Source organism: Streptomyces herbicida, assembly GCF_032656585.1.
GTDB lineage: Bacteria > Actinomycetota > Actinomycetes > Streptomycetales > Streptomycetaceae > Streptomyces > Streptomyces herbicida.
The window spans coordinates 1-44,172 of record NZ_JAUYWJ010000048.1 but is presented as its reverse complement, the minus strand read 5'-3'; the positions used below and the strand labels follow the sequence as shown (position 1 = coordinate 44,172).

The window sequence follows — 44,172 nt, the reverse complement described above, 5'->3', positions numbered from 1 at the left end:
ACACCCGACGCCGTCATTCCCGGCTCGGCCAGCGAGCCCCGATCACCTACGAGATCACCGTCCACCCAACATCAACTACCCTGGCCCGAGCCGCATAGACGTGTTCAAACTCCGGGGTCAAGGCCCCGGATCGACTGTGACACGCGGGTGGTCGGCGGCCAGCCGTGCTGCCGTCAGCCAGTGCGTCGTGGCGGAAAGGCCGTCCAGCAGGCCCGCCGCGGCCAGCAGGTGCGTGCCCGAGCAGATGGAGCCCACCCGGTGGGTCCCGGGCGCCGCCTCACGTAGCCAGTCGATGATCCCGCTGTCCAGCACCGGCTCCACGCCTTGGTCGTCCACACGGACGGCACCCGACACGAGCAACGTGTCCACGTCGCCGTTCACCTCGTCGAGCGGCAGGTCGGCCATCAGCCGGATCCCGCTGGAGGTCGCCACCGGAGCACCCTCGGCTGTCGCGATGCGGACGGTGTAGCCGGGCCGGCCGGTGCCGGCGACCCGGGTGGCGACCGAGAACACCTCGGCGGGACCCGTGACGTTGAGTAGTTCGACGCCCGGGAAGGCGGCGATGACGACCCTGTGCGGTTGGAGCATGCGCCGATCATTTCGCCCCGCCGCGATGGCCGCAATGACCAGATTCTGTCACATCCAGACACAGGCAGACGGCCAGGCTCCAGGACCGGGCTCATCGAGTAGCGACCTCATGAGCGCCTTCAACCTCTCCTGCCGGTCCCGACACGTAAGTGGGGAGACCCCGCCACTTGTCCGAAAGGCCCCGGGAGAGGCGGTGCGCGGAGCTGTTCATGCCCGCTCCGCGGTCGAAGGGCAGACCGGCAAACCGACCCTGATCATGACGGTACCGACCTCCGGGGCATGCCCCTGGGCGGGCCGGCAGTCAGGGCGGGCAGCCAGCACCTGGACCACCACGGACAACGCACCAGAGCACATCAACGTCGGCCTTCGCCCGCACCGAGGAGTAGCCGACCCGTGCCGCCGCAGGTCGAGGCCAGCAGCGGGCTGGACAGGGGCCGGCAGGACACGCCGCTCGTCGAGGACCTGGAGGGCTCGGCCGTCCATCGGGAGGGTGACCGCCGTCCGGCAAACGGTCGGCCGCTCAGGACCTTGTCGCCGCCCCGGCTGACGCAGCAGACCTCGCCGACTTCCTTGCCGTCAGGGCCGAAGATAACACGCTGGTGCGCTGATCCCTCTTCGAGGCGACGCCGAGCAGACTCCCCTGGCATGCTGCACCCATGTCGACCTCGCCCATACGCCCAGGCGGCCCCATCGATGTCCCCCGCCCGTCGGTCAACGGCCTGCGCCTGCAGGTGCGTCGGGCTAGCCGGGACGTTGGCGGGGCCGGTCGGGTGCTGCACGACATCACGCTCGACATCGCTCCCGGACAGCTCACCGTGATCGCCGGAAGCAGCGGCGCGGGTAAGACGATTCTGTTGCAGATGCTGGCGGGACTCAGCGCGCCGACCGAGGGCGAGGTGCTGCACGACGGGGGGCAACCTGGTCCGCCGGGGCGGGAGTTCGGGTTCGTTCCGCAGGAGGACATCATCCACCGCGAGCTGACGTTGCGCAGAACGCTGGTGTACGCGGCGGGCCTGCGCATGCTTCCGGGTACGCCGGCCCTGACCCTCACCGCGACCGTCGACCGGGTCCTGGAAACCCTCGGGCTCTCCGATCGGGCCGGGACGCCAGTGCGCGCGCTGAGCGGGGGTGAACGCAAGCGGGCCAGCATCGCGGTCGAGTTGCTGACCCGGCCCAGGGTGCTCTTCCTCGACGAGCCAACGTCCGGGCTCGACCCGGTCACGGGGGCCGACCTACTGCGGACCCTGCGCGCCCTGGCCGAGGACGGCACCACTGTCGTGCTGACCACCCACGTCCTCGCCGATCTGCTCCGCTGCGACCAGGTCGTGTTCCTCACTGCCCGTGGCGAGGTCGCGTACGCGGGCGAACCGGCCGCTCTGTGCGGAGCGTTCGGGGTCGGCACCGTCGAGGAGGTGTATGAGGCCGTGTCCGGCGGCGTACGCATCGAGCGAGCCGCACCCCCCGACGACATCCATCAGTCTGATGTCGGGTCGCAGTCCGGGGAACCGAAGCGCGTTGGTGCCCTGCGCCAGTGGGTGCTCTGCGCCGGATAGGCCAGCAGTCCGCGCGAGCGGCCGCCCTCGTGCCTCTGCAGAAGACCGAATCGCCGGCCCCGTGTGCACAGAGCGGCCTGCAGTCGACCCTCGTCCATCTGCAGGCCGGGCCCAATCACAGGTACATAGGCGGTCGCGGCTCCCCGTGCCCGCGCGTACTCCCTCAGGCCGTTGACCGAGTTGTGGTTGTCGAGCGACATCACGAGCCTGCCGCCGCGCGTGAAGGGATACGCCTCGCCGACCAGCCGCAGGGCGCCCGTTGCGTTGGGAGTAAAGATCACCGCGTACTCGGCGGGGTCGGCGTTGAAGTGTCGCAGGACGGCCTCGCGCGCCTCGGCGAGCAGAAGTCCGGAGGAGAGGGAGGCCGGGCTCTCCGAGTGCGGGTTGCCGAACAGTCCGCCGGTGATCCGCTCCGCGCTCCCGGTGACGAGGGAGCGCGGGGGAAGTCCGGCGCCCGTGTGGTCGAGGTAGGTGTGTCCGCCCTCGTCGAGGAAGCCGAACTCGCTCGCCCGCAACTCTGTGAAGCCGTCGGAAATGTCCCCTCCCCCGCCGCGTATGCGTCCGGTGGTGTCTGCCGTTTCCATGAGAACCCCTTCGCATAGCGCTTCGACAACGGTATCCGCGTGCGACAGGTTCACCACTGCGCCACGACGGCGAACGGTGTTCGAATGGGCTCCGGGCACGCCAACCTACGTAAAGGAGTGCCTTTTTGACCGTTGAGCTGACGGCGGCACGGATTGCCGGCCCGGCTGGGGCAAAGCAGCAGGCGGACGCCGGGTGGGATCCGGTCCGTCGTGCTCGCGCGCCGGTCTTGTCGGCGTACTGACCGAAGATGAAGTCGGCGAGCCGGCTGTCCGCGTCAGGTCTAACGGAATCAGCAGGGGTGGCCCCACCCGACCGGTCCGCAATCTCGGCCATCGCGAACGTCTTCCGACTGCTACGGGAGCCTCTGATGCACCACTGACGCCGGGTCCTCGCGCCGCCGACCTGCCTGCAACCGCGGCGTGACCGCGACCCGCGGTCCGGTTCCCCCGGTGCTCGCGCCACCGTTCAGCGTCGGGTAGCCCGGGGCCGGCGCGACGCGGCCCCGGGCTACGCGGTGACGCTACTCGTCCAGGCAGCGGTCGAGGAGCTCGGCCAAAGCGGCGACGGCGGGCGCGCGCAGCATGGTGTGGTGGTCGCCCGCGACCGGCAGAGCGGCCGCGTCCCCGGTGGTGAACGCCCGCCATCCGGCGAAGCGTTCCTCCGCCACTGTGGCGTCCCCGGCCACCATGAGGGTCAACGGACCGTCGTAAACAGACGGTTGCCAGACAGCGGCGGACGAGACCATCGCTCCGAAGACGCCCAGCCGTGCGGCCACCTCAGGCATCGCCTCCTCGGCCACGAGGCCGGCCTCACGGATCGCGGACAGCACCGTCTGCGTCCGGGCAGCGGGGCCGAGCGGCCTCAGCTGCTCGACCTCGAGCGGCGGCATCGGACGGCCGACCAGACCGGCCAGGTCCCGCAGGAACAGCCACAGCACCAGGGCATGCTCCGGTGGGGCGTCCAGCCTCGGCGGGATCGCCGGGTCGAACAGCACCAGGGCGGTGACCTGCTCGCCCGCCGCCCTGAGCTGAGCGGCCAGCTCGTGGGCGACCGCGGCACCCGTCGACCAACCGCCGAGCCGGTACGGCCCGTTCGGCTGCTCGGCCCGTATCTGTTCCACATAGTGGGCCGCAAGAGCCGGCACGGAGGCCAGCTCCGGACCGTCCGGCGCCAGTCCCTCCGCATCCAGCGCGAAGAACGGCCGGGCGCGGGGCACCGCCGTGGCCAGCGCGGCGTAGGGGGCGGCGGAGCCGTTGCTGGCGTGCACGCAGAAGAACGGCGGCAGGTCGCCGTCCCGGCGCAGCGTCACCAGTGCGGCGGGCCTCCCCCCCGTCGTGGACGTGGCCCCGGACGGGTCGGCCGCGCTCAGCGCCCGGGCCAGCGCGCGGATGGTCCGGTGGGTGTAGATCAACCTGGGCGTCAGCGCGATCTCGTCGCGCCGGGCCCGGGCCACCAGTTGCAGGGCGAGGACGGAGTCGCCGCCGAGGTCGAAGAAGTCGTCCGTCACCCCCGGACCGGGTGTGCCGAGGACCTCCGACCACCGTGCCGCAAGCCGTCGTTCCAGCTCCGTGGCCGCCTCCACGCGGGCGGTCCGGGACCGGTCGGGCAGTTCGGCCGTCCGCAGCGCCGACCGGTCGATCTTGCCGCTCGCGGTGCGTGGCAGTGCGCCATGGATCACGGCGAGCCGCGGGCGCAGCGCCTCCGGCAGGCCCTCCAGTCCTGCGAGGACCTCCTCAGCAGTCAGCCGGACACCCTCACGGGGCACCACGTGCGCCACCAGGCGCACACCACCGCGGTCCGCGGGGTGCACGACGACTGCGGCCTCCGCCAGCTGCCCGCCCGAGTGCAATGCCGCCTCGATTTCGCCCGGTTCCACTCGAACGCCGTTGACCTGGACCTGGTCGTCGGTGCGGCCCAGGAACTCGAGTGAGCCGTCCGGCAGCAGTCGGGCAAGGTCTCCGGTCCGGTACATCCGGGCACCGGGGACGCCGGCATACGGGTCGGGCAGGAACGCCTCGGCCGTACGTCCCGGGTGGCCGTGATAGCCACGGGCCGGCGCCTCGCCTCCGATGAAGATCTCGCCGACGCAGCCGGGCGGCACCGGGAGGAGGTTCTCACCGAGCAGGTGGATGCTGACGCTGTCGATCGGCCGTCCGACGGGCACGGTGGCCGGCCCGTCCGGCTGCCCGCGATCCGAGGCGTCGGTCCGGTGGAAGGTGGCGTCGATGGTCGCCTCCGCCGGGCCGTACTGGTTGATCACCTCGCAGTCCAGCACTGCGCGCAGCTCCGTCAGCAGCCGGGCGGGAAACGCCTCGCCGCCCACCAGCAGCAGGCGCAGCGCCGGGTACCGGGCCGGTCCGGGCTCGTTCACCAGCCCGCCGAGCAGAGAGGGCACGAGGTGGGCGACAGTCGCCCCCGTGCGGCGAAGCAGTTCGCCGAGGCCTGTGCTGCTGTCCTTGAGCTCGGGCGCGGCGATCAGGCAGGCGCCGGCCAGCAGTGGACCGAAGATCTCCCAGACGGCGAAGTCGAACACGGGCGAGGCGAGGGCCAGCATCCGGTCTTCGGGCCGCAGCGGGTAGGCCCGTTGTGACCATTCCAGGCGGTTGGCGAGCGCGCGGTGCGACACCGCGACCGGCTTCGGCCGGCCGGTGCTGCCCGAGGTGAACACCAGGTAGGCGAGTGCCTCGGGGTGCGGATCGGCATCGGACTCGGGCGCGGCGGATGTGCGCAGGTGCTGCGGAGTGACGCAGCGCACCCCCGGCGGTACGGCCTCGGTCAGCCCACCGGGTTCGGTCGCGACGACCAACCCGGCCCCGGCGTCGATCAGCATGGCCCGAAGCCGTTCTGTCGGCTGACCTGGATCGCAGACCACGAACGGCACGCCGGCCAGCAGGCAGCCGACGGCGGCCGATACCAGGTCGACGCCGCGCGGCAGGAGCAACGCCACGGTGGGCTCTTGACCGGTCGCGGTGGCGGCCAGCGTCGCGCGGGCCGTGGCGCCGAAGCTCCGTGCGGTGGCGAGCAGTTCCCGGTGGCTGACGGATTGCCCGGACGATTCGACTGCCGTCCGGTCGCCGCCCGCCGCGAGCACGGCGGCCAACCTCGGCGCCACGGGGCGGGCCGGGGGTGCCGCCTTCGCGCCGTGCGCGGTGTCGGCGAGGCGGAGCCGTTCGGCCTCGGACAGGAGCGGGGTCGCCGTGTGCGGCAGTTCCGGTGTGCTGGTGAGCGTGGCCAGGGCCAACCGGTACCGGTCGACCATCGCCTCGATGAACTCCGGGCGGTACTGGGCGGGGTCGAAGGCGATCGACAGCTCGATCCGCCCGCTGGCCGGGTCCTGTATGAAGTCCGTCATCAACGGCAGGTTGGTGTCCCCGTGGAACCGAGCGTCCAGCACCTCGAGTCCGCTGCGTGTGGCCAGTTCGCCGTATCGGTGGAAGTGGACGTAGTTGAAGGCGGCTTCGAACAGCGCATCCGCCTCCCGGGCCCGGCGGATCCTGCTCATCGGGTACCACCGGTGCGGGAGCATCTCCCGCTCTTCGGCGAAGACGTGGCCGAGGAGGTCCAGCCAGCTGCCCCGGGGCAGCGCGGTGCGCAGCGGCAGGGTGTTGAGGAACAGTCCCAGCATCCCCTCGGAGTTCTCCACGTCCTCGGGCCGGCCGTTGGTGACGAGGCCGGTGACCACGTCGTCGCGTCCGGTCATCACCGACAGCACCTTGAGGTGGACGGCGAGCAGTGCGCTCTTGAGCGGCACACCGGCCTGCTGGGCGACCCGGCGCAGCGCCTCGCAGATCTCCGGAGGGAGTTCCGTGCCGAGCCGCTGCTCGCCGGCGCCGTCGGCCAGGCCGCTGCCGCCGAGGCGGGCGGTCGGCAGGTCTTCGGTGCGGCGGGCCCACCAGTCGCCGTCCGTTCCTTCGAGTGCGGCCCGCTCCAGGGCGAGGAAGCGATCGTAGGAGGCGATGGGGGCCGGTGCCGGGGCAGGGGCGGTCGGATCGGCCGCATGCCGGTAGCAGTCCATCAGTTCGGCCAGCAGGACGGTGACGCTCCAGCCGTCCAGCACCGCGTGGTGCACGGCCAGGGTCAGCTGGAACTCGTCGTCGGTGAGCCGGTGCAGGACGAAGCGCACCAGTGGCGCCTGCTCGAGGACGAACGGGGTCGCCCGCTCGTCCTCGATGTCCGCGTCCACCCGCCAGCGCTGCCCGTCGGGGCCGATGGCCCGCAGGTCCACCACGCGGAGCGGGGTCGGAATGCTGCGGTGCACCATCTGGAGTGGTCCGACGGGATGCGCCAGGTCGATCGACACCCGCAGCATCGGGTGCCGTCGGCACAGCTCGGCGACGGCCTGTTCGAAGGCCGGCACGTCGAGCGCCGAGCGCAGCCGGAGCGTGGTGACGTCGTGGTAGAGCAGGCGCTCGCCGCGCTCAAAGGCGGTGTGGAAGAGCATGCCCGCCTGGAGGCTGGACAGGGGCCAGGCCTCTTCCACCTCATCGGGCAGCTGCGCGCGCACGCTCCGCGGCAAAAGCTGCGCCGAGGTCGGGGACGGCACCTCGCCGTCCTCTTCGGCGGCGGTCACCAGCGGGGTCAGCGCGCCGATGGTGGGGTGCTGCATCAGGTCCGTGACGTGGACCAGCAGCCCGCGCCGACGAGCCTGCGAGCGGACCTGGACCACCCGGATGGAGTCGCCGCCGAGGTCGAAGAAGTTGTCCTCGACACCGACCCGTTCGCGGCCCAGCACCTGCTGCCAGACCTCGGCGAGGATCTGCTCGACAGGAGTGCGTGGCGCCACGTACCGGGCCGCCGCCCGGGTCTGGGCGAGCTGCCGGAGGGCGGCGTAGTCGACCTTGCCGTTGGGCAGGGTCGGGAGCTCGGCCAGCTCGGCCATGGAGGGCACCATGTAGGCCGGCAGCGTCCGTTCGGCCGTCGCCCGCACCGACTCGGCGGTGGCCGGGGCGCGCAGCACGAGGTAGGCGGCGAGCCGGGCCGCACCGGAGTCGTCGGTGCGGGTGACCACGGCCGCCGTGATGACCCCGGCCTGGGCCGCAAGCCGGCTCTCGATCTCCTCCAGCTCGACGCGGAAGCCCCGGATCTTGACCTGCCGGTCGGTGCGGCCGAGGAACTCCAGCGCGCCGTCGGGCCGATGGCGCACCAGGTCGCCGGTGCGGTAGACACGGGCGTCCGGTTCGGGGGTGAACGGGTCGTCGAGGAAACGCTCGGCGGTGAGGTCGGGGCGGCCCACGTAGCCGGCCGCGACACCCGGGCCGCCGACGTAGAGCTCGCCGCGGGCGCCGTAGGGCACCTGCGTGCCGTCCGGTCCGACCACGTAGAGCCGGGTGCCAGGGGTGGGCCGGCCGATCGGCACCCGCTCGCCGCCGTCCAGGGCGGCCTGGTGGACGGTGCACCAGACGGTGGCCTCGGTCGGCCCGTACTCGTTGAAGAGCGGTACGCCGGGCAGCACTTCGTGGTGCCGCTCCACCAGGCCGGCCGGGCACTCCTCGCCGGCGACCACGGCGCGGCGCAGCCGTCCGGGGTCGGCGGCGTCGAGTTCCTCCAGCAGGGCGCGGTACAGCGAGGGCACGCAAAGCAGGTCCGTCACGCCGTGCTCGACGGCCAGCAGGGCCAGCGCGGTCGGGTCGGTCGACTGCTTGTCGCCGGGCACCACCAGGCAACCGCCCGCGCACAGGGTGCCGAACAGGGCGGCGATGGAGCTGTCGAAGGCGATTGTGGGGATCAGCAGCGCGGCGCTGTCCTCCTCGGGCCGATAGACGTCCAGCCGGGCCCGCGTCGAGTGGGTCAGGTTGCGGTGGGTGACCTCGACGCCCTTGGGGCGTCCGGTGGAGCCGGAGGTGAAGATCACGTACGCCGGGGTGTCCGGCGTGACCGGCACCGGGACCGAGGGCTCGGCGGCCGACCAGGCGAGGCCCGGGTCCACCACGGGCAAGCCGGGCAACGCGTCGCCCAGCGCCTGTCGGCCGTTCGCGTCGGCCAGCAGCACGGTGGCCTCGGCGTCCGCGACCATACCGGCGAGCCGTTCGGCCGGATTACGGCTGTCCAAGGGCACGTAGGTGGCGCCGCAGCGGAGGACTGCGAGTACGGCCACGGGGATCAGCACGCCGCGGTCGAGACACAGCGCGACCCGGTCTCCGGGGGTACAGCCGGCCGTGCGCAGGGCGGCGGCCAGCGAGTCGGCCGCCGCGTCGAGTTCGGCGTAGTCGAGCCGGCCGTCGTGGGAGACGACCGCGCAGGCGTCGGGGTGGGCGAGCACGCGCTCGCGTATCAGGTCGAGCACGGTGTCTTCGGAATCCGCCAGTGCGGCGCCGGTGCCGTGTCGTCGGCGCAGCTCGGCGTCGAGTTCCGTGTCCGGGACGAGATCGCCCAGGGGCATCGCAGGCTCGGCGCAGGACTGCGCCAGCGCGGCGGCCGTACGGGCCGCCAGCAGTTCGGCCGTCTGGCGGTCGCAGCGGTGGGCGTCGTAGTCCAGGCGCAGCTCGAGCCGGTCGGGCTCATGGCGGACGGCCAGCAGCCGCAGGTCGTGGCGGTCCGCCCGGTCGGTGACGACGACTGCGCCGACCGCTCCGCCTGCGACCAGCGCGGAGACGTCGAGGTATCCGGCCGAGAAGCGGCAGTACGGCTCGCGATCGCCGGTCGCGGTGGCGTCCCAGCGGAAGACGTCGACGTCGTCGGTGGCCTGCAGGATGGCCGCGTCCACCGCGCGAGCCAGTGAGAGGATGTCCTGGCCCCTCAGCGGGACGGTGACGGGCACGGTCCGGTCGTACGGACCGGGGGCGCCCTCGAGTTCCGGGGCGCTGCGGCCGCTCACGGTCACCCCGAGCGGTATCGGCTCCTCGGTATTGGCTCCGGCGAGCACCACGGCCCACGCCGCCGCGATGAACGCCCTTTCCGAGACGCCGAGTTCCACGGTCCGTGCGGCGATGTCACGGGAGCGTTCCCGGTCCAGGACGAGGGCCAGGGTCTCGGGCCGGTAGTCCGCCGGGCCGGCCGGGCGGAGCGGCAGATCCGGCTCGGCCGTCTCGGCGGCCAGCGCCCGGCGCCAGCGGTCGCGTGCGCCGGCGGTATCGGGCTCGTCGAGCAACTGGTGGAACCACTCGGCGACGTCGGCGTACTGGACCGGCTCCTGCTCGTCGTCCTCCGCGGCACCGCCGAGCGCGGCCGAGAGCAGTTGGACCAAGGTGGGCAGATCGGCCGCCGCCGGATCGACGGCGAGGGTCAGCCGACGGGTGCCGTCGACGGGTTCGCCGACGCTCAGCCGTACCGGCCGGTCGCCGTCCGCGGCGTCGGGCGCGCCGATCCGAGGCTCGTCCTCGATGACCTGCACCGGCACGCCCGCGCCGGGTGCCGTCACCACCCGGGTGCGCAGGATCTCGTGGCGCGCGACCTCGGCGAGCAGTGTCTGCCGCAGGCGTTCCGGGTCGATGTCGCCCGGCAGTGCCGCCTCGATCCGGAGGGCGTACGGGTCGGCGTCGGCCAGTGCCGACCGGAGCCGGTGCAGGTGGTGCTGGGCCGGGGAGACCCGGAAGCCCGCGATGTCGTCACTCATCACGCCTCCTCACCCTCGCCGTCGGCGGTCAGTGTGACGTCCTCGCCGACGACGGGGTCGGTCATGGCGACGAGGATCTTGCGGTCGCCCTCGTAGGGCCGACGGGCGTGCGCCACCGACATGTTGTCCAGCAGCATCACGTCGCCCTTCTCCCAGCGGAAGGCGACCTCCTCCGTGCGGTAGGCCTCATTGATGGCCCGTACGTCCTCGTCGGGTATCGGGGAGCCGTCACCGTGTGCGGTGGTGAACGGCAGGCCCTCCTCGCCGAGCGCGTCGACCAGCGCCTCCCGGGTCTGCGGATCGCGGCTCGAGACGTGGAAGAACGCGGCGTGGTTGAACCACAGCTGTTCGCCCGTCGCCGGATGGGTGCGTACGGCCGGGCGGACCTGCACGGTCCGCAGGTGGTCGTCGTCCAGCCATTCGGTGATGGTGCCGTTGGCCTCGGCGTAGCGGTCGACATCCGTGCGGGAGTCGGTCTGGTACGCCTCCTGCCAGGTGAGGCCGAAACCGCTGTTGTAGTTGCGCACATAGCGCACGCCGAGCCGCTCCAGTCGCTCGCGGACGGCGGCGGGGATCCGCTCCTTGATCCGGCGGTTGTCGGCGATCGGCGTCTCGCCGCCCACGGGCGGCGCGATCAGGCAGCAGAAGAAGAGCTTCTGCGGCCATGCCGTCCAGTACGTGCCTTCGTTGTGCAGCTCGATCCGCTCGGCCGCCGGGTAAGTGGTGGAGAGGTAGACGTTGTCCCCCACCTCGTCGCGCGGGGTGGAGCGGTCGCGGTACTGCAGCGGCTCACCGTCGGAGACAGCCGCGACGAACCTCTGGAAGCCCGAGGCGTCCGCCACCGGCCAACCGCGGAACAACAGCGCACGGTGTTCCAGGAGTGTCGCGCACACCCACTCCTTGCTCGCGGCGGCCCAGGTCGCCAGGTCGGTGCCGGCCTCCTTCGGGCGCACCACCATCGGCAGCGTGTCCCCCGCGGCCAGCGGCTCGATCGTGACCGCGTCGGGGCCGGCTGCGGAGCGGACCGCCCTGCGGACCGTCCCCCCGCGTGAGAACTGCGCGCTCATCAACACTCATCTCCTTGCTTGACATGGCCGTGCTGGTCGATGGGGCCGGCCTCGGCGGCCGGCCGGGGAGGGGTGCGCCGGGAGACCGAGCGAAGCCCAGGCCTGGGTCGCCGGGGCGCAGGCGTGGTGCCGGCGGTGGCACGCAGCTCGCTCAGCGCGGCCTCCGGCTCGGCCAGGGCGGCCGTCAGGACGGCGCGGAAGCCGTCGGCCACCCGCTGCGGCAGTTCCTCGCCCAGGACGTCGGCTGCGAAGTCCCACCAGCAGACGAGTTCTTCGCCGGTGTCGGTGACATCCAGTGCGAGCGTGAACTTGGTGGTGGCGGGCCGTTGCGGTACCGGTTCCATGGCCGTGCCGCCGGGGCCCGAGGCAGCCATCGGGGTGTTCTGCAGGACGAACCAGGCGTGGTAGGGATCCCCTCGGAGCTCGGCGGTGTCCGCCGACACCGAGCCGTGCTCCAGTACGGCCACCAGGTGGTCCCGGACCTCCCGCACGGCGCCGGCGAAGGTCGCGGCGCGCTCGGCGGAGGGAAGCACGGCCGTGCGGATGAAGCAGCCGACCAGGCCCTCGTCCTGCGGGGTACGGCCCGCCGTGGGGAAGCCGAGCACCGGGGCTTCGACCCCGACCGCCGTCAGCGCGAGCTGGAAGACGGTGGCCAGGTGAGCGAAGGGCGTCACCCCCAGGTCGCGGCAGGCTTCCATCACCCCGGCGCGCACATCCGCGGCCAGGGTCACGGTGCGCCTACTGGCCCGGTAGGGCCCGTGCTGCGGCGCGCCGGGAAGTGCGGGCAGCGGCTCGGCGGCCTGGTGGCTGTCCAGGTATGCGCGCCACCAGGCCACGTCGTCCGCCGTCTCCCCGGCATCGAACCGGGCACGTGCGCGGGCCGCCGCCTCGCGGTAGCCGAGGGCCGGGAGCGGCCGGGGCCGGTCGGCTCCGTACGCCGCCGAGATCTCGTCCAGCAGCACGCCGAGCGACCACCCGTCGCAGATCAGGTGGTGGACCACCAGGACCAGGACATGTTCCCGCTCTCCGGCGGGGACCAGCGCGGCCCGCCACAGCGGCGGCCGCTCCAGGTCGAAGGGGCGGGCCAGCTGCTGCTGATAGAGGTCGGTGACAAAGGCCTCGTGGTCCGCGTCCGCGGGCGGGTGGAGCACGGTCAGCGGGGCCGGACCGGCGTCGGCCGGCCGCATCCTGACGCCCTCGGCGGTGTCCACGAAACCGACCCGCAGCGCCTCCTGGCGTGCGATCACCTCGGTGAACGCGTGCTCGAGCCGGGCCTGGTCCAGCGGACCGCGCAGGCGCAGCACGGCCCCGATGTGGAAGGCGGACGTCCCCGGTGTCAGCTGCTCGGCCAGGTAGATGCCCTGCTGCTCCGGTGAGAGCGGCGAGGGCGTCGCCGGATCTGTCAGCGGCTCGACCTCGTCCGTCTGCGGACGGCCGGCCGCGGACAGAGCGGCGGTGATGTGCCGGGCGACCGCGGCAGGCGTGGGCTCCTCGAACAGCATCCGCAGGGGCAGCCCGACGCCGAAGCGCTGCGCCAGACGGTTGTTGGCCCGCACCGCCGAGAGCGAGTTGCCGCCGATCTCGAAGAAGCTCTCGTCGACGCCGGCAGAGGGCAGGCCGAGCACCTCGCACCAGACCTGGCAGACTTCCTTCTCCACCAAGGTGCCGGCCGCCGCCCGAGCGGTGACCGGCTCCCGGCTCGGCGCGGGCAGCGCCGCCCGGTCGATCTTGCCGTTCACGGTGAGCGGGACCTTGGGGATCGGCACGAGGTGCACCGGAACCATGTACTCCGGCAGCCGGGCGCGCAGGAACTCCCGCAGCTCGGCGGCGGCCGGCGGTTGTGCGCCGGGCAGCGGAACCGGATAGCCGATCAGTTCCGTCCCGCCGTCGGGAGCGGCGGCGGCGACCACCACCGCGCCGGTCAGTGCCGGGTGCCGGGCCAGCACGTTCTGCACCTCGCCGGGCTCGACCCGGAAGCCGCGGATCTGCACCTGGTGGTCGGCGCGGCCGAGGTAGTACAACTCGCCGTCGGCGTCGTAGCGGCCCAGGTCGCCCGAGCGGTACAGCCGGGCCTCGGGCCGGGGGTCGTACGGGTCGGGGACGAAGCGCTCGGCGGTCAGCTCGGGCAGGTTCAGGTACCCCACGGCCAGTCCAGCGCCGCCGACACAGATCTCACCGGGCACGCCGATCGGCACCAGCGCGCCGTCCGGGCCCAGCAGCCGGATCCGTAGGTCGGGCAGGGCCGTGCCGATGGGCGTGCCGACCGTGGAGCGGACGTCGGCGGCCTTGATCCGGCGGTAGGTCACATGCACGGTCGTCTCGGTGATCCCGTACATGTTGACGATCTCGGGCCGCCGGTCACCCTGGCGGTCGAACCACGGGCCGAGGATGCCGACGTCCAGGTTCTCGCCGGCCAGCACGACCGAACGCAGTGCGAGCGGGCCTGCCGTCGAGCGCGCCTCGGCCTCGATCAGCGACTGGAAGGACGACGGCGTCTGGCTGAGCACCGTGACGCGCCGTTCGGCCAGCAGCCGCACCAGGGCGTCCGGGTCCCGGCTGGTCCAGTGGTTCACCGTCACCAGGGCGGCACCGTGACACAGAGCGCCGAAGATCTCCCACACCGAGAAGTCGAAGGCGTGCGAGAAGAACTGTGCGAACACGTCCTCGGGACCGAATGCGAACCATTGCCGGGTGACCCCCAACAGCCTCGCCACGTTGTGGTGCGTCACCTCCACACCCTTGGGACGGCCGGTCGAACCGGAGGTGTAGATGACGTAGGCGGGGCTCTGAGGGTCCGGCGGACGGGGGGTGAAACCGGCCGAGGCAGCCTGTACTTCGGGCGTGTCCACGAGCACTGCGAGTGCGTCGCCGGGCGGCTGCCGGTCCATGAGGGACCGTTGGGTCAGCACCAGGCGGGCACCGCTGTCGTCGAGGGCGAGTCCGAGCCGTTCGGCCGGATGCGTCGGGTCCAGGGGAACGTACGCGGCACCGGCCTTCAGCACGCCGAACACCGCGGCGATCAGGTCGGCACCGCGCTCGAGCAGGACACCGATCCGGTCCCCGGGGGTCGTCCCGCGGGCGGCCAGGACGCCGGCGATCCGGTCCGACGCCTCGTCGAGCTGCCGGTAGGACCAGGTGACCGCGCCGTCGATCACGGCGGGCCGGTCGGGGTGCGCGGCCACCGCGCCGGCGAACAGGTCGACCAGCGAGCTGCCCGCCGGCCAGTACTCGGTACCGGTGTTCCACGCCTCGGTGAGCAGCTGCTGTACGGAGTCGGGTACCCGGACCAGCTCGGCCAGCGGTTGGTCAGGTTCGGCCACGGCGCGGCGCAGCACCTCGAGGAAGTGTTCTCCGAGCCGGGCCACGGTGTCCGGGAGGAACAGCTCCTCGTCGTACTCGAACCAGCCCTGCAGACCGTCGTCGTGCTCCTGGACGTGCAGCGCGAGGTCGAACTGGGCGATTCCCGGGTCGAGGTCGACCGGCGACAGCTCCAGGCCTGCCAGCCGTACGTCCCCGTTGATGCGGTTCTCCAGGGTGAACAGCACCTGGGCAAGCGGGTTGCGGTCGAGCTGCCGCCCGGTCCCGGCAAGCTGGACGACCTGGTCGAAGGGCACGTCGGGGTTGGCGAGCGCCCTCAGGACGCTGTCGCGTACCCGGTCGAGCAGCCCGGTCGTGGTCTCGACGCCCTCCAGCCGTGCGCGCACCACGACGGTGTTCACCAGGTAGCCGACGATGCCCTCCAGCTCGGCCCGGTCACGGCCGGCCACCGGAGTCGCCACCAGCAGGTCCCGGCTGCCGGTGTGAGCGTGCAGCACCGCGGAGAACAGGGCGAGCAGGGTGGCGAACGAGGTCGTGTTGCGCGCGGCGCTCAGCGCGGCGAGGTCCCGGGTGAGGTCTGCGGGCACCTGGATCCGATGACGGCGGCCGCGGTGGCGCTGGACGGCCGGGCGGGGCCGGTCGACGGGCAGCTCCAGCACGGTCGGGGCACCCTCGAGATACTCCGACCAGAAGGCGGTCTGCTCGGCGAGGTGGTCGCCCGACACCAGTGCGCGCTGCCATGCCGCGTGGTCGGCCGCGTGCAACGGCGCGGGCGGCAGTTGGGGCGGGCGTCCGGCGGTGAGCGCGTCGTACAGCTCGACGAGTTCGCGGGTCAGCACCAGGAAGGACCAGCCGTCGGTGACCAGATGATGCATGGTCACCACCAGCAGGTGGCGCTCGGGCGCCAGTCGGATCAGCGCGGCGCGCAGCAACGGGCCGGCCAACAGGTCGAACGGCCGCCGCAGCTCGGTCAGCGCCATCTCCCGCGCCTCGGCCTCGACGTCCCCCGTGGTGCCGGTCGGCAGCAGCACCGGCACCGTGACCTCGTAGGGCTCGTCGACGATCTGCACCGGCGAGTCGCCGTGCAGCGCCACCCTGGTGCGCAGGGCCTCGTGCCGGTCGACCAGCGCCGTGAATGCCCGCTGCAGCGCTGCTCGGTCGAGCACGCCGTCCAGCATCAGGGTCTGCGGCACGTTGTAGGCGTTGCCGCCGGGCTCCAACTGCTCGATCATCCACAGGCGTTCCTGGGCGGGCGAGAGCGCCAGCGCGCCGCCGCGGTCGGCCTGCTGTACCGGCAGGTCCGGACGGCTCGCGCCGCGCAGCGCCTCGGCGGCGACCGCGATCGCCAGCCCGCGCGGAGTGGGATGGTCGAAGATCAGCTGAAGCGGGAGCCGGATCTTCACCAACTGGGATATCCGCGAGAGCAGTTGCACGGCGACCAGCGACTGGCCGCCCTGCTCGAAGAAGTTGTCCTCCGGCTCCGGTGGAGCGCCGAGGAGCACCTCGGCCCACGCCCGGTCGACGGCGGACCGCACGGCAGCAAGGTCCGGCGGGCCGTCGCCGGATGCGGCTGCGACCGGCTCCTGCGGTGGGGCCTCGGCCGTGCCGCTGCCGCCCAACTGGGGCTGCGGCGCGTCGATCCAGTGGCGGCGGCGCTGGAACGGGTACCCGGGCAGCGGCACCCGGTGGCCGGCGGCGCCGTTCACGGCCGTGAGGTCCACCGTGACACCGGCGTCCCAGAGCAGGCCGGCCGCCTCGAGCACCGCGCGTTGCTCGTCCCCGCCGGGCCTCGGCAGGGTACTGGCGACGACATGGCCCGCGTTGGGGTCCAGGCCGAGCCGCGCCAGTGCACCCAGCGACTGGCCGGGCCCCACTTCGAGGAGCACGGCCCGGGACCCGGCGGCCGTCCGCAGCGCCTGGTGCCAACGTACGGGTGCCACCAGTTGGCCGGCCCAGTAGCCGGGATCGGTTGCCTGCTCCGGGGTGATCAGCGCGCCCGTCACCGAGGAGACGTACGCCTGGCGCGGCGGGTTCAGCCGCAGCCGCGCGACGGCCTGCCGGAACGGCTCCACAGCGCCCGCGACCATCGGCGAGTGGAAGGCGTGCGACGTGTGCAGACGCGCCACCCGCAGGCCTTCGGCGGAGAGTTCGGCCGCCAGCGCCTCCAGCTCCCGGTGCGGACCGGCGACCGTGCACTGCCGGGGCGCGTTGACCGCCGCGATGGCCGACCCGGGGGGCAGCCGACGGCACAGTTCGTCCTCGGCCAGCGCCACCGACAGCATGCCGCCGGTCGGCTGCCCCGCGAGCAGCCTGCCGCGCAGTGCGACCAGGTGGACGGCATCGGGCAGGCTCAGCACACCGGAGAGACAGGCGGCGGCGTATTCACCGACGCTGTGACCCACCATCAGGTCCGGCTGTAGGCCCCAGCTGTGCCAGAGCCGTGCCAGCGCGTACTCCACGGTGAAGAGGGCCGGCTGGGTGTACTCGGTGCGTTCCAGCCGGGCCGCGGCCTCGGCGGCCCGGTCGGCACCGGCCCCGGGGAAGAGCAGCTCGCGCAGGTCTCGTCCGAGTTCGGCCCGGAACAGCCCGGCGCACTCGTCAACGGCGTCGCGCACCACGGGCTGGGTGCGGTAGAGGGACTCGGCCATCCCTGGGTACTGGGCTCCCTGGCCGGGGAACATCATCACGAGCGGGCGGGCCATCGCGCCCCCGGCCGGGGGCGCGACCGCCGTGCGCAGGGCGGTGGCGGCCTCCGCGGCATCGGCGGCGACCACGTGGATCCGGGAGTCGAACACGGCACGGCCGGTCACCAGGGTGTGCGCGACGTCCGCCAGCGGGGCGCCCGCCGGGGCCTGTTCCAGGTGGTCGGCGAGCCGCTCCGCGGCCTGCCGCACCGCCCCCTCGGTGCGCGCCGACAGCGGCAGCACGAGCGGGAGCGCGTCCTTCGGCTGGTCCGGCCTGGCCGGCGGCTGCTCCAGCACCACGTGGGCGTTGGTGCCGCCGATGCCCAGGGAGCTGACCGCGGCACGGCGGGGCCCCTCGGGCACCGGCCAGTCGACCGCCTCGGCGTTGACGAAGAACCGGCTGTTCTCCAGTTGCAGGGACGGGCTCGGCCGCCGGAAGTTGAGGGTCGGCGGCACGCTGCCGTGCTTCACCGCGAGCACCGCCTTGATCAGGCCGGTCACTCCGGACGCCGCGTCGAGGTGCCCCACCGAGGCCTTCACCGAGCCGAGCGCGCAGCGGCCGCCCACGCCTTCGAACGCCTGGCGCAGCGCCTCGACCTCGACCAGGTCGCCGAGCGTGGTACCGGTGCCGTGGGCCTCGATGAAGCCGATCGACTCCGGTTCCACTGCGGCGAGTTGGTGGGCAAGTGTGATCACCTCGGCCTGTGACCGGACCGACGGCGCGGTGAATCCGGCCTTGGCCGCCCCGTCGTTGTTGGTCGCCCAGCCGCGGATCACCGCGTGCACCGTGTCACCGTCCGCCAGTGCGTCCTCGAGCCGCTTGAGGACCACGACGGCCACTCCACTGCCCCGCACAGTGCCGTTGGCGTCGGCGTCGAAAGGCCGGCAGACACCGTCCGGTGAAGCGATCCCGCTCTCCTGGTACAGGTAACCGGCGCGGTGCGGCACGGCCACCGACGAGCCGCCCGCCAGCGCGAGGTCGCACTGGTAGTCCAGCAGGCTCTGGCAGGCCAGGGCGACCGCGACCAGCGAGGTGGAGCAGGCGGTCTGCACCGTGACGCTGGGGCCGGCCAGTCCCAGCTTGTAGGAGGTCCTCGTCGCCAGGTAGTCCTTGTCGTTGCCGAGGATCACCGAGTACTCGTGCGCCGGGTCGCGCAGCCACGGCTGGGGAGCGAGGTTGTAGAGCAGATAGCCGTTGGCCCCGCTGCCGCCGAACACGGCGGCCGGGATCCCCTCGCCGGGCCGGTGCCCGGAGTCCTCAAGAGCCTGCCAGGCGGACTCCAGGAAGAGCCGCTGCTGCGGGTCCATGAGCTGTGCCTCACGGGGCGTCAGGCCGAAGAACTCCGCGTCGAAGTCCTCGATACCGTCCAGCGCGCCGGTGGCGCGCACGTACGCCGGGTCCTCCCGTACCTCGGGCGGTACGCCGGCAGCGGCCAGGTCCTGGTCGCTCGGGTGGGCGATGCCGCTCTGGCCGGCCAGCAGGTTCGCCCAGAAGGCCTGGACGTCCGCCGCTCCGGGGAAGCGCCCCGACATTCCGACGATGGCGATGGCGTTGTCCATCTCGTCGTCGCTCCTTTCCTCAGTCGGCACGGCGCGCCACGCGCCGACGCTGCATGGCCTGCTTCTGGCGCCCGGCGCGGTCCTGTGTGCGCTCGGCCGCCGTGCCGGTCTGTGACAGGCCGTCGATCAGCCGGGCCAGGCCCTCGATGGTCGGGTTCTCGAACAGGTGCACAAGCTGTATCCGTTCGCCGAAGCGCTCCTGGAGCCGGACGTGGATCTCGGCCAGCCGCAGGGAGTTGCCGCCGAGGTCGAAGATGTTGTCCCGGCTTCCGGGTCGCTCCACCCCGAGTACTCGGCTCCACACCTCGGCGACGAACTGCTCGGTGCCGGTCTGCGGGCTCACGAAGTCGACTCCGGCGGACTCGAGCACCGGCGCGGGTAGCGCCCGGCGGTCGAGCTTGCCGTTCGAGGTCACCGGGAGTCGCTCCAGGCGGACGAGGTACGTCGGGATCATGTACTCGGGCAGCTGCGCCCGAAGCTCCTTGCGCACCATCTCCTCGGCGAGCGCCCCGCCCGCCGTCGGAGCCACGTAACCGACCAGGCAGCGCCCGCCGGGCAGGTCGTCGCGCACCGCCACGGCGGCCTCGCGCACGTCCGGGCAGCGCCGCAGAGCCACCTCGACCTCCCCGGTCTCGACCCGGAAGCCGCGGATCTTCACCTGATGGTCCGAGCGGCCGAGGAACTCCAGCGTGCCGTCCGGCCAGTAGCGCGCCAGGTCGCCGGTGCGGTACAAGCGCTCACCCGACCGGCCGCCGAACGGATCCGGGACGAACCGCTGCGCGGTCACCTTCGGGTCGACATAGCCGAGCGCCAGACAGGCGCCGCCGATGTAGAGGTCACCGGGGACCCCGACCGGGCAGGGTTGCATCCAGCGGTCCAGTACGTGGTAGCGGGCGTTCCAGATCGGACGTCCGTACGGGATGCTCGTCCAGGCCGGGTCGACGCGGTCCACCGGGAAGTGGTTGGACCAGATCGCCGCCTCGGTGGCGCCGCCGAGCGCCCGTACATGGCAGCCGGGCAGCAGCTCCTGCAGCCGGTCCGGCATGGTCACGGGGATCCAGTCGCCGCTGAGCATCACCAGCCGGACCCGCGGATCGGCCTCCTGGGCGGCCCGCTGCTCCAGCGCCGGAAGCAGCCGCTGCAGCGCGGCGGGCGCCGAGTCCCAGACGGTGACCTCCCCGCCCAGCAACAGCTCGGCGAGCCTCGAGGGTTCGGCGAGCTCCTCCTCCTGCGCGACCCGGATCTGCCCGCCGGAGGCGAGGGTCCCGAAGATGTCGAAGACCGACAGGTCGAAGCAGAGCGAGGTGACCCACAACAGCCGGTCGGACGGGCCGAAGCCGAGGGTCTCGATCACCCAGCGCAGCGTGTTGACCACCGCTGCGTGTTGGAGCACCACGCCCTGCGGCACGCCGGTGGAACCCGAAGTGAAGATCGTGTAGGCGACCGACTCCGGTGCCACCGACGGCAGTTCACCCGCCTCCGGTACGGTCGGCAGGTCGGCGTCCGGGTCGACCAGCAGCACCGTCACGCCCGGCCGGTCCGCGGCCAGGGCCTCGGCCTGGGCGAGGTGCTCGGGGTCGGTCACCAGGCAGCGGGCCTCGGACAGGTCCAGGATCCCGGAGATCCGGGCCGCCGGGAAGCCCGGGTCGACCGGCACGTAGGCGCGGCCGGACTTCAGCACGCCCAGCACCGCGGCCACGGCCGCCGCCGACCGGCCCATGAGCACCGCCGCATCACCGCCCGGCAGCGCCAGCAGCCCGCGGGCCAGGGTTTCGGCGCGGTGGCGCAGTTCGCGGTAGGTCCAGCTGCGGGTGAGGTCGCGGACCGCCACGGCGTCCGGGGTCCGGCTCTCCTGCTCGTCGAACAGCATGTGGACCGCGACCGGCTGCTGCGGCTGCGCGGTGTCGTTCCAGGTGTGCAGGATCCGCTCGCGCTCCCGGGCGCTGAGCAGCGGGATCCGGGAGACCGGCCTCGTCGCGTCCCCGACGACCTCCGTGAGGACCGCCTGCAGATGACCGATCAGGCGTTCCATCGTTTCGCGGTCGAAGATCTCCTGGTTGAACTCCAGCGCGCCGTGCAGGCCGGCCGGACCGTCGGAGAGCGCGAGGAGCAGGTCGAAACGGGCGGTGTCACGCGGCACGTCGAGCCGTTCGGTGCGCACGCCCGGCAGGTCGAGCCCGGCCAACTGGTCGTCCTGAAGGGACAGCATGGCCTGGAACACCGGAGTACGGCTCAGGTCCCGGGCCAGGCCCAGTTCGTTGACCAGGGCCTCGAAGGGCAGCGCGCCGTGGGCGTACGCCTGCAGCGCCCGGTCCCGGACGCGGTCCAGCAGCTCCGCGAACGAAGGGTCGCCGGAGAGGTCCATCCGGATCGGCAAAGTGTTGGTGAACGGCCCGATGAGCTGGTCGAGTTCGGGCAGCGGTCGCTCGGCGATCGGCGTGCCCACCGCGAAGTCGTCCTGGCCACTGTGGCGCATCAGCACGCTCGAGAACGCAGCGAGCAGCACCATGAAGAGCGTCGCGTCCCGGTCGGCGCCCAACTGTGCCAGCCCGTCGCGCAGCTCGCGGTCGAACCGGACCGGGACGCTGCCACCGCGGAAGCCCATCACCGGGGGCCGCGGCCGGTCGGCCGGAACGGCCAACGCCGGGAGTCCGTCGAGCCGTTCGGTCCACCAGGAGATCAGCTCGCCCCGCACGGGAGCCAGCGAAGCGCGCTGCCATTCCGCGTAGTCGGCGTACTGGACGGGAAGTTCGGGCAGGCTCGGCCTTTCGTCCCCGGACAGCGAGCGGTAGGCCAGCGCGAGGTGCCGGAAGAACACCCCGGAGGACCAGCCGTCCATCACCGCCAGATGGCTGACCAGGCCGATCAGGTGCTCCTCGGCGGACAGTCGGAGTAGGACCAGCCGGACCAGTCCGCTGCCGCCGAGGTCGACCGGGGCGGCCGCCTCCTCGGCCATCCGCCGCAGCGCGGCCGCCATCCGCTCCGGCTCCGGCAGCGCCTCCAGGGAGTCCTCGACCCAGCCGAAGTCCGGTTCGTCACCGATGACCTGCCGCACCCCGCCGTCGCCGGCCACCAGCCTGGTGCGCAGCACCTCGTGGTGCCGGCCGACCTCCAGCAGAGCGCGCCGCAGCAGACCGCTGTCGAGCGGCCCGCACGCCCGTACGGCGCCCGCCACACTGTAGGCGGCGTTGGTGGGCATCATGTGCTGTACGAGCCACATCCGCTCCTGAGCCGACGACGGCGCCGGAGCCGGCTCCCTGGGCACGGGGACGAGCGGGACCGCGGAAGCGCTCTGGCCGGCCGCGGCGGTGACCAGCGGCGCCAGGGCACGGATCCGGGGATGCTCGAAGACCGCCCGCAGCGGCAGGGCGACGCCGAACGCCCGACGGATCTCGGCGATCAGGCGGGTCACCAGCAAGGAGTGGCCGCCCAGGTCGAAGAAGCTGTCCTCGACGCCGAAGTCCTGCCGGGCCAGCAGCTCGCCGAAGATCGTCACCAGGCGCTGCTCGACCGGCCCGCCCGCGGCTGTCGTGCCGGCGGGCACGGCGAGTTCCGGCGTGGCCAGCGCACGCTTGTCGAGCTTGCCGTTGGGGGTCTGCGGCAGCCGGTTCAGCACTGCGACCGCCGAGGGCACCATGTAGGGCGGCACCTGGGTGCGGGCGAAGGCCTGCACCTCGGCGGGCTCGAGCGTGCTCGCGGGGGTCGGGACGACCCAGGCACACAGCACCGTCCCGGCACCGGGGACGTCACGCGGAAGAACCGCGGCGTCGGCGACCGCCGGATGGCGGCGCAGCGCCACCGCGCACTCGCCGGGCTCGATCCGAAAGCCGCGGATCTTCACCTGGTCGTCGGAGCGGCCCAAGTACCGCAACTGCCCCTCGGCGTCCACCCGGACGAGGTCACCGGTGCGGTACATCCGCCGGCCGGGCCGGGTCAGGTCGGGCAGGAAGCGGTCCGCGGTCAGCGCCGGATTGTTCAGGTAGCCGCGGGCGAGGCCGGGGCCGCCCAGGAACAGCTCACCGGGCACCCCCGGGGCTACGGGCCGCAGCCTGCCGTCGAGCACGTAGGCATGGGTGCCGGATACGGGGTGACCGATCGGTGGCTCGCCAGGGTCGTCGGCGCGAATCTCGGCCTCGCAGGCGTAGGTGGTCGCCTCGGTCGGCCCATAGAGATTCATCAGCCGTTCGACCGAGGGGTGGCTCAGTACGGCGTCCGCAAGCGGCCGGGGCAGCGGCTCACCCGCCAGGTTGACGGTCCGTACGCCCTCCGGGAGCTCACCCGAGCGCAGCAGCTCGGCGAGCGGCGAGGGCACCGTGTTCAGAAGGGTGACCGGCGCCGGCAGCGAGCTCTCGGCCAGCGCGAGCACATCCCGGGTGAGAACGACGGTGCCGCCGCTGGTGAGCGGGCCGAAGATCTCGAAGACGCTCAGGTCGAAGGAGAAGGACGTGGCGGCAAGCACCGCGGACAGGTCCGCGCCGAACCGCTGCCGCGCCCAGGCCAGGAAGGAGACCGCGTTGCGGTGGGTGAGGGCCACGCCCTTGGGACGACCGGTCGAGCCGGAGGTGAACAGGACGTATGCGAGGTTGTCCGGGCGCACGGGCACCGCGGGCAGTGGCGGCAGGTCCGCGACCGGCTCGGCCGGCACCGCGGTCATGTCGTCCGGCAAGTCCCGCGGCTCACCGGCCACGACCACCAGCGGCACCCGCGCGTGGTCGAGGATCCACCGCAGCCGCTCGTCGGGGAGCGAGGGGTCCAGCGGCAGATAGGCGCCACCCGCCTTCAGCACGCCCAGCAGCGCGATCACGGTCCGGACGTCCCGGCCGGTGAGCACGCCGACCACGGACTCCGGCCCGACGCCGCGGTCGACCAGCTCCGCGGCGAGTCGGCCGGCCGCCCGGTCGAGTGCGCGGTAGCTGAGGGTGCGTCGGCCGTCGGTCAGTGCCGTGGCCTCCGGGGTGCGACGGACCCACTGGTCGAACAGTTCGGTCAGGCTCGTCTCGTCGTAGGCACCGGGGGCCGCGGGCGCGGCGAGTGCGGGCAGTGCCGCCTGCGGCGCGCCGGACAGGCTCAGGTCGGCCACCGGACGGCCGGGGTCGGCCAGGGCGGAGCGCAGCAGACCCAGGTAGCAGTCGACGAACTGCCGCACGTCCCCGGCGGCGAACAGGTCCGCGCGATACTCCACGTTGCCGAGCAGCTCGGCTCCCGAGTCCGCCAGGTTCATGGTGAGGTCGAAGGCGTTGTCCCGGCGGGGCAGCGGCACCGGCACCATGGTGAGGCCGCCGACGCGGACCGGCAGCCGCGGGTCCTCCAGCGCGATTCGGGCGATGTCCGCCGTGTGCTCGGACTGGATGCTCTGGTAGGCGATCAGTACGTTGCACCGGTCGGCGGACCGCCCCGCGGCCTGCAGGATCGTGGGGTAAGGCAGTTCGCCGTGTTGCAGGGCGGCGGCGAGGGCACGCTGGAGCCCGGCTGCCGCCTCGGCGAAGCCGGTCTCCGGGCCGTAGGTGCTCGCCAGGGGCAGCACGTTGACGAAGTAGCCGACCACATCGAGCCAGCCCGTCCGGCCGCGGTTGGCGAACGGCGTGCCGACGGCGATGCGCTCCTCGCCGGTGAGGCGGTGCAGCAGCGCGTGGAGGGCTGCCTGCAGCACGGCATTGACCGTCAGCCGGTGGGTGCGCGCGAAGTCGTGGACCTGGGCGGACAGGTCGGCCGGCACCACGAAGCGCTCCACCGCGCCCCGGCCCGAGCCGATGGCACCGAGAGCCATCGGCAGCCGGACCTCCAGCGGCACACCGTCCAGGGCCGCCCTCCAGTGCTCCCGCAGCCGGTCGTCCTCGGCTGCATCGGCCAGGCGGCGCTGCCGGGCGGCGAACGATCCGTACGCCGTGTGATGGAGTTCGGACACCGCTCCGTTCCCCTCGGCGGCGCCCGCCGCCTGGTAGGCGGCGGCGACCTCGAGCAGCAGCAGTCCGAGCGAGCGCAGGTCGCAGACGGCGTGGTGTACGGCGAAGACCACGACCGTCTCGGTCTCGGCGGTGCGCACCACCGTCACCCGGACGAGCGCCCCGGCGGCGGGGTCCATCCGGCGACAGGCCGCGTCCTCCAGCAGCGCCGTCAGCGCGGATTCGCTCTGCCCCTGGGCGTCGAGCACAGCCAGCTCAGGTCCGAGATCGTCATGCAGCACCCGCTCGAGCGCCTCGTCGCCCGAAATGAAGGTCGTGCGCAGCGCCGGATGACGGGTCACCACGCCTCGTACCGCGTTCAGGAAGTCGTCCGTGCGGAACGCACCGAGCACCTTGACCGCGCGGCCGACCACGTACGGGGCCTCGGCACCGGCGAGGTCGTCCGCCAGAAGCAGCGCCTCCTGGCCCAGCGAGGCCTGGGAGACGGCGGCCTCGCCCGGCCCGGCAACGGCGCGCGGCGCGGCGGCCACCGCGGCCGCCAGTTCGGCGACGGTCGGTCCGGCGAGCAGGTCGGACAAGGGGAGGTCGGCGCCGAGTTCGGCCAGAATGCGCAGCCTCAGGTCGACGACGCCAAGCGAGTCCAGGCCCAGGTCGAAGATGTCCGCGGAGTCGTCCAGCGCGCCGGGCGACAGCCGCGCCACCGCGGCCAGCACGGCGCGGACGTCACCGGCCGGTGCCGTGGTGCCCGGAGCGGCGGTCACCGTGACGGCCGTCCCGGGCGACGTTCCGTCGCCGACCAGCGGCAGCTCTCCGGCCAGCCACTGCTGCCGGCAGGCCTGCCTACGGATCTTGCCGCTGGTCGTCCGCGGGACGCCGCCCCGCCGGGTGAACACCACCGAACCGACGGCGACGTCGAGTTCGGCGGTGACCGCTGTCCGGACGCTGTCCGCGAGGGACGCGAGCCGGTCGGCGGGGGCGTGCCGGTCCACCTCGAGGACGAGGCCCAGGGCCTCCGCGCCGTTCTCCTGGTAGCCGAACGCGGCGGCGGCGTCCGGGTCGAGTCCGGGGTGGCCGGCCGCGGCGATCCGCTCGACGTCTTGTGGGTGGATGTTCCGGCCGCGCACCACGATCAGGTCCTTGACGCGTCCGGTGACATAGAGCTCGCCGTCGTGGCGGAATCCGAGGTCGCCGGTGCGCAGGAACGAGCCCTCCACGCCGGCGACGCGGCCGCCGAAGGTGCCCGCGGTGGCCTCGGGAGCGTTGAGGTAGCCGGCGGCGACGCTCGGTCCGCCGACCCAGATCTCGCCGACCGTGCCGTCGTCGAGGGCGCGCCCGCGCTCGGAGTCGACGATCAGCACCTGATGGCCGGCGGCAGGTGTACCGCAGCCGACGAGCCGACGACCGCCTTCCACGACGGGCACTGCTCGTCCGTGCAGCGCGAGCTGGTCGCCGTCCACCGCCAGCGAACGGGAGCCGGCACCGCGGTCGGCACCGGTGACGAGGAGCGTGGCCTCGGCGATCCCGTAGCAGGGGAAGAACGCGCGGGGATCGAAGCCGGCCATCGCGAAGGCATGTGCGAAGGCGTCCTGGGTCTCCCCGCGGATCGGTTCGGCGCCGTTGAACGCCACCCGCCAGTTGCTGAGGTCGAGACGGGCGGCACGCTCGGCGTCGATGTGCCGGACACAGTGCTCATAGCCGAAGTTGGGGCCACCGCTGACGGTCGCCCGGTGTTCGGACATCGCCTCCAGCCAGCTGCCCGGATCACGCATCAGGGCCTGCGGAGGCATCAGCAGGGCGGGGAAACCCGTGTAGACCGGCTGGAGGATCCCTCCGATCAGGCCCATGTCGTGGAACGGCGGTAGCCAGATGACCGACGAGTCCTGGTCGGTGAGGCCGAACTTCTCCCGGATCACCGCGGAGTTGGCCATCAGGTTGCGGTGGGTGACCATGACGCCGCGCGGGTTGCCGGTCGAGCCGGAGGTGTACTGCAGGAAGGCGAGGTCGTCGGGGCTCGGACAGCGCTCGGACCAGTCCTCGGCCCGGTGCGTGGCCATGCCGTCGGTGGTGAGGACGGAGACCGGGTCGCTGCCCGCGTCAGCCGCGTGCGCGTCGAGCATCCTGCGGGAGGCGGCAACCGTCAGCCAGGCGGCCGCCCCTGCGTCGGCCGCGGCGCCGAGTTGACGCTGCGCGCGCTTCCGGCTGGTCGGCAGGGGCATCGGCACGGCCACCATGCCTGCGTACAGGCAGGCGAAAAAGGCAACCACGAAGTCGAGACCGGGCGGGAAGAGCAGCAGCATCCGGCTGCCTGCCGGGTACTCGGCCTCCAGACGCGCCGCCAGTTCGCGTACGCGTCGGTCCAGTTCGGCGTAGCTGACCTCCTCCACCGGTCCGCCTGCGGCCGGGAGGAAGCCGAAGGCGCGGCGCTGAGGTTGTGCTTCGGCCCTGTGACGGAGTACCGCCACCAGTGTTGTCGCGTCCGCGGGCGGTGTCATGTCGATGGCTTTGGTCACGAAGATTCCCCCATGGGTGACGTGCAGAACTGGATGTCTCGCGGCTCGGCGGACACGCGGCGGTGTACCGGACACCGGCTTGCGACGAGGGCGCCCGGCGCTCGGTCCGGCACCCGGGCACGGTCGGCCGGCCGACCGGGGCATCCTGCGGTGGGGCGCCCTCCTCCCGGTCAGAGGAAGGCCGGCTGGTCGGACGACGACCGACTGGTCGGAGGAGGGCCGACCGGTTCAGGAAGGCCGACCGTTACAGGAAGGCCGTCACGAGGTCGGTGACGACGGCGGGTTCGGTGTCCACGAAGAAGTGCCCGCCGGGAACGGTGTGCAGGGTGAAGGAGATGCTGGTCTGCCGGGCCCAGCCCGACATCCTCTCCACCGGCGCCCGCCGGTCACGGGTGCCCGCCAGGGCGAGGATCGGCACGTCGAGCGGCGCTTCTTCCCGGTAACCGCAGGACTCGACGATCGCGAAGTCGGCTCGGAGCGAAGGCAGCAGAAGACCCATCAGTTCCGGCTGCTCCAGCACGGCTTCGGGTGTGCCGCCGAGATCGCGCAGCGCGTCGGTGAACTCCGCGTCCGGTAGACCGCTGATCGGCGGCTGGTTCCATGGGAGGTCCGGCGCCTGGCGTCCGGAGACCACCAGGCCGGTCGGCGGGTGCAGTCCGAGCCGTCGGACCTCTCGGCACAGCTCGAAGGCCACCGTCGCGCCCAGGCTGTGGCCGAACAACGTGTAGGGGCCGCTCAGGGTGTCGGCCAGTTCGCGCGCGAGGGGCTCCACGAGCGATGTGATGTCCTGGCAGGGCGGCTCACCGAAGCGGCGGCCACGGCCGGGGGGCGTCACCGCGAGCACCGCGGTCGCCGGCGGCAGTGAGGTCTGCCAGTCCTGGTAGGTCTGGGGCCCTCCACCGGCATAGGGCAGGCAGACCAGGGTCCGGTCAGCCGTCAGGCCGGGTTGAGAGGTCCACCACGGGGACGGCCGGAAGGATGTGGTGCCGAACACCGCGGCTCCTCTGCTAGGAACGGGCGTTGCTCGGACAGCCGCGCAGGCTGAGCGGACGCATGTCGGTCCACACCTGGTCCACGTGCGCCAGGCACTCCTCTCGGGTGCCGCGGGCGCCCTCCTCCTGCCAGCCCTCGGGCAGTTCGAGGTCGGCCGGCCATATGGAGTACTGCTCCTCGGCGTTCACAACCACTCGGAACGCAATCGATGATTCATCATTGAACATGTCTTCCCCCATTTTAGAAATCAACTTTCACAGGCGACGGGGCGCGAGCAACCCAAGGGCGCGCCCGGCGATGCCTGGCGCCAGAGAAGGAACCGTCAACGAAAGTCTGAAAATCCCCCGCCCCCCGGCCGGTCCCCCGTAGCGGGTGGTCCAGATCGGCCGTCCTGATCACGACGGTACACAATTGCACGACAGCAAGGAAGGCCCGACTTCCCACACGGTCGACACAGGTAAGAAATCCTTATGAAAGTGATTCGAACCCCCTCGGGGCCGCGACGGGCACCCATCCAAAACGGATATCGCCCACCAAGTACTGGAAGCCATACGTCCGCATCAACTAGGCCGAACTGCCGCCCGCCCAACGGATCTTGACCCTCGCAAATTGGCGCCCCTAGACTCGGCCATTCGGGGGGAGCGCGAGCTCGGTCATATTCTTTGCGATTCCGCCCACCGAGATCGTTGATGCCGCTTCCGAGAGCGCTGCCCGCCATACCGCGGTACGCCGCCCCTCGGGCCGCCCGACGGTCGCCGGAACCGGGAGATCCCCGAGCCGTGCACTCCCCTCTGGAAGGACGCCCCACCATGCCGTCGTTCGCCTCCTTGCTACCCGCCCCCGGAGCGGTACGGCCCCTGGCCGCCAACTACCTCGTCGACTCTCTCGGGACGGGACTGTTCCTCACCGGCGGCGTAGCGTTCTTCGTGCACGTGGTCGGGCTGACGGCCACACAGGTCGGTGCCGGGTTCTCCCTCGCCGGCTTGGTCACGCTAGGCGCCTCGGTGCCCACAGGATGGCTGGCGGACCGCATGGACACCCGCCGACTGCTCATCCTGGTGCACGTGGTGGAGTCCCTGCTCTTCTGTCTCTATCCGCTGGTGCACTCCTTCCTCGCCTTTGTGCTCGTGGCGTGCGCGACCTCGCTGGCGATCCGGGCCGCCAGCACCGTCCGGGCCGCCCTGACCGGCGGCGTACTGGAACCGGACCGATTGGTGCCCGGGCGTGCCTACCTCCGTTCGGTGTTCAACGGCGGCTTCGCGGGCGGTTCCGCTCTCGCAGCCTGGGCGCTGGCCGACGGCTCCCACCTCGCGTGCGAGTTGGTGATCCTCGGCAACGCCGTCTCCTATCTGCTGGCCGCCCTCACGCTGATCCCGTTGCCGCCCCTGCCGCCGCGCCCGCGCCCCGCCGGGGTGTCCAAGAAGCCGGCCCTCAAGGACGTTCCGTTCGTCCTTCTCACCCTGCTGAACGGCCTGCTCGGCATCAACGGCATCATCCTCACGCTGGCACTGCCGCTGATGATCGTCTCGGGACACGGCATCCCGAAGGCTCTGGCCGGACTCTTCGTCACCGTCAACACCCTGTTGGTCGTGGTCTTCCAGGTCCGGCTCAGCCGTGGCGCCGACACGGTGGAGGGTGGCGCCCGCGCTCAGCGCCGGGCAGGCGTTTTCCTGGCGCTGTCGTGCGTGGGCATCGCCGCCGCGGCAGCGGTGCACACACCCGCCCCGGCGATTGTCCTGCTGGTGGTGGCGGTACTGCTGCTGACCGCCGGTGAACTGCTGGCGATGGCCGGAAGTTGGGGCATTTCCTACGGTCTTGCCCCGGACCACGCGCGCGGCGAGTACCTCGGGGTCTACGCACTCGGCATGGCCTTTGCCGAGACCGTCGGACCTGCCGCGACCGCTACCCTCGGCGTCGGCGAGGGAGCACCCGGCTGGCTGGCCATCGCGGCCGTGTTCCTGCTGTCCGGACTTGCCGTGGTACCGCTCGCGGCCCGGGCACAGGCGAAGCGGTCCACCGCCGGGGCCGAGGAGGCCATGGCCGACGGGCGCGAGGACATTGCCGCCGCCGGAGGTACCGCGTGAAGCGTCGTCGGCTGCGCGAGTACCTGCCCGGCTGGAGCGAGATCCGCCGCCACATCGCCGACACCCTCGGCGAACTGACCGTCCGACCGGCCCATGATCCGCGGCTCGCGGCAGCCCTGTCCGGTATCACCCCCGCAGAAGTGGAGCGACACCTGACCGCGCTCACGGCCGAGGGGCCACGCTGGCGCGAGGACGAGAAGAACGTCCGGCACACCCTCCGCTACCTTCACGACGAGTTGTCCGGGTACGGCTACCAGGTGGTGCCGCAGCAGTACGGCGAAGCACCGCACCAGGTCAACCTGCTCGCCACGTTGCCCGGCCGCAACAGCGCCGCGCCGTTGGTGGAGGTCGGCGCCCATTGGGACTCCGTGGAGGGCAGCCCCGGTGCGGACGACAACGCGAGCGGCGTCGCCGGCGTGCTCGCAACTGCCCGCGCGCTGCACGCCATGGGCCAGTACCGGCGCGGGGTCCGGTTCTGCCTCTTCGGCGAGGAAGAGGAATGGATGGCGGGAAGCCGCGAGCACGTCGCCCGGATCGAGGCCGACGGCGAGGCGGTGGAGGGCCTGATCGTGCTGGAGATGATCGGCTTCCGGGACGCGCGCCCCGGGGCGCAGCGCAGCCCGCTGCGCATCCCGGGGGTGTTCTCTCCGCCGACGACCGGTGACTTCATCGCCGTCATCGCCGACCTGCGTTCACTGCCGTTCGCCAATGCGGTGCAGCGCAGCGCCCGACAGTACGTTCCGGGGTTGCGGACCTATCCGATCAAGCGGCTCGGGGGCCTGCTCCGGGACGCGGCGCGCAGCGACCACTTGCCGTACTGGCGCAGCGGTCGGCGGGGACTGCTCGTCACTGATACCGCCAATCTGCGCAATCCCCACTATCACAAGGCGACCGACACTCTCGCGACGCTGGACCTGGACTTTGCTGCAGACGTCATCCGGGCGGTCGCGGGAGCGGTGGCACAGCTGGCCGACCGCCCCGTTCGCTGAGGCGGCGGCGCTCGGACGCGGCCCCGGAATGGGAAGTTCAGCATGCGAAGGGGCCCATCCAGCGCAGGCCAGTCGGCGGACCGTATTTGGTGTTCGTTGCTTGAATACCGAATCAGATGCTCTCGATTCAGCGGAATTGGGCGGTTCGACCTCTGGTGGCAGAAAGCTGTCGTCGACCAGGGTGGGACCGTCGGCTGTCGGTGGCGGCTGACCGGAAAGGCTGATCGGGCATGCCGGGGCAGTGCAACCGCGCCGGCGCGCGGACCGGACCTGGCCGAAGGGGGCGCAGGCGCGTCCGGTGGGAGAAGCCGGTGTTGAGCGGCACGATCGGGGCACCTTGATCAGCTGGTGGACGCCGTCCAGGAGTTGGACGTAGCCGCGCCCTGACCCGCAACCGCTACACCGCCTACGACATCGCCGCCGCCGAAGCCGGAATCCGCAGCCGCCAGGCCGCCCGCCACCGGCCACGGCGCCGGAGCGCCCCGGACGCCGCCCCCACCCACACCGGACCCCGCCCGACGACGGGCGCACCCGGACGCCGACCGGGCCTGGTGGGACCTCAACGCCGCCTGTTTGTCAGCCTTCCCTCACACAGGACCGTTCGCGAGAGGTGCCGCCGTCAGCGCACGAGGGGGAGGAAGACCGTGTCGACGATCTCTTCGAGGACCCGGTCGGGCACGGGGGCGAAGGTCACGAGGATCTCGTGGCGCAGCAGGTCGAACGGGAGGGACTTGACGCGTTCGCTGAGGTGCTCCGGTTTGATCTCGCCACGGCCGACGGCGCGGTCGAAGATCAGGTCGGCGGTTTTCTCGCGCCCTGGGGCGAGGATGTCGCTGGGGCTGGTACCTGTCTCCTGGTAGTAGGCGGCCAGGTGAACGCTCATGAGGGTGACGACCTGGACGCGGGTGGCGTTGATCGTCCGCATGAGGGTGAGCACGTCCTCGCGCAGGCTCCCGGTGTCGGGGATGTCGACTCGGGACTGCTCCAGGACGTGGGCGATGGCCGCCCGGACCAGCTCGTCGCGGTCGGACCAGCGACGGTAGAGCACGGGTGGGCTGGTGCCGGCGCGCTGGACGACGGCGTCCATCGTGAACTTGGCATAGCCGTTGGCCGTGAGTTCTTCCCAGGCCGCATCGAGAAGCGCCTTCTCCAGTGCCGCTCCGCGGCGCCGCTCAGGCATCCACACCCCCCCATTAGATAGACTTGCCTATCTTACTTTAGCGCCCTACTCTGGCGCCGTAAGATACGACTCTATATCTTAGGGGCTGTTCATGAGCACTCCCCACCGGCTCCGCACCGCGCCTGCGGCGCCGGACCCCGACCGCATCGATCCTGCTGTCTGGCGCATGGCGTTCACCATCATCGTCGGTGCACTCGCCGTCGTCTTCGACACCACCATCGTCACCGTCGCCCTCAACGACCTGGCCAAGGAACTGGGCGCTCCGCTGTCCACGATCCAGTGGGTGAGCACCGGCTATCTGCTGGCCGTGTTCGTCACCATCCCGCTCGCCGGATGGGCCCAGTCCCGGCTCGGCGGCAAACACCTGTGGATCGCCTCGCTGGGCATATTCCTGGTCGGCTCGGTCCTGTGCGCACTGGCGTGGAACGCGACCAGCCTCATCGTCTTCCGCGTCGTCCAGGGCATCGGCGGCGGCATCATGATGCCTCTCATGGCCACGCTGGTCATTCAGGCCGCCAAGGGCCGCAACATCGGCAAGGTCATGGCCACCGTCACCCTGCCCACGGCGCTCGGCCCCATCCTCGGCCCGGTCCTGGGCGGCGTCATCCTGAGCCTGGCCGACTGGCGCTGGATCTTCTTCGTCAACATCCCCTTCTGCGCAGTCGGCGCCTGGCTCGCCCGGCGCAACCTGCCCGACGACCGTCCCGGACCCGACCGTCTCCGCGCCCGCCTGGACATCGTCGGCCTGCTCCTGCTCTCCCCCGGGATTACCGCCGTCATCTACGGACTGTCCCAGGTCGAGAGCAGCACGGGATTCACCAGCGCCGAGGTGCTCGGGCCGCTGACCGGCGGTATCGCCCTGGTCGGCGGCTTCACCGTCTGGGCACTGCCGCGCCCCGGCGCACTGGTCAACCTGCGGCTCTTCCGCCACCGCGCGCTCGCCTCCTCCGCCGCCCTGGGCTTCCTGGCCGGCATCACTTTGTACGGCGCGATGCTGCTGCTTCCGCTGTACTGGCAGCAGGTCCGCGGCGAGGACGCACTCGGCGCCGGACTGCTCCTCATCCCGCAGGGCGTCGGCGCACTCATCGCGCGCACCCGGGCCGGCAACTACACCGACCGCATCGGCCCCCGGTGGGTCGCCTTCGCCGGATTCGCTCTCGTCGCCGCGGCCACCGTGCCGTTCGCCTTCGCCACCGCCGACACCAGCAAGGTACTGCTCATGGCCGCACTCCTCGTGCGCGGCATCGGCATGGGCGCCGCCGTGATCCCGCTCACCGGCGCCGCCTACATCGGCCTGGAACACAAGGAGGTCCCCGACGCCAGCATCATCTCCCGGGTCGCACAGCAGATCGGCGGCTCGGCGGGCACCGCCGTCCTCGCCGTCGTCCTCCAGCACACCACCGGCGACGCCCGCACCCCGGGCGCCCTGGGCGACGGCTTCGGCGACGCCTTCTTGTGGTCGGTCGCCTTCACCGCCATCGCCGTACCGCTCTGCCTGCTCCTGCCCGGAGGCCCCAAGCCACGGGCCCGGGCCGACAAGACCCAAGCCGAAAGCACCGCCCAGGTCTAAGACTGGAGCCCGCCCGTCCGCAGCAAACCAGGATGGCCCGCTCCTGAGGGTCAGTCAGCCCGGCTGCCACCGTATGCCGGCCACTGGTGCACGTACGTCACCAACCGGGTCGCCGACGAGATGCGCTACCAGCTGACCATCGGCCCCGCCGAGCACACCGCGCTCGGCGAACGCCTCGCCTCCTGCCCCGGCTCCCCCATCACCGTCACACACCCGCCACCCTCGCCGCTCACTCCGTCAAAACAGGACAGCTGCGTACCCCTCGAGAAGGGGGTACGCAGCTGATCAGTACAGCCGACGCAGCAACTCCGCCGGTATCGGACGCCGTTGACGACGGTTGCCCACTGCGCTCGGGCCGGTCCGGCTTCCACCTGTCCACACAGTTCGGTGACCACTCGGGCGGGGGCCAGGTCGCAGGCCGCCAGGGCAAGGGTGGCCGGTCGGGACGTCCAGCGGAGTCAGGCGGTGTGTGCCGCCCGGCTGTCGCGCTGCGGCCTGCGACTTCGACGAGACCCGTAATCGCCTCGCGACCTGCGGCGGCGACGTCCTCTGCGCAGATAACTCGGCAGTCTCAAACCGCACTTGCTCCTGCTGGGCCCGCAGTTTCGCGATCGGGCCGCCCCCATCGGGACAGCGCATGACTGCTATTCGGTTTCAGCCTGCTCTCGCCGGCGTCGGCCGCGGCCAACAGCCGGCTGATGTGTCAGCCGACAAACGTGAACCGCTGGTACGACAGCCCGTTGTATCCGAACGAGCGAAGACCATAGTCGACGCTGTCGTCGATCACGCGGCCGGTGTTCTGATTCCTGAGCGTCTTCGTCCCGTCGGACTGATAGGTAATGGTCCACCGTTGGTACGACTGATAGTTGCAACCGAAGGCGCGCAGGCCGTAATCGAAGCTGTCGTCGATACAGCGCCCGGTGTTCTGGTTCTGGAGGACCCAAGTGCCGTCAGACTGGTAGTACCAGTTGAAGTTCTGATAATTGAGCCCGTTACACGTGAACGCGCGCAGGCCGTAGTCCCAGGAGTCGTCCACGCAGCGGCCAGTGTTCTGATTCTTGAGAGCGTAGTAGTAGATCGTGCCTTCGGCGATGGCTGGCCCCTTTGGCTTCGGTGCGGCGGCGTGCGCTGCCGTTGTGCCGGTCAACAGCAGCGTCGCCGTAGCGAGCACCGTTGCCGCCGACCTGGCAGTGCGGGTGCTGAGGGCAGTGCGCAGGCTCATCATTCCTCCCACCGACAGTGACCGCCTGCCCGAGGGGCAGGCATGACATGGGCGCCGGGCCGGAAGCCGTGATATCAGCAGTAACCGGCAGCGCCCCGCACACGCTAAGGCTTGGGCATGGGCACATCAATAACACCGGATGCGCACTATCCGGTATGGCCGGTTCCGCGCCTCTGGCCACTACAGCCGATACCGCTGAGAGCGTTTGGCTTGACTCGCGAGACAGCCCGGCATGACATCACCCGGCATAAGGTGCCCGCCCGGCCGGACAGCCAGCAGGCTGTCCGGCCGGTCGGGTGCGGCGGCTCGGCCTAACACCGGTTCGTGTCATTGAAGTCCGCAAAAGCGGACTTCGTTTCCGATCCGGCGACCCCGTCGATGTCGACGCCCAGGAAGTTCTGCAGCGCCTTGATTGTTTCGCGCCCGACGACCCGTCCACCGTGAGCTTGTCGCCGACGTAGAAGCCCCAGTAGTTGAAGAACCTCTGGGTCGCCTTCCCGCTCATGGGGCCCAACTGCCCGTCGATCGCGCCGGGGGGGGTAATAGGGCTCGGTATAGGCATGCACTGCTGAACGAGTGCCTGCGGCCCAGAGGCAGGATTCGTCGACTACGAGTCGGGGGTCAGTTGACCAGCGCCAGCCACGTGTTGGGGCCGGCGATGCCGTCCGGAGTCAGGTGGTTGCGGGTCTGGAAGGCGACCACGGCCTCATGCGTGGCCGCTCCGAAGGAGCCGTCGATCGACAGCGCCGCGCCATGGGCTTTCAGTTCGGCCTGCACCGCGCTGACGGCCGGGCCGTGGTCGCCTTCTTTGACGGTGGTGATGAGGGCTTGCCAGGTCTTGGCGCCGACGATGCCGTCGGGGGTGAGCTGGTTGCGGGTCTGGAAGGCGACCACGGCCTCATGGGTGGCCGCTCCGAAGGAGCCGTCGATGGACAGCGCCGCGCCATGGGCATTGAGCAGGTACTGGATGGTGGTCACCTGACGGCCGCTGTAGCCCTGCTGGACGACCGGCCACGCGCCGGCCGGTGGCGGCGGGGGTGGCGTGTAGGTGCCATTGGCGGCGAGGCTCCGCAGGTCCTGCTCGGTGCCGTTGAACACGTCCTGGTCACCGGGAAACGCGCCGGAGTCGGATGTCTGCCAGAAGGCGTAGGTGGACCAGCCGTTGGGCAGGGGGTGCGGAGTGCCGGTGTAACTGCCGACCCAGAGCAGATTGGTGGCGGCGAAGGCAGTGGAATTGCCGGTGCACTGCGACCACCACGACGCGTTCGTGTTGATCACCGGATGGCGGCCCGTGCGGCGTCGGTACTCGTCGTCGAACGAGGCGATCCAGCGGACCGTCGCAGCGGGGCCGACCCCGTAACAGGCGGGCAGGCCCGGCGTGGCCTCCACGTCGAGGACGCCGGGCAGGGTCCTGCCATCGGGCCGCCAGGCGCCTCCGTGGTCGACGAAGTAGTCGGCCTGGGCGCTGCCGGAGGACTTGTCCGGCCTGGCGAAGTGGTAGGCGCCGCGGATCAGGCCGACCGCCGCTGCACCGTCGTACTGCTGGGAGAAGCGGGAACTGATGTAGGAGGTGCCCTCGGTCGCCTTGACGTAGGCGAAGGAGGCTCCGTCGGTGGCCACCGCGGACCAGTCCACGCTCTCCTGGTGCGCGCTGACGTCGAGACCTCGCACGGCAGCATCCGTGGCCTGCCGCGGCCGCGTTTCCTGGGCCGTCGCCGATGCCGCGACCGGGGCAACAAACAGTGCCGCCGTGACGGTCACCGTGCTCAGCGCGCTGAGTGCCCCTGCCCGCACACCACGTCTGATGTATCGGGAAATCCCCTGAAAATGTCGAGGAGTTCGTAGAAGAAGTGTCATTCGTGGATTCCTTTCGCTCGTCCGCAACTACGCCTCTGGCCACGAGCCTCGCCTCCACGGCGACGCCGTTCGCCTGCCCCGTCCGCGCGCCGCGGACTACGGTCCCGTTGTGAGCGGTGGAAGTGGCCACGGCCCGGGCCAGGTAAGGGCAGCACCCGGCGTCGACCTGCCGGCTGCCGTCCCGTCACATGCTTCTGGGCCGGGCCGTTGTTGCGCACCTCCGCGTCGCCGAGTGCAACAAACGTCGCGGCAGGCCGGCCGTAGGCGCCGATCGGCTGGAACATGCCGTTCAGGGATGCGACGTTGAGGAAGACGGTGCGACTGTTGTCCCTCGCTGTTCGCGTTGACCATGGGGGACGGGATGGGGCGTCGTGAGGGACCGCTGGATCCGGCGGCCGGGCCGGTCCAGCGCTTCGCGCTCGACTTACGAAAGCTGCGCCAGGAGGCCGGAGGCCTGACCTACCGCGCCATGGCGCAGCAGACGGGCTATTCGGTCGCCACCTTGTCGAGGGCGGCCGCAGGCAGCCAGCTGCCGTCGCTGGAGGTGGTACTGGCCTATGTGCGGGCATGCGGTGCGGGCCCCGAGGAGTGGGAGCCGCGCTGGCACGCGGTGGCCCGGGAAGTGGCCGTCAATCCGGACGATGCCGATGACACGGACGCCCCGTACCGAGGACTGACCCGCTTCGAACCCAGCGATCGGCATCTGTTCTTCGGGCGCGACCAACTCGTGGCCCAACTGACCAAGCGAGTGGAGGCCTGCCGCATGGTCGCGGTGGTGGGCGCGTCCGGCAGCGGCAAGTCCTCCCTCCTGCGCGCGGGGCTCCTCCCGTCCCTCCAAACCCAGCAGTCACCGGGGTGCCAACTGGCAGCACTGCGGATCCTCACCCCGGGTCCGCGCCCAGCGTCCACCCACTCCGACGCGTTGACGGCGAGTCAGGAAGCCGGCGACACGGTGGTCGTGGTCGACCAGTTCGAGGAGCTCTTCACCCTGTGCTCGGACCCGGCCGAGCGCGCGGCATTCCTCGACCTGCTGGTGAGCGCGGTGGAACCGGAGAGCAGGCTGCGGGTGGTGATCGCGGTACGGGCGGACTTCCTCAGCCGCTGCGCCGACCATCGCCCGCTCGCCGCCGCCCTCACCGACGCCACCTTCCTTCTCGGCCCCATGGGACCGGCCGAACTGCGCGACGCGATCGTCAAACCCGCCGCGGCCGCAGGGCTGATCGTCGAGCGCACGTTGACGGCAAGGATCGTCGAGGACATCGCCGAGGAACCCGGCGGACTGCCGCTCATGTCCCACGCTCTGCTGGAGACCTGGCGCCGCCGCAAAGGCCGTACGCTCACGCTGGCCGCCTACGAGGCTGCAGGCGGTGTCCACGGCGCCCTCACCCACACCGCCGAAGAGCTGTACACCCGCCTCTCGCCCGAGCAGGCCGAGGTCGCCCGGCGTATGCTGCTACGGCTGATCACGCCTGGTGAAGGGGCTCAGGACACCAGCCATCCCGCCGAGCACGCCGAACTGCGGGCGCTGAGCGCCAACGGCCGGCCCACCGACACGGCCTCGGTGCTGGAACACCTGGCCCGCGCACGGCTCGTCACACTCGACGGCGACATGGTGCACCTGGCGCACGAAGCATTGATCACCGCATGGCCGCGACTGCAGTCCTGGATCGACGGCGCCCGCGAACGTCTCCGGGTCCACCGCCAGCTCACCGAGGCCGCCCGCGCCTGGAACGCGCTCAACCAGGACACCGGGGCCCTGTACCGCGGCACCCGCCTCGCCACGGCCGAGGAGTGCCTCACCGGGTTTCGCGCGGAACTCACCCCGGCCGAGGCCGCGTTCCTCGACGCCAGCATCGCCGCCCGCGAGCAGGAATGGCGGGCGGCGGCCCGCACCGCCCGGCGTATCCGGGCGCTGCTGGCCGCGGTGTCCGCCCTGCTGCTGGTCGCGTCGACAGCCGCCGTCGTCGCCTTCCAGCAGCGCTCATTGGCCCGCGCCGGCCGTGACCGCGCGGTGGCCGAGCAGGTGGTGGCCGAGGCGGGCCAGCTGAATGCGACCGATCCGTCGCTGGCGGCGCGGATGTATGTGGCGGCGCACCGGCTGCGGTCGGACCGTGAAGCCGCCGTGGGCCTGCTGGACACGCAGAACATCGCGCTGTCCTCCGTACTGTCCGGCCATTCCCAGGCGGTGTACGCGGTGGCGTTCTCCCCGGACGGCCACACCCTGGCCAGCGCGAGCCGGGACCGTACGGCACGACTGTGGGACGTCCGTGACCCGCTGCACCCGAGGGCGCTCGGCAGGCCGCTGACCGGTCACCGAGACTTTGTCTTCTCCGTGTCGTTCAGCCGCGACGGGCGCACCCTGGCCACCGCAAGCCAAGACCGCACCGTGCGGCTGTGGAACGTCTCCGACCCGGCGCACGCCACGGCACTGGGCCATCCGCTCACCGGGACCGCCGACGCCGTCGCCTCGGCCGCTTTCAGCCCGGACGGCCGGACGGTGGCGGCCCCCGGCCACGATCACATGATCCGCCTCTGGAATGTCACCGACCCGACCCATCCGCAGCTGTGGCGGAAGCCGCTGAGCAACCCGGACGTCGTCTACGCGGTCGCTTTCCGCCGGGACAGCAAGCTCATGGCCAGCGTGGGCAACGACCACAAGGTACGGCTCTGGGACATGTCCGACCCGGCGCACGCCAAGCCGCTGGGCCAGCCGCTGACCGGTCACACCGACACCCTGCTCGCGGTGGCGTTCGCACCGGACGGCCGGACACTTGCCACTGCCGGCGCGGACCACACCATCCGGCTGTGGGACGTATCCGACCCGCGGCATCCGGCCGCCCTCGGGCAGCCGTTGATCGGCCACGCCGGATTCATCAACTGGCTGGCGTTCAGCCCGGACGGACGGTCGCTGGCCAGCGCGAGCGACGACCACACCGTACGCCTGTGGCATCTGCCGCGCGCCGTCCTGGCCGGCCATCTCGGCAGCGTCACCGGCATCGCGTTCAGCCGGGACGGCCGGATGTTGGCCGGCGCGAGCGCCGGAAGGGTACGGCTGTGGGACGTCCGCGAACCGGAGCACGGCAGACAGCTGAGCGAGCTGCCGGGTCAGCACCTGGCCATCCGGGTGGTGTTCCAGCCGCGGGGCCGGTTGCTGGCGAGCGCCGACGGTGACGGCACCGTGCGGCTGTGGGACGTCTCCGACCCGGGCCGCCCCCGGCAGGTCGGCCTGATCCGCACCGGCGGCGCCGACCAGGCCGATGGCGTACTGGCCTTCACTCCCGACGGGCATGTACTGATCACAGGCGGCCCCAAGTACAGCCTCCGGCTGTGGAACGTCACCGACCCCACACGCCCCGCCGCCCTGGGCGACCCGCTGACCGGCCACATCAGCTTTGTCCACTGGGCGGGCGTCAGCCCGGACGGCCATACCCTGGCGAGTACGAGCGAGGACGACAAGGTCCGCCTGTGGGACATCCGTGACCCGGTCCGTCCCAGGCCCCTGCCGGACATCCGCACAGGCGACACGGGCGGCACCTTGTGGGGTGCCTTCAGCCCTGACGGACGGCTGCTGGCCACCGCCGGCGTCGGCCACGACGTGCGCCTGTGGAACGTCAGCGCCCCCGCGCACGCCTCGGCCATCGCCCGATCACTGACCGGTCACACCGGCCGGGTGACCTGGGTGGGCTTCAGCGCGGACGGCCACACGCTGGCCTCCGCCGGCGAGGACCGGAGCGTCCTGCTGTGGGACCTGACCGACCCTGCTCGACCGGCTCCCTGGGGCAAAGCGCTCACCGCAGGGCACACCGAAGCGATAGAGACGGCCGCGTACCGCCCGGACGGGCAGCTCCTGGCCACAGCGGGACCGGACGGCACGATAAAGTTCACGCCCCTCGGGCTCGGCCAGGCGATCCGGCGGATCTGCTCCGACACCGCCGGTCTGCTCACCCCGGCGCAATGGCGGGACTACATACGGGAACTTTCCTACGCGCAGCCGTGCCGTGCCTGACGGGCCTTCCCACACCTCGCCGTGCCCTCGCCCCGCGCTCCCGACGCCGGGACGAGGGCCGGTCGGCTCACACGACGCACTTACCATGACGCGCCCGCTCACGCCGGCCCGTCCTGAGCCGCGTACGAGGAAGCCTTCTGTCTGAGCCAGAAGTGAATCCGGCGTCCACCCGAAACCAGATCACCGGACACGGGACACGGGACACCCCACCGACTCGCCTTCCGGTGTTTGTTTCATGCTGCGACAGGGGCCTGCGCAACAACCAGTCGGCCCGGAACCTTGTGTTCGGCGGGCGCCGGACAGCGCCTCGGCAGGCGACATCCGCCAACTGCACCCCTGCGTCCGGCCCGTCACCCGTCATGTGTGAGCAATCGCTCGCCGTTCCGCAACACAGCACGAAGGAGTGATCGTGACCGAGTCCATCACCCCGCAGGAAAATCCTCTCGCCTCCCGCAATCAGACAGACGCCCGCGTGGACGTGGCCAAGCCGGTCGACCCCGGCCTTGAGGTGTCGCCGGCCGAACTGGCCGCCCTCGAAGCCGTCACACCGATGGATCCGAACGCGCCCTCGGTGAAGGTCACCAGGATCGCCAAGAGGGAGGTCGGATACCGGGAAAGCGGAACCAACCACACCAAGTACGGCCGCTGGTACGGCGCCGACGGCCAGGAGTGGTGTGACGTCTTCGTCAGCTGGGTCTTCCACGAGGTCGGCCAGCTGGGGGCCATCGGCGGCAAGCACAAGTACGTCCCCGACCACCTCACCTGGTTCAAGAACCACCACCGCTTCTACCGCCGCGGCGCCACCGGCGGCGGGCCGCGCGAAGGCTGCGTGATCTTCTTCGACCTCAACGGTCACGAGGGCGAGGACCACATCGGGATCGTGACGTCCTACGACGACACCTACGTCTACACCGTCGAAGGCAACCGCTCCGACCAGGTCAAGCAGCTGAAGTACCCCCGCACCAGCCACCTCATCTGGGGCTACGGCCACCCCGCCTGGGACTACTGACCCGGCTCGCCGGGCGTCCCACGGGGGTGGACGCCCGGTGCCGAGAGGCCCGGCGCGAACAGGCGTTGAAGGCTCTGCAACTCGCCACGCGTCGGGTCCGGCTCTTCCAGGGGCCGTCGGCGAGCGCTGCGCTTGCGCCTCTGGCGACCCCCGCGTACCGGGCTGACGGCACCGACAGCGCGGCTTGGGACGCCGTTTCCACGCATCAGCACACCCGATGGGAGATCTTCATGCGTCTTCGCACCACCTTGTCCTCCGCGACAGCGGCACTCGCAATCGCTGCGGGACTGCTCGCTTCCACAGGCTCCGTGGATGCGGCTGCCACTCCGGCCGTGGCTGCCGCCGACGGCATCGAAACGACCGTGGACGGCGGCAGCAACCTGCGCGGCGGCCCCCACCTCAACAGCCATCTGGTCGGCACCACCAAGGGCAACAGCAGCTTCGCCGTGCAGTGCTACGAGCGAGGCGACTACTACAACGACGGCAAGCACCACACCGACGTCTGGTACTACGGCACCGTCATCGACACCCACGACAACCCGGATCACGTCTACTACGACGTCTACTCCTGGGGCGGCAACGTGAACACCCGGCACGACCCGCCGACCGGACTCTCCAGGTGCTGACAGCCACCGACTCACTTCCTGGCCGGCGAGCCGGCTGACTCGCCTCAGGGGCCGCGCCGGGATTCACTCAGCCCGGCGCGGTCGCGAGCATCCAAGCCTCACGTCCGTCGCGACCGGGCCACCCCGCAACTGCCTGCACAAACAGACCGACCGAGAGATCCCGCCCACGGTCCGGAGCCGGTCCCGATGGAACCGCCAAATACCGGAGTTGCCCCGCGCCCAGATCACCGAGCGGACCCGCCACCGCTACGAGGACACCCACCGCCTGTTGGAGAAGGGCTGGACGATCAGCGCGATCGCCCAGGAAAATGTCACCCTCACGCCCGACACCATCAGCGCCCTCCCAGCCGAAGCCGACCGCCGCGACGCGAAGAGTCGCGCCTGTTCTCGCGCTCCCCCTCTCGGCCAGTATCCGGTCCACCATGGCGCTGCCGTCGAAGCCGGGCGTTGCATGCGGCGGTTCTGCGGCCTTGTTCAGAGCACCGCGGATCGCGCCGACCAGATCCCGCCAGAACAGCTGGGCATCGTGCTGGCCCGGCCGTACGGAGACGCCAGTGATGGCGCCTCACCAGCGCCGCCTGGACCCTGATGGCCCGACGACGGAGGGACGCGGCCGACTGATGAAGGTGTGGGCCAGGCTCGTGATGGGGGGCTTGTGACAGCGGCTCTCGTCAGCGGATGTATGTCGTGCTCGGGGCGCGGGTGGGGCTGGTCATTTGCACGCCGCGCCTCGGCGGAGCCGCAGGGCCCGGGCCCTTGACCAGCAAACCCGGCACCTGACTCGGCCCCGGCGTTCCGGAAGCGGCTGCTGCCGCGCGACTTGTGCGCAGGTCAGAGGCCGCCGGTGTTGAGCAGCCGGTTGGGAGTGTCGGAGCGGACGCCGCGCAGGACACCACGGGTGGCCGTGTGGTCGAGCCAGACATGGACCTCGTTGGCCGTGGCGTGGGGGTGTGCCGACAGGTACAGCGCGATCACGCCGGTCGCATGCGGCGCGGCCCAGGACGTCGCGCCGTCGTCGTCCGTGGTGGTACCGCCGCCGGCGAGGGCGGCGGTCACCTTCTGGCCCGGAGCGTACAGGTCCACGCACCGTCCGTAGCCCGACCCGTAGGAGCCGGTGTCGCTCCACGGGCGGTCGTTCGAGGTGGAGGCTGCCACGACGATCGTGCCGGGGACGCCGGCCGGGGAGTGCTTGCAGGCGTCGTCGTGGAAGTTGCCGGCCGACACCACCGTGGGGATCCCCGCGTCGACCATCTTCTTCACGGCGGACTCCACGGCCGTCGACCGGTGGTCGAAGTTGAGCGACATGTTCACCACCG

General features: G+C 71.5%; 20 protein-coding genes. 8 read left to right on the top strand and 12 right to left on the bottom strand.

Features of this window, described 5'->3' with window-relative positions; translation table 11 throughout:
- Positions 1-117: 117 nt before the first annotated feature.
- Positions 118-588, bottom strand: a complete 471-nt coding sequence (locus tag Q8A52_RS47750; protein ID WP_316764868.1) for a DJ-1/PfpI family protein — start codon at positions 586-588, stop codon at positions 118-120.
- Between the two features lie 770 nt (positions 589-1,358).
- Here Q8A52_RS47750 and Q8A52_RS47745 point away from each other — a divergent pair.
- Complete coding sequence (locus tag Q8A52_RS47745; RefSeq protein ID WP_316764865.1) at positions 1,359-2,141, top strand: ABC transporter ATP-binding protein; 783 nt, start codon at positions 1,359-1,361, stop codon at positions 2,139-2,141.
- Here the strand turns inward: Q8A52_RS47745 and Q8A52_RS47740 are convergent.
- The 7 genes from Q8A52_RS47740 to Q8A52_RS47710 form a co-directional block, all read right to left on the bottom strand.
- A complete protein-coding gene (locus tag Q8A52_RS47740; protein WP_316764862.1) occupies positions 2,063-2,725 on the bottom strand; it encodes an aminotransferase class V-fold PLP-dependent enzyme in 663 nt (220 codons plus the stop codon). The two genes, Q8A52_RS47745 and Q8A52_RS47740, sit on opposite strands and share 79 nt — an antisense overlap.
- A 521-nt stretch (positions 2,726-3,246) precedes the next feature.
- Positions 3,247-10,278, bottom strand: coding sequence for a non-ribosomal peptide synthetase (locus Q8A52_RS47735; protein ID WP_316764859.1), 7,032 nt, complete (start codon positions 10,276-10,278; stop codon positions 3,247-3,249).
- Entirely contained in the window at positions 10,278-11,345 is a 1,068-nt protein-coding gene (locus Q8A52_RS47730; RefSeq protein WP_316764856.1) for a TauD/TfdA family dioxygenase, read from the bottom strand. Before Q8A52_RS47730 ends, Q8A52_RS47735 begins: the two co-directional genes overlap by 1 nt.
- Positions 11,345-18,907, bottom strand: a complete 7,563-nt coding sequence (locus tag Q8A52_RS47725) for a non-ribosomal peptide synthetase/type I polyketide synthase (protein ID WP_316764854.1) — start codon at positions 18,905-18,907, stop codon at positions 11,345-11,347. Before Q8A52_RS47725 ends, Q8A52_RS47730 begins: the two co-directional genes overlap by 1 nt.
- 19 nt (positions 18,908-18,926) lie before the next feature.
- Positions 18,927-27,320, bottom strand: coding sequence for a non-ribosomal peptide synthetase (locus tag Q8A52_RS47720; protein WP_316764851.1), 8,394 nt, complete (start codon positions 27,318-27,320; stop codon positions 18,927-18,929).
- A gap of 244 nt (positions 27,321-27,564) precedes the next feature.
- Positions 27,565-28,314 (bottom strand): thioesterase II family protein, encoded by a 750-nt coding sequence (locus tag Q8A52_RS47715; protein WP_316764848.1) that lies wholly within the window; start codon positions 28,312-28,314, stop codon positions 27,565-27,567.
- Between the two features lie 13 nt (positions 28,315-28,327).
- Positions 28,328-28,540 (bottom strand): MbtH family protein, encoded by a 213-nt coding sequence (locus tag Q8A52_RS47710; protein ID WP_316764845.1) that lies wholly within the window; start codon positions 28,538-28,540, stop codon positions 28,328-28,330.
- Between the two features lie 582 nt (positions 28,541-29,122).
- Here Q8A52_RS47710 and Q8A52_RS47705 point away from each other — a divergent pair.
- Together Q8A52_RS47705 and Q8A52_RS47700 are read left to right on the top strand one after the other, a co-directional pair.
- Positions 29,123-30,397, top strand: coding sequence for an MFS transporter (locus Q8A52_RS47705; protein WP_316764842.1), 1,275 nt, complete (start codon positions 29,123-29,125; stop codon positions 30,395-30,397).
- On the top strand, positions 30,394-31,386 hold the full coding sequence (locus tag Q8A52_RS47700; RefSeq protein ID WP_316764839.1) for a M20/M25/M40 family metallo-hydrolase: 993 nt from the start codon (positions 30,394-30,396) through the stop codon (positions 31,384-31,386). The genes Q8A52_RS47705 and Q8A52_RS47700 overlap by 4 nt, the downstream gene beginning before the upstream one ends.
- A gap of 619 nt (positions 31,387-32,005) precedes the next feature.
- On the opposite strand, the gene Q8A52_RS47695 is transcribed toward Q8A52_RS47700, so the two are convergent.
- Positions 32,006-32,566, bottom strand: coding sequence for a TetR/AcrR family transcriptional regulator (locus tag Q8A52_RS47695; protein ID WP_316764836.1), 561 nt, complete (start codon positions 32,564-32,566; stop codon positions 32,006-32,008).
- A 91-nt stretch (positions 32,567-32,657) separates the two neighbouring features.
- Here Q8A52_RS47695 and Q8A52_RS47690 point away from each other — a divergent pair, with 91 nt between their 5' ends.
- Complete coding sequence (locus Q8A52_RS47690) at positions 32,658-34,136, top strand: MDR family MFS transporter (RefSeq protein ID WP_316764833.1); 1,479 nt, start codon at positions 32,658-32,660, stop codon at positions 34,134-34,136.
- A 703-nt stretch (positions 34,137-34,839) separates the two neighbouring features.
- On the opposite strand, the gene Q8A52_RS47685 is transcribed toward Q8A52_RS47690, so the two are convergent.
- Both Q8A52_RS47685 and Q8A52_RS47680 read right to left on the bottom strand, forming a co-directional pair.
- Entirely contained in the window at positions 34,840-35,358 is a 519-nt protein-coding gene (locus Q8A52_RS47685) for an RICIN domain-containing protein (RefSeq protein ID WP_316764830.1), read from the bottom strand.
- Positions 35,359-35,979: 621 nt separating this feature from the next.
- Positions 35,980-37,029, bottom strand: coding sequence for a GH25 family lysozyme (locus Q8A52_RS47680; protein ID WP_316764828.1), 1,050 nt, complete (start codon positions 37,027-37,029; stop codon positions 35,980-35,982).
- Between the two features lie 547 nt (positions 37,030-37,576).
- Here Q8A52_RS47680 and Q8A52_RS47675 point away from each other — a divergent pair.
- From Q8A52_RS47675 to Q8A52_RS47660, 4 genes are all read left to right on the top strand, one after another.
- Positions 37,577-41,221 carry an nSTAND1 domain-containing NTPase gene (locus tag Q8A52_RS47675; RefSeq protein ID WP_316764825.1) on the top strand — a complete coding sequence of 1,215 codons (3,645 nt, stop codon included), beginning with the start codon at positions 37,577-37,579 and terminating at the stop codon, positions 41,219-41,221.
- A 409-nt stretch (positions 41,222-41,630) separates the two neighbouring features.
- Positions 41,631-42,230: a CHAP domain-containing protein gene (locus tag Q8A52_RS47670; RefSeq protein ID WP_316764822.1), complete on the top strand. Its 600-nt coding sequence runs from the start codon at positions 41,631-41,633 to the stop codon at positions 42,228-42,230.
- Between the two features lie 332 nt (positions 42,231-42,562).
- Complete coding sequence (locus Q8A52_RS47665; protein ID WP_316764821.1) at positions 42,563-42,856, top strand: hypothetical protein; 294 nt, start codon at positions 42,563-42,565, stop codon at positions 42,854-42,856.
- 208 nt (positions 42,857-43,064) lie between these two features.
- Entirely contained in the window at positions 43,065-43,445 is a 381-nt protein-coding gene (locus Q8A52_RS47660) for a hypothetical protein (protein WP_316764818.1), read from the top strand.
- Between the two features lie 242 nt (positions 43,446-43,687).
- Here Q8A52_RS47660 and Q8A52_RS47655 read toward each other — a convergent pair.
- Positions 43,688-44,172, bottom strand: a 485-nt coding sequence (locus Q8A52_RS47655) for a S8 family serine peptidase (RefSeq protein ID WP_316764816.1), incomplete at its 5' end; no start/stop codon positions are given.

What these genes read in the sequence shown, in the direction of transcription:
- Q8A52_RS47750 (WP_316764868.1), bottom strand. Translation starts at nt 588, where the DNA reads ATGCTCCAACCGCACAGGGTCGTCATCGCCGCCTTCCCGGGCGTCGAA.
- Q8A52_RS47725 (WP_316764854.1), bottom strand. Translation starts at nt 18,907, where the DNA reads ATGGACAACGCCATCGCCATCGTCGGAATGTCGGGGCGCTTCCCCGGA.
- Q8A52_RS47710 (WP_316764845.1), bottom strand. Translation starts at nt 28,540, where the DNA reads ATGTTCAATGATGAATCATCGATTGCGTTCCGAGTGGTTGTGAACGCC.
- Q8A52_RS47705 (WP_316764842.1), top strand. Translation starts at nt 29,123, where the DNA reads ATGCCGTCGTTCGCCTCCTTGCTACCCGCCCCCGGAGCGGTACGGCCC.
- Q8A52_RS47695 (WP_316764836.1), bottom strand. Translation starts at nt 32,566, where the DNA reads ATGCCTGAGCGGCGCCGCGGAGCGGCACTGGAGAAGGCGCTTCTCGAT.
- Q8A52_RS47685 (WP_316764830.1), bottom strand. Translation starts at nt 35,358, where the DNA reads ATGAGCCTGCGCACTGCCCTCAGCACCCGCACTGCCAGGTCGGCGGCA.
- Q8A52_RS47735 (WP_316764859.1), bottom strand. Translation starts at nt 10,278, where the DNA reads ATGAGTGACGACATCGCGGGCTTCCGGGTCTCCCCGGCCCAGCACCAC.
- Q8A52_RS47690 (WP_316764833.1), top strand. Translation starts at nt 32,658, where the DNA reads ATGAGCACTCCCCACCGGCTCCGCACCGCGCCTGCGGCGCCGGACCCC.
- Q8A52_RS47675 (WP_316764825.1), top strand. Translation starts at nt 37,577, where the DNA reads ATGGGGCGTCGTGAGGGACCGCTGGATCCGGCGGCCGGGCCGGTCCAG.
- Q8A52_RS47740 (WP_316764862.1), bottom strand. Translation starts at nt 2,725, where the DNA reads ATGGAAACGGCAGACACCACCGGACGCATACGCGGCGGGGGAGGGGAC.
- Q8A52_RS47730 (WP_316764856.1), bottom strand. Translation starts at nt 11,345, where the DNA reads ATGAGCGCGCAGTTCTCACGCGGGGGGACGGTCCGCAGGGCGGTCCGC.